Genomic DNA, 54920 nt, shown 5'->3' with positions numbered 1-54920 from the left:
GTATCACGTGGTCTTCATCCCGTCGGAGGAGGTCGACCGGCGCGGCGTGCACGTGGCCAACATCGAGGGCATGCGCCGCGCGGTGGCCGGCCTGCCGGTGCGCCCCGGCTACGTGCTGAGCGACGGATTTCGCGTGCCCGGCCTGCCAATGCCGTCGCTGCCGGTGGTCGGCGGGGACGCCGTGGCGGCGTGCATCGCCGCGGCCAGCGTGCTGGCCAAAGTCAGCCGCGACCGGCTGATGGTCGCGATGGACGCCGATCACCCCGGCTACGGCTTCGCCGACCACAAGGGCTACAGCACGCCGGCCCATTCGACGGCGCTCACCGAGCTCGGCCCCTGCGCCCAGCACCGCTATTCGTTCATCAACGTCCGCCGGGTGGCTTCAGGGCCTGGCGGATCCGGTGGGCGCGTGGTGGCGGAGTGCAAACCGGACCCTCCGGCCGAGCCTGGCGAATACCGGTGAGGAAAGATGGGACCAGGTTCCCACGTCATGCAGAAGGACGTTTGAGCAGATGAGTGCAGAAGATCTCGAAAAGTACGAAACCGAGATGGAGCTCTCGCTGTACCGCGAATACAAGGACATCGTCGGCCAGTTCAGCTACGTCGTGGAAACCGAGCGGCGTTTCTACCTGGCCAACAGCGTGGAGATGACGCCGCGCAACGCAGACGGCGAGGTGTACTTCGAGCTGCGATTGTCCGACGCGTGGGTGTGGGACATGTACCGACCGGCCCGCTTCGTCAAGCAGGTCCGCGTGGTCACCTTCAAGGACGTCAACATCGAAGAGGTCGAGAAGCCCGAGTTGCGGCTGCCGGAGTAGCCCCCGGCTAACTCGTTTCGCCGCTGACCGGCAATTGGCCGCGGTTTTCGATGACGGCGTGCGCCACCTCGGCCAGCTTGATGTTCAGCGCCTGAGAATGCCGGCGCAGCAGGTCGAACGCCTGGTCTTCGGTCATGTCGTGCAGCAGCATCAACATGCCGACCGCCTTGCCGGTCTCGCGATTGCTCATCAGCCCCCGGCGCAGGCTCGCGGCGTCTTCGCCCTTGGCGACGGCGTTGATGGCCACGCTGGCGAACGACGCCAGCACCGCCGCCCGGCCGGCGGATTCGGCGTCGAACACGTTGGGAGTGTCGCTGAACAGGTTGAGCGCGGCCCCCTTGCGCTTGTCGACCAGGAGCCGAAAGCCCATGGCCCCGCGCACCGGTGTCTCCTCGACGAGGACGGCGGCCAGCTTGGGCCATAGCGACGGCGTGGTCAGGTCGGGCTCGATCTGGGGGGTCTCCTCCTCGATCGCGTCGATGCACGGGCCGTCGCCGGAACGCCGTTCCATCTCGTCGATGTGCTGCGCGATCTGGTCGCTGGCGCCGACCGTGACGTAGCGGTCGCCGTCGCGTACCAGCAGGCTGGCGTGGTCACAGCCGCGCACGGTCAGCGTCGCGGCGATGCAGATGGCCGCGTACATCTGCTTGGCGTCCGAGCCTTGATAGATGATTTCGGCCAGGGCGGCGAAGACGGTCGCCGGGTCGGCCTTCTCCCCGCCCGGTGCCGAACTCATGTCGTCTGCCACGCTTTGCCCCGTTCCCGCTCGTGATTCTTCGTCGAGAGTATCGGCATGCGACTTTTGCGAGCGCGGTTTGGTCGACGGTTCCGAAGGGAAGCTCACCCGGGTGGGACTGACAGTGGCGGTGACCGGGCCAACCGGGGAGATCGGCGTGTCGGCGGTGACGGCGCTCGAGCGCGAGCCAGCGGTGGAGAAGATCATCGGGATGGCGCGCCGGCCGTTCGACCCAGTGTCGTGCGGCTGGCAGAAAACCACCTACCAGCAGGGCGACATCACCGACCGGGAGGCCGTCGATGCCCTGGTGGCCGAGGCGGACGTGGTGGTCCACCTGGCGTTCATCATCATGGGCTCGCGCGACGAGAGCCAACGCATCAACCTGGAAGGCACCCGCAACGTGTTCGAGGCAGCGGTTGCGGGGTCCGCCGCCCAGCGACCGCGGCGCCTGGTCTACACCTCGTCAGTGGCGGCCTACGGCTACCACTCGGACAACCCCGTCCCGCTGACCGAGGACGTCCCGACGCGCGGGACCGCCGAGCATTACTACTCGGCGCAGAAGGCCGAGTGCGAGGCGCTGCTCGCCGACATCACCAAGGGCTCGTCGCTGGAGGTGTTCGTGCTGCGCCCGTGCATCGTCGCGGGGCCCCGGGCGACGGCTTTGGCCGACGCGATGCCCTGGAACCAGCTGCCCGCGCCGGTGCGTGCCGTCAGCAAGGTGGCGCCGATCCTGAAGCCGGTCGTGCCGGATCCGGGGATTCCGCTGCAGCTGGTGCACCACGACGACGTCGCGGAGGCGATCGCGCTGGCCGCGACGGCCCCGGCGCCGCCGGGGGCGTACAACATCGCCGGCGACGGCGTGGTGACGGTGTCGGAGGTGGCCAAGGCGCTCGGTGGCCGGCCCGTGCGGGTTCCCGCGATTGCCGCCTCGGCGGCGTCGGCGGCGATTTCCAAGGTGCCGTTCGTCCCGTCGATGCTGGAATGGCTGCACTCCGCGCGGACGTCGGTGGTGATGGACACCGACAAGGCCCGGACCCTGCTCGGGTGGCGGCCGGTCCACTCGTCGGCGGAAACGCTGGCGGCGCTGGCCGAGGCGGTGTGAGGGGCGCCAGGGTAGTTTTGAGCGCGTGGGCCAGGTAACGGCGCGCCGCCGCGCGCGGCATCTCACCGCCGACCGCGCCGTCACCCGACCCGAGACCCTGGCCGTCGAGGAGCCGCTGGAGATTCGCGTCAACGGCGCGCCGGTCACGGTGACAATGCGCACGCCCGGCTCGGATTTCGAACTGGCGCAAGGCTTTCTGCTCACCGAAGGGGTCATCGGTGGCCGCGAGGACGTCCGGACCATCCGCTACTGCGACGGGCGCACCGAACCGAACACCTACAACGTCCTGGACGTGACGCTGGCTCCGGGGGTGGCGCCGCCGGACATCGACGTCACCCGCAACTTCTATACCACCTCGTCGTGCGGGGTCTGTGGCAAGGCGTCCCTGGACGCGGTGCGGTTGATCGGCCGGTTCTCGCCCGGCACGGATCCCGCGACTGTCACCGCGGCGACGCTCAAGGCGATGCCGAACCAATTGCGCTCCGCGCAAAAGGTTTTCGACAGCACCGGTGGGCTGCACGCGGCGGCGTTGTTCCGGTCCGACGGCACACCGCTGGTGGTGCGCGAGGACATCGGCCGGCACAACGCGGTCGACAAGGTCGTGGGCTGGGCGCTGGAACACGGGCGGGTTCCGCTGCAGGGCTGCGTGCTGCTGGTCAGCGGCCGGGCTTCGTTCGAGCTGACGCAAAAGGCCGTGCTGGCGGGCATTCCCGTGCTGGCCGCGGTGTCGGCGCCGTCGTCGCTGGCCGTGTCGCTGGCCGAGGAGTCCGGCATCACACTGGTGGCGTTCCTGCGGGAGGACTCGATGAACGTCTACACGCGGGCGGACCGGATCGGGTAGGGCCATGTCGCGGTTCAAGACGGAAATGGCGACCTGCCCCGCCTGTCGGCGCGAGGCCGAAGCCACGGTCGAGTACACCTACGACAGCGACGGCAACGTCACCGGCAGGCGGGTGCGCGAGGTGCACTGCCGGTCCGCCGACTGCCCGGGCAACGACGTGCCCCCGCACTGGGGCTAGCCGGCGGTACGCCGCTGTGGATGGACGCCTGACTGGGGATAGCCCGCGGCTGCACTGAGCTCCATGGCCGCCGCCGGGCCCGTGCGTGTCAGCGCCGCCGGGAACGGTGGCTCGCATGACGACCGAACAGACAATGACCCGGGTGCAGCTGGGCGCGATGGGCGAGGCGCTCGCCGTGGACTATCTGACCCGGATGGGCCTGCGGATCCTGGGCCGCAACTGGCGCTGCCGCTACGGCGAGCTGGACGTGATCGCCGCCGACGACGCCACCCGCACCGCGGTATTCGTCGAGGTGAAGACCCGCAGCGGGGACGGCTACGGCGGGCTCGCCTACGCGGTGACCCCGCGGAAGGTCTGGCGGCTGCGTCGGCTGGCCGGGCTCTGGCTGGCCGGCCAGGACGAGCGCTGGGCGGCGCTGCGCATCGACGTGATCGGCGTGCGGGTCGGGCGCAAGCGCACCCCGGAGATCACCCACCTGCAGGGAATCGGCTGATGGCGCTGGGACGGGCGTTCTCGGTCGCGGTGCGCGGATTGGACGGCGCCACAGTGGAAATCGAGGCCTTCATCACCTCCGGCCTGCCGGGCGTGTACCTGGTGGGCCTGCCCGACGCCGCCCTGCAGGAGTCGCGCGACCGGGTCCGCGCGGCGGTCACCAACTGCGGCGACGACTGGCCGCAGGCCCGGCTCACCCTCGCGCTGTCGCCGGCGACGCTGCCCAAGATGGGATCGGTCTACGACCTCGCGCTGGCGGCCGCGGTGCTTTCCGCGCAGCGTAAGCACCCGTGGGAGCGGCTGGAGAAGACGGCGCTGCTGGGTGAGCTGTCGCTGGACGGCCGGGTGCGGCCGGTGCGCGGGGTGCTGCCCGCCGTGCTGGCCGCCAAACGCGACGGCTGGCCGGGCGTCGTCGTCCCGGTGGACAATCTGGCCGAGGCAAGCCTGATCGACGGGATCGACGTCTGGGGCGTGCGCACGCTGCGGCAACTGAAAGGCTGGCTCGGCGGCTCCGGCGGCCTGGAACCGAGAATCAGCGCGGGGGCCACGGACCCGGAGCCGACGGCGGATCTGGCCGACGTCGTCGGACAGGCGCAGGCGCGGTTCGCGGTCGAAGTCGCGGCCGCGGGGGCGCACCACCTCATGTTGACCGGTCCGCCGGGAGTAGGCAAAACGATGCTGGCGCAACGCCTTCCGGGCCTGCTTCCGTCGCTTTCCGACGGCGAGGCGCTGGAGGTCACCGCGATTCACTCCGTGGCCGGGCTGCTGTCGACGGATACGCCGTTGATCACCCGGCCGCCATTCGTGGCGCCGCACCACAGCTCCAGCGTCGCGGCGCTCGTCGGCGGGGGATCGGGGATGGCCCGCCCCGGCGCCGTCAGCCGCGCGCATCGCGGCGTGCTGTTCCTCGACGAATGCGCCGAGATCAGCGTCAGCGCCCTCGAAGCGCTGCGAACGCCGTTGGAGGACGGCGAGATTCGCCTCGCCCGCCGCGACGGGGTGGCCTGCTACCCCGCCCGCTTCCAGCTGGTGCTGGCCGCCAACCCGTGTCCGTGCGCCCCGGCCGATCCGCAGGACTGCGTCTGCGCCGCCGCGGCCAAACGCCGCTACCTGGGCAAGCTGTCCGGGCCGCTCATGGACCGCGTCGACCTGCGGGTGCAGATGAATCCCGTGCGCGCCGGGGCGATCTCGGTCACCGATGGCGAATCGACCGCGCAGGTTCGCCGGCGCGTTGCGGCCGCGCGTGACGCGGCCGCCGAACGTTGGCGGCCACACGGATTCCGCACCAACGCCGAAGTCAGCGGGACCCTGTTGCGCCGAAAGTTCCGTCCCAGCAACGCCGCGATGGAACCGCTGCGCAAGGCGCTGGACCGTGGGCTGCTCAGCATCCGCGGCCTGGACCGCACACTGCGGGTCGCCTGGAGCCTGGCCGACCTGGCCGGCCGGCCCATGCCGGGCGTCGAGGAAGTCGCCACCGCACTCAGTTTCCGGCAACCGGGGGTGCGGCGATGACCGATCACGTGTCGCGGGCGTGGGCCTACCTGTCCCGGGTGGCCGAGCCACCCTGCGCGCCGCTCGCCGAGCTGGTGCGACGCGTGGGGCCGGTCGAGGCCGCGGACCGGGTCCGGCGCGGATCGGTCGACGCCGACCTGGCCCGCCACACCGAGGCCCGGCGCGAAATCGACCGAGCCGCAGCCGATCTCGAGCTGATCGCGGGGCGCGGCGGCCGGTTGATCACACCCGATTGCGACGAGTGGCCGCTGCTCGCGTTCGCCGCCTTCGGCAACGCCGAGGTCCGGGCCCGCGGCGGCCCGCCGATGGTGTTGTGGGCGACGGGCCCGGCCCGCCTCGACGAGGTGGCCCAGCGCGCGGCGGCCGTGGTCGGAACCCGCGCGTCGACGATGTACGGCGAGCAGGTGACCGCGGACCTGACCGCCGGGCTGGTCGAACGCGATGTCGCCGTGGTCTCCGGCGGCGCCTACGGCATCGACGGCGCGGCGCACCGCGCGGCGCTGAACTGCGAGGGGATCACCGTCGCCGCGCTTGCGGGCGGGCTCGACATCCCTTATCCGGCGGGCAATTCCGGGCTGCTGCGTCGCGTCGGTCAGCACGGGCTGTTGTTCAGCGAGTACCCGCCCGGTGTCCGCCCGGCCCGGCACCGGTTCCTCACCCGCAACCGCCTGGTCGCCGCGGTCGCGGGGGCGGCGGTGGTGGTGGAGGCCGGACTGCGCAGCGGCGCGGCCAACACCGCGGCCTGGGCGCGGGCGCTGGGCCGGGTGGTGGGCGCGGTGCCGGGGCCGGTGACCTCGTCGGCCTCGGCGGGATGTCATGCGCTGCTGCGCAACGGCGCGCAGCTCGTCACCCGCGCCGACGACGTGGTCGAGCTCGTCGGCCACATCGGTGAGCTCGCGCCCGAAGAGCAGCACCCCACCACGGCGCTCGACGGGCTGAGCGACGCCGAGCGGCAGGTGTACGAGGCGTTGCCCGGTCGCGGCGCCGCCACGGTCGACGAGATCGCCGTCGCGTCGGCGCTGGCGCCTGAGCAGGTGCTCGGGCCGCTGGCGATGCTCGAGATGGCCGGCTTAGTGCGCCGCGACGACGGGCGGTGGCGAATCGTCCGCGCCGGCGCGGCCCGGCGTTCGACGGCGCGGCTCGTATAGTCGACGGGGGGTCGGGTCCCGACAGGAGGATATGTGGCAGGTCGACCTCTACAAAGCTTCGAAGTAACCCGCACCGAGCAGCTCACCCGGCACATGGTCCGGGTCGTGCTGGGCAGCAGTCACTTCGACACCTTCGCGCCGAGCAAATTCACCGACTCGTACGTCAAGTTGGCCTTCATCCCCGAAGATGTCGACATGGCGGCGTTGCCGCGGCCGTTGACCCTGGACAGCTTCGCCGACCTGCCCCCGGAGAAGAAGCCGTCGGTGCGGACCATGACCGTGCGCGACGTCGACGTCGCCGCCGGCGAACTCACGATCGACGTCGTCGTGCACGGCGAACACGGCATCGCGGGCACCTGGGCGGCCTCGGCCCAACCCGGCCAGCCGGTCTATCTGATGGGCCCCGGCGGCGCCTACACCCCCGACCCCGCCGCCGATTGGCACCTGTTGGCCGGCGACGAGTCGGCGCTCCCGGCCATCGCCACGGCGCTGGAAGCCTTGCCCCCCAACGCCGTTGGCAAGGCGTTCATCGAGGTCGCCGGCCAGGAGGACGAGATCCCGCTGAGGGCACCGGAAAACGTCGAGGTGAGCTGGGTCTACCGCGGCGGGCGCGCCGACCTGGTGCCCGAGGATCGCGCCGGTGATTTCGCGCCGCTGATCGAGGCGGTCACCACCGCGCAGTGGCTGCCCGGGCAGGTGCACGTGTTCATCCACGGCGAGGCGCAGACCGTCATGCACAACCTGCGGCCCTACATCCGCAAGGAGCGCGGCGTGGACGCGAGATGGGCGTCGTCGATCTCGGGTTACTGGCGGCGCGGCCGCACCGAGGAGACGTTCCGGCAGTGGAAGAAGGAACTGGCCGAGGCCGAGGCCGGGGCCTAGCGCGATGGCTCACTTCGGGGACTACCAGAACGAGATCTACCTGCAGGGCCTGGCCGGGGTGGTGCCGCAGTTTCCGATCGTGTTCTCCGAGTTGGAGGCCAAGGCCGCCAGCGCGCTGCCACCGTCGGTCTGGTCCTACGTCGCGGGCGGGGCCGGCGACGAGCGCACGCAGCGGGCCAACTGCACGGCCTTCGAGGGCTGGGGCCTCATCCCGCGCATGTTCGTCGGCGCTGCCCAGCGCGACCTGTCCGTCGAGCTGTTCGGCATGACCCTGCCGTCGCCGGTCTTCATGGCGCCGATCGGCGTCATCGGCATCTGCGCCCAGGACGGCCACGGCGACCTGGCCACGGCCCGCGCGGCCGCGGCCACCGGCGTGCCGATGGTGGCCTCGACGCTGACGGTCGACCCGATGGAAGACGTCGCCGCCGCCCTCGGCGACACGCCCGGTTTCTTCCAGCTCTACACACCGACCGACCGGGAGGTGGCCGCCAGCCTGGTGCACCGCGCGGAGGCGGCCGGCTTCAAGGGCATCGTCGTCACCCTCGACACCTGGGTCACCGGGTGGCGCCCGCGCGACCTGAGCACGTCGAACTTTCCCCAACTGCGCGGGCACTGCCTGGCCAACTACACCAGCGACCCGGTGTTCCGCGCCAGCCTGGCGCGGCCGCCGGAGGAGGACCCGCAGGGTGCGGTGCTGCGCTGGATACAGCTGTTCGGAAACGCGCTGACGTGGGACGACCTGCCCTGGCTGCGCACGCTGACCGACCTGCCGCTGCTGGTCAAGGGGATCTGCCATCCCGACGACGCCCGGCGCGCCCGGGACGGCGGCGTCGACGGCATCTACTGCTCCAACCACGGCGGCCGGCAGGCCAACGGCGGCCTGCCCGCGATCGACTGCCTGCCCGGGGTGGTCGAGGCGGCCGGCGGGCTGCCCGTGCTGTTCGACTCGGGCATCCGCAGCGGCGCCGACATCATCAAGGCCCTCGCGCTGGGGGCCACCGCGGTCGGCATCGGCCGCCCGTACGCCTACGGCTTGGCTTTGGGCGGTGTCGACGGCATCGTGCACGTGCTGCGCACCATGCTCGCCGAGGCCGACCTGATCATGGCCGTCGACGGCTATCCCACGCTGAAAGATCTCACCCCGGAAACGCTCCGGCGCGTCACCTGAGCCCACCCCACGGCGCCTGCGACCGTAAGGGCGTGGAGGCGATCTTCGACGAGTTCGACGAGTACCTGAAGCTGCAATGCAACCGCTCGGTGCACACCCGACGGGCGTACCTGGGCGACCTGCGTTCGCTGTTCGCGTTCCTCGACGGGCGCGGCGTCGACAGCCTGAGCCTGCCTGTCCTGCGGGCCTGGCTGGCCTCGGCCGCCGGCGCCGGCGCGGCCCGCACCACGCTGGCCCGCCGCACCTCGGCGGTCAAGGCGTTCACCGCCTGGGCGGTGCGCCGCGGCCTGCTCACCGCGGACCCCGCGGCCCGGCTGCAGGTGCCCAAGGCGCACCGCACGCTGCCGTCGGTGCTGCGCCAGGACCAGGCCCTGCAGGCCATGGCGGCCGCGAAATCCGGCGCCCAGCAAGGGGATCCGCTGGCCCTGCGGGACCGGCTGATCGTCGAGTTGCTGTACGCGACCGGCATTCGGGTGAGCGAGCTGTGCGGCCTGGACGTCGACGACGTGGACACCCGGCATCGGCTGGTGCGGGTGCTCGGCAAGGGCAACAAGCAGCGCAGCGCGCCGTTCGGGGCGCCGGCCGCCGAGGCGCTGGACGCGTGGCTGGCCGACGGGCGACCCGCGCTGGTGACCGCCGAGTCCGGGCCGGCGCTGCTGCTGGGCGCGCGCGGCCGGCGGCTCGACGTACGGCAGGCGCGCTCCGTCGTGCACCAGACCGTCGCCGCGGTCGACGGCGCGCCCGACATGGGACCGCACGGCCTGCGCCACAGCGCGGCCACCCACCTGCTCGAGGGCGGGGCCGACCTGCGCGTCGTCCAGGAGTTGCTCGGCCATTCCAGCCTGGCGACCACCCAGCTCTACACCCATGTGGCGGTCTCGCGGCTGCGGGCGGTGCACGACCAGGCCCACCCACGCGCCTGAGGGCTCGCAGGTCACATGCGTCACAGAAGTCTCTAGAGCTGGCGGCACCCGACGTGCCCGCCTCATAGCGACAATTCCGCCTGCGCGCGCCGACGTTCCGGTTGTCGCTATGAGGCGGGCAGGAAGGGTGCCGCCTGCCGCGGAGGCTCCCGTGGCGCCTGTTACGGATGATGCGCCGCTGCCCCGTCGAGCGGCTTCAGCCGGATCGGTGTGGACTTCAGCAGCCCGAGCGGGTCGACATAGTCGGCGCGCGACGCCGGACCCCACATCGCGCCCCAGTGCAGGCACGCCGCGGCCGGGCAACCGGCGTGCCCGGCCACCAGCGAGCCGATCACGGTCTCGGCCGTCACCGCCTGGCCCACCCGCACGGCCGCCTTGACCGGCTCGTAGCTGGTGCGCAGGCCGCCGGGATGGGCCAGCGACACCACCGGCCGGCCGGCGAGTACGCCGGCGAACACCACGGTCGCCGCGCCGGCGGCGTACACCGGCTGGCCGGGCGAGCCGGGCAGGTCGACACCGCGGTGACCGGGATTCCAGTCGGGCGAGGGCGCGTCGAATCCGCGGGCCACCGCCGGGGGCGGCCGCAGCGGCCAATCCAGCCGCACGTCGTCGGCGACCGCGGGCACCGCGCTGACCAGCCCGAGCATCAGCACCAGCGCCACCCACCGCACCGCATCAGTTCAGCGCCGCGCCGCCGATCCGGCCAGCCAGCGCTGTGGACAAGCACCGACAAAAGCACCTGGCTGAACCGTGTAAACTCCTTTCCGCGGTCCGTGTAAACGGGCTGACTTCGCGTGTCTGCGCAACAACCGGATGTCGAGCGGTCCCGAGTAAGGGTTGGACATCTCAGCAGGCGCCAGGGCCCGGCCTCACCCGATGCCGGGCGACAACCGACAACAAAGGAATGGCGGCAATGGCTGTCGTAACAATGAAGCAGCTGCTTGACAGCGGCACCCACTTCGGGCATCAGACCCGTCGCTGGAATCCCAAGATGAAGCGGTTCATCTTCACCGACCGCAACGGCATCTACATCATCGACCTGCAGCAGACGCTGACCTTCATCGACAAGGCGTACGAGTTCGTCAAGGAGACTGTCGCCCACGGTGGGTCGGTGCTGTTCGTCGGCACCAAGAAGCAGGCGCAGGAATCGGTCGCGGCCGAGGCGACCCGCGTCGGCATGCCCTACGTCAACCAGCGCTGGCTGGGCGGCATGCTCACCAACTTCTCCACGGTGCACAAGCGGCTGCAGCGCCTCAAGGAGCTCGAGGCGATGGAGCAGACCGGCGGCTTCGAGGGCCGCACCAAGAAGGAGATCCTGGGCCTGACCCGGGAGAAGAACAAGCTGGAGCGCAGCCTCGGCGGCATCCGCGACATGAACAAGGTGCCGTCGGCGATCTGGGTCGTCGACACCAACAAGGAGCACATCGCTGTCGGCGAGGCCCGCAAGCTGGGCATCCCGGTCATCGCGATCCTGGACACCAACTGCGACCCGGACGAGGTCGACTACCCGATCCCGGGCAACGACGACGCGATCCGCTCGGCCGCGCTGCTGACCAAGGTGATCGCCTCTGCGGTCGCCGAGGGCCTGCAGGCCCGAGCCGGGCTGGGCCGCGGCGACGGCAAGCCCGAGGCGGAGTCGGCCGAGCCGCTGGCGGAATGGGAGCAGGAGCTGCTGGCCTCGGCGACCACGACGGCGACCACCACAGCCACCACCGACGCCGCTGGAGGCGCACCCGAAACAACCCCTGAAACCTCATAGGAAGGTTGATATGGCGAACTTCACCGCCGCCGACGTCAAGCGGCTTCGCGAGCTCACCGGCGCCGGCATGTTGGACTGCAAGAACGCGCTGGCCGAGACCGACGGCGACTTCGACAAGGCCGTCGAGGCGCTGCGGATCAAGGGCGCCAAGGACGTCGGCAAGCGTGCCGAGCGGGCCACGGCCGAAGGCCTGGTCGCGGCCAAGGGCGGGGCGCTCATCGAGCTCAACTCCGAGACCGACTTCGTCGCCAAGAACGCCGAGTTCCAGAAGCTCGCGGACGAGATCGTCGCTGCGGCGGCCGAGTCCAAGGCCACCGACGTCGACGCCCTGAAGGCAGCCAGCACCGGGGCCACGACGGTCGAGCAGGCCATCGCCGACCTGTCGGCCAAGATCGGCGAGAAGCTCGAGCTGCGGCGTGTGGCGTTCTTCGACGGCACCGTCGAGACCTACCTGCACAAGCGCGCGGCGGACCTGCCGCCCGCGGTCGGCGTGCTGGTCGAGTACAGCGGCGCCGACGGCCAGGAGGCCGCGCACGCCGTCGCGCTGCAGATCGCCGCGCTCAAGGCGCGCTACCTGTCCCGCGACGACGTGCCCGAGGACGTGGTGGCCAGCGAGCGCCGCATCGCCGAGGAAACCGCCAAGGCCGAGGGCAAGCCGGAGCAGGCGCTGCCCAAGATCGTCGAGGGCCGGCTCAACGGCTTCTTCAAGGACGCGGTGCTGCTCGAGCAGCCGTCGGTGTCCGACAACAAGAAGACCGTCAAGGCCCTGCTCGACGAGGCCGGCGTCACGGTGACGCGGTTCGTTCGCTTCGAGGTGGGCCAGGCTTAACCGCAAAGCTCGAGCGGCTAGCGTCGTGTCATGCGACGCGTGCACGCTTTCGGCGACGATGCCCTCGGTGATCTCGACGCGGTCGGCCTGGCCGACGCCCTAAGGGCCGGCTCGGTCGGCAGAGCCGAGGTCATCGAGGCCGCCATCGCCCGCACCGAGGCCGTCGACCCGGCGCTCAACGGCCTGGCGTACGCGGCGTTCGAGCAGGCGGGCGCCGCGGCGTCGGCCGACCCGCCGGACGGCTTCTTTAGTGGCGTCCCGACGTTCATCAAGGACAACATCGACATCGCGGGCCAGCCGACGATGCACGGCACCGACGCGTGGACGCCGTGGAATGCCACCTCCGACGGCGAGTTCACCAAGGTGTTCCTCGCCACCGGGGTGGCGCCCGTCGGCAAGACGCAGTTGTCGGAGTTCGGCTTCAGCGCGTCCGCCGAACATCCGCGGCTCGGCCCGGTCCGCAACCCGTGGGACACCGACTACAGTGCGGGCGCCTCGTCGTCGGGGTCCGGCGCGTTCGTCGCCGCGGGCGTGGTCCCGATCGCGCACGCCAACGACGGCGGCGGCTCGATCCGCATCCCGGCGGCCTGCAACGGGCTGGTCGGGCTGAAGCCGTCGCGCGGCCGGTTGCCGCTGGACCCGCACCTGCGCCGGATGCCCGTGGGCGTCGTCGCCAACGGCGTGGTGACGCGGTCGGTCCGCGACACGGCGGCGTTCTTCCGCGAGGCCGAGCGCGCCTGGCGCAACCACAAGCTGGCACCGGTCGGCGACGTGACCGGACCCGGCCGGCAGCGGCTGCGCATCGCGGTGCTGACCCGATCGGTGCAACGCGAGAGCAGCCCGCAGGTGCGGGAGCTGACGCTCAAGTCGGCCGCGCTCCTCGAGGAGCTGGGCCACCGCGTGGAACACATCGACGAGCCGCCGGTCGCGGCCAGCTTCGTCGACGATTTCGTGCTCTATTGGGGTTTCCTGGCGCTGGCCCAGGTGCGCGGCGGCCCACGGATGTTCGGCAAGACGTTCGACCGCACGCGGCTCGACAGCCTGACCCTGGGCCTGGAGCGGCACTGCACCCGCAACCTGCACCGGCTGCCGCTGGCGATCATGCGCCTGCGCCGGGCCCGGCGGCGTACCGCGCGGTTCTTCGGCACCCACGACGCGGTGCTCACGCCGACCCTCGCCGACGAGACGCCCCGCATCGGGCATCTGGCACCCACCGACTACCACCAGGTCATCGAGCGGCTGATCGACTGGGTCTCGTTCACCCCGCTGCAGAACGTCACCGGCGAGCCGGCGATCTCGCTGCCGCTGGCGCAATCCGCCGACGGCATGCCGGTGGGCATGATGCTCTCGGCCGACCTCGGGCAGGAATCGCTGCTGCTGGAGCTGGCCTACGAGCTCGAAGAAGCCCGGCCGTGGGCCCGCATCCAAGCTTGACGTAGCGCGTCAATCGGATCCGAGCTTTTCCAGCGTGCGCTTGAACTCGCGCCGCTGCGCCTCGGTCAGCTTGCTCAGCACCCGGGCGTCGGCGGTCCGGACCGCGGCTTCCGCGCGCTTCAGCAGCGCGCGGCCCTGAACCGTCAGGGTGGCCGGTAGCGCCCGCCCCGAGGAAACCGAAGCCGGCCGTTCCACCGCGCCAACGTCCTGTAGCCCGCGCAGCACGGTGTTCATCGCCTGGGGTGTGACGTTGGTGTGCCGGGACAATTCCGCGCTGGACATGCCCGGATTCATCGAAAGGATGCGCATGCAAACGAATTCGGGCAGCGTCAGGCCCAGCGGACCGAGCACCGCGGAAACCTCCGGCCGCAACACGGCTCCCACCCGGTAAAGCAGGTAACCGAGCGGAGCGTCTTCAACCTGACCACCCATGTCAGCGATCTTGACATATCCCGGGCACGCGGCCGCGCACGTCGGCCGGTGCGGCCCCGTCGTGATTTCCCCGGCCGCAAAGGGGTAACCCACGCCCATGGGTGAAGCAACCGAAGTTACCGAACGCATGGCCGAACGCGCGCGGCGCGAGGCCGACGCGTACCGCGGGGACAACCCCCGACCGCTCGAGGGCTACTCGGTGGTCCTGGGCATTTACGGCCTGCTGGTCGCGCTCACGGGCGTCTTGGCCGCGGCCACCGGACGCAGGCTGCCGCAGCGCTGGAGCCTGCAGGACCTCATCACCGTCACAATCGGCACCCACAAGTTGTCGCGCACGATCTCCAAGGACGCGGTGACCAGCCCGTTGCGGGCGCCGTTCGCTCACTACGCGGGTACGGGCGGCCCGGCCGAGGTGATGGAGGAAACCCGGCACGGCAGCGCGCTGCGCCACAGCCTCGGTGAGCTGTTGACCTGCCCCTTCTGCCTGGACATGTGGGTGGCCACCGCGTTCGTCATCGGGCTGATCTTCGCGCCCAGGCTGACCCGCCTGATCGCGGGAACCTTCACCGCCCTGGCGGGCGCGGACTTCCTGCAGCTGGCCTACGCCAAGGCACAGCAGATCACCGAGGGCTGACACGAGGAGGACCGATGCCCAAGACCACGAAGGGCGGCGCGCCGAAGAAGAGCGAATTGCCCAGTACCCTGCGCCGTTCCAACGCCAAAGCGCAACGCACGTTCGCGAAGACCCACGACTCGGCGGCCGACGAGTACGGCGACGAGGAGCGCGCCCACCGGGTGGCGTACTCGGCGCTCAAGCACAGCTTCGAAAAGGTCGGCGATCACTGGGAGCCCAAAGAGGAGAAGGGCCCGTCGGACGAGCTGGCCGAGGGCGGCGGCCCGCGTAACACCGGCCGCTCGGCCGAGGGCGTCGACGCCAACGCCAGCAAGAAGCACCTTCTCGACGTTGCGCGCCGGCTCGACGTGCGCGGCCGCTCGACGATGAGCAAGTCGGAGCTCGTCGACGCGATCAAGAAAGAGAACCGGCGGGTGCGCGGCCGCTGAATTCGGCGCGTTTAGGCCGACATTCGCTGGGCATCCCGAGACCCATGGTCGCGTCTACTACCCGCAGTCAACTCCGAAAGTGCCTCAACGACGTGGACTTTCCGGCCAACAAGCAAGACTTGCTCGACGCCGCAGACCGCAACGGCTGCGACGACGACACCGTCCGTGTCCTGCGCGGGATCCCGCCCGAGACCTACAACAACGTGGCCCAGGTCGCGTCTTCGGTGACCATCGCCGACGAAGGGGACAGCGATGGCGCCGGGAAGCCCGGCGCCGAAAGCCCGATCGTCGAGGAGTTGGGCGAAAACCGAGGCTCCTGAACGCCTTTGGCGCTACAGAATCGGCCGGCCGCCCGTCACCGCCACCCGTGCCCCGGAGATGTAACTCGCGTCGTCGGAGGCCAGCAGCACGTAGACGGGCGCCAGCTCGGCCGGCTGACCGGCGCGCCCCAACGGCACGTTCTCCCCGAAGGATTCTACGCTGTCCGGGGCATCGTCGACGGGATCAGCGGCGTCCAGATCGGGCCGGGCGCCACGCTGTTGACACGAATTCCCTTGTCGCCCAACAGCTGTGCCAGGCTGGCCGAAAAGTTGGCAATCGCCGCCTTGGTGGCCGCGTAGGGCGCCAGGGTGGGGTTGGGTGTATCTGAGTTGACCGAGGAACTCCCGATGACCGACGAGCCGGGGCGCATGTGCGGCAACGCCGCCTTGACGAGGTAGAAGTACGCGCCGACGTTGAGCCGGAAGGTGTAGTCCCACTCCTCATCGCTGATCTCTTCGAGGTCCTTGTGCATCATCTGGTATGCGGCGTTGTTGACGAGGATGTCGACGCCGCCGAATTCGTTCACCGCCCGGTCTACGACGGCGCGGCAGTGGGACGGGTCGGACAGGTCGCCGGGGACCAGCACGCACTTGCGGCCCGCGTCTTCGACGTAGCGGGCCACGTCGCGTGCGTCGTCGTCCTCGTTGAGGTAGGAGATCAGCACATCGGCGCCTTCGCGGGCAAATGCGATGGCGACCGCGCGGCCGATGCCGCTATCGCCGCCGGTGATGATCGCCTTTTTGCCGGTGAGCTTTCCCGACCCCCGGTAGCTGTTTTCGCCACAGTCCGGAATGGGCTTCATTTGTGCCTGAATGCCGGGAGCGGTTTGTTGCTGAGCCGGAAAGCCCATCGCCACTTCCCCTTTCGTGATTTGGGTGAGTTTTACGATTCGCGGGTTGTGGGCCCGGCCGCGGGAATGTCCGGATCGTCGTCGGCCGGCGGCTCGGGATCGCGCCATTCCTCCGCCCGGCTGGACCGATTGCCCTGCACCGTCCCGCTGAGCTCGTGCTTCAGTTCGTCGTCTTCGCGTGGACTGTGCTTGGCGTTCCCGCGTTCCATCGGCGGCCCCCTCGGGTAGGCAGGTGAGTTCTAGGCTGCGGCTACCCCCTGGCGGCGCAAATAATCACCGGCAATCGGCAACCAATGATGCCCCTGTGAATCTTGTGGCGCGAAAAGCGCTGCGGCGCGATTCATTTGTGTTTAGCGCCGGGAGCAAAGGGTTATGCGGAGCCCAGTGGGTATCGCCCTGCGTGGGTGTTCGACACGAAAGGAAAACCATGAAGGTCACCACAACGGCCCTAAAGAGTGGCATTGCTGCCGGCGGTATGGCGGCCGCAGCACTATTGGCGGCGGGAACCGCTTCCGCTGCGCCCAACATCCAGGGGTTCGGGACCAGCGAACAGCTCGTCGACGGCCCCATGATCACCAACTACACGGTGAGCAACCTGCAGCCGAGCAACGTTTCGATCCCCGGCTACACCCCCAAGGGAACGCTGTACCAGGCCGACATCACGGCCAGGTCGGACGCCGGGATCGTTACCCCGATGGTCAAGGACTTCAGCGCCCGCGGGCCCAACGGTCAGACCTACAAGCTGATCGACAAGCCTGGCGCCCCAGGCAGCCTGAACCCTGCGCCGATCCCGCAGGGCCAGGAGTCGACCGGCACGCTGTACTTCGACGTGACCGGCGCGCCTCCGAACGGGGTCGTCTATAACGACGGATTGCAGGACATCCTGATCTGGACGTCGAACGTGCCTGGCGGCGCGGCCCCCGGCGTCCCGCCGAACGCGACTCCGGCTCCGGGCCAACCGCCCGCCCCGGCGCCGCACACCTGATCCGGTTGCAAACATCTCCCCGCGCTACCCCGATAGCGCGGGGAGATTTGCGTAGACGGGAATCCCGCGCGCCGGAATCGGGTATGCGAAACCCATGAGTAACCCCGATCACAGACCAGCGGAAGTACGTGCGCAAGCGAAGCTCCACGCGAGGCGGGCGCGGGTAACCATGGACGAGCGGCGCAGCCGGCAGGACGGCGGTATCAGCGGCTGGCTGGCCAAGCGCGCCGGGCAATGGGACCTTAGCGGCCAGGACGAAGCCACGCTGCAGCGCCAGAAGTTTTTCTGGAATGTACTGGTGGACTACTGGTTCCGCATGGAGATCGACGGCTGGGAGAACATCCCCGAGCCGCCTGCCCTGTTGGTGGGCATCCACTCGGGTGCCCCGTTCGTCTGGGACGCCTGGACCGTCGGCCTGCAATGGTGGCGGCGCTTCGGCCAGGACCGCCCCCTGCACGGCACGGCGCACGACGCGTTGATGGCCATCCCGCTCTTCGGGCGGTACTTCCGGTGCATGGGCGTGCTGCCGGCCGCGCCGGATGCGATCGCCACGGCGTTGGCGGAGGGTCGCGACGTGGCGCTGTGGCCCGGCGGCGAAGTGGACTCGCTGCGCCCCTGGCGTGAACGAGATTGCGCCAACCTGGCGGGCCGAAAGGGCTTCGTGAAAATGGCGATTCGCGCCGGTGTGCCCATCGTGCCGATCGCGACCGTCGGCGGCGCCGACGCGATGCCGGTGCTGATCCGCGGCGACCGGCTGTCCAAGGCACTCAAACTCGACCGCGTGCTGCGGCTCAAGGTTTTCCCGCTGGCGGTCTCGCTGCCGTGGGGGATCGCCCCGGCGGCGCTGCCTCAGTTGCCGCTGCCGGCCAAGATCCGGACCCGCTTCATGCCTGCCGTCGAGCTCGACCACGATCCCGCGCGCGCCGACGACGACGAGTACGTCGACCGCAAGTACCACGAGGTCGAAGAAGCCATTCAGGACGGCATGGACGCGCTGGCACGTAAGCGGGCATTACCGCTGTTTGCATGATTGGTTAGAAGCGAAAGCCGCGGCGCGGTAAGGCTATTGAGTGACTGGATCCGTCGCGGGCCGCGCCGTCGACGTCCAGACCGGGGTCAGTGTCGAGCCGCTGAGAATCCATTGCGGTTGCGGCGGCGTGGGCGCCATGTAGCCGACGCCGCGGACGGTGTCGATCATCGATTCGTGTTCCGCACCGAGCTTGGCGCGCAGCCGCCGCACGTGAACATCGACCGTGCGGACGCGGCCGTTGCAATCGTAACCCCACACCTCGTGCATCAGCCGGGTGCGGGTGAACGCCCGGCCGGCATGCTGCACAAGGAAATTCAACAATTTGAACTCGGTGAGCGTCAGGGCCAGGTCCTGGCCATTCAGCGTGCCGGTGAAGCTAGCCGGGTGCAGCACCAGGTCGCCGAATTTCAGGCTGCCGTCCATCGCGCTGCGCCGCCGCGCAATTGCCAGCCGCAGCCGGGCCTGCAGTTCGTCGGCCCCGGCGGCGGGCAGCAGCACGTCGTCGAAATGCCAATCCACGTCCACCGCCACGAAGTCCGCCGATGTCACCACGGCCACCACCGCGATGGACGGTGCGTCGGCCGTCAGGCGCCGGCAGGCCGCCCTGGCCGCGTCGAGGTCGGTGCGCGCGTCGATGATCGCGACGTCAGCGTTGCCGTGGTGCCCGTCGATGTGGCCGGAAAGCGGGGCGCGCCGCACGGTTTGGGTGAACGACCTCAGCGTGGACAGGGCCGATTCGAAATCGTCTGCGTCGGTGAGCAGTAGAACTTCCAAAGACATCTCCAAACTCGCGAGTTTGTCATCGCCCCCCACCCGTAGGCACCTCACGGCGAGATGTCTGCCAGCGCAGCGCTGAGTACCCGATTCAGAGTCAACTATGCAGAAGTTTATTGCGCGTGTGCACAGGATCAACAATCTGCCCCGGGAAAGTCAATGGGTCCGGCCCGTTTTCACGGACCGGACCCATTGCAGCGACAAGCTACTGGTTGGCCTTCTGACGCTCTTCGGCCGCCTCGGCGCCGCCGCGAGCGGCCTCCGCTTGCGCTTCCTTCTTCGCCGCGTCGCGCTGGGCTTCCGCCTTGTCCTGCTGGGCCTCGCCCTCGCGCGTGAGGTCGTCCCGACCGGTCACCGCGCCGACTGCTTCCTTGGCCTTGCCTTTGACGTCCTCGACGACGCCCTTAACGGCTTCGGCAGGTCCCGATTTGTTGTCCGCCATGGATCTGTTCCTCCTCATTGGCGTGCGTGGTTGAGCGATTGCTCAACGCCGACCGCTCAAGCGATCGGCCCCGTCACACGGCGAGGCTTGGCCCTTATTCTCAAGGCCGTAGGTTCGCCCCCCGCGTTGGTGCGGATTCCCCGACGCGCCGCTCGCTCAAACATCCGACACCGGAAGGAAATCGCCAACTGCGCAGATAATGCACCCCGCCGGCGCAACATTGTGCTGCGATGAGGCAGGATGTGAAATGCCGTTCCGGATGAGTTCGCCCCGGGATGGCACTCTCATGCGAGGAGTCTGATGACGGAGCCGACGAACGGGGCTTCCGGCCAGCCGGAGAGCCGATCCAAGTATTCGAGAGTATTGCTCAAGCTCGGCGGTGAAATGTTCGGCGGCGGCCAGGTCGGGTTGGATCCCGACGTGGTGGCGCAGGTCGCCCGCCAGATCGCCGAGGTCGTCCGCGGCGGCGTCCAGGTCGCGGTGGTGATCGGCGGCGGGAACTTCTTCCGCGGCGCGCAGCTTCAGCAGCGGGGCATGGAGCGCACCCGGTCGGACTACATGGGCATGCTCGGCACCGTCATGAACAGCCTCGCCCTGCAGGACTTCCTGGAAAAGGAGGGCATCGTCACCCGCGTCCAGACGGCGATCACCATGGGCCAGGTCGCCGAGCCGTACCTGCCGCTGCGCGCCGTGCGCCACCTGGAGAAGGGCCGGGTGGTGATCTTCGGGGCCGGCATGGGCCTGCCGTACTTCTCCACGGACACCACGGCCGCGCAGCGTGCGCTGGAAATCGGCGCCGAGGTGGTCTTGATGGCCAAGGCGGTGGACGGCGTGTTCTCGGCCGATCCGCGGCATAACCCCGAGGCCGAGCTGATCACCGCGATCAGCCATCGCGAGGTCATCGACCGCGGCCTGCGCGTGGCCGATGCCACGGCGTTCAGCCTGTGCATGGACAATGGCATGCCGATCCTGGTGTTCAACCTGCTGACCAATGGGAATATCGCTCGTGCGGTCGCTGGTGAGAAGATCGGAACGCTGGTTACGACCTGAGGGGAAGACGCGGAAAATGATCGACGAAGCTCTCTTCGACGCGGAAGAGAAGATGGAGAAGGCCGTATCCGTAGCCCGCGACGACCTGTCCACCATCCGAACCGGCCGCGCCAACCCGGGCATGTTCAACCGGATCGTCATCGACTACTACGGCACCAACACGCCGATCACGCAGCTGGCCAGCATCAACGTCCCCGAGGCGCGGCTCGTCGTCATCAAGCCCTACGAGACCAGCCAGCTGCACGCCATCGAGACGGCAATCCGCAACTCCGATCTGGGAGTCAATCCCACCAACGACGGCACCTTGATCCGGGTGGCGGTGCCGCAACTCACCGAGGAGCGCCGCCGGGAGCTGGTCAAGCAGGCGAAGCACAAGGGGGAAGAGGCCCGCGTGTCGGTGCGCAACATCCGTCGCAAGGCGATGGAGGAGCTGCACCGGATCCGCAAGGACGGCGAGGCCGGTGAGGACGAGGTCAGCCGGGCCGAGAAGGATTTGGACAAGACCACCCATCAGTACGTCACCCAGATCGATGAGTTGGTCAAGCACAAAGAAGGCGAGCTGCTGGAGGTCTAGCGGCCGCTCAGCAATCATGTCCGTGGCAACCACCGGCGCAGGCACTCCGCCCGACGAGCCCCCGCGTCCGCCGAAAAACCCCACGCAGCATCCGGCCACGAAGACGTCGCGGGCGGGTCGCGACCTGCGCGCCGCGATCGCGGTGGGCGTCAGCATCGGCGCCGTTCTCGTCGTGACGCTGATCTTCGCCCCCCACGTCTGGGTGCTCTACTGCGCCGGGGCCGTTCTGGTGGCCAGCCACGAGGTGGTGCGGCGGCTGCGCGAAGCCGGGTACGTCATCCCGCTGATCCCGCTGCTGATCGGTGGGCAGGTCACGGTGTGGCTGACGTGGCCATACCACGCCGCCGGCGCGCTGGCCGGCTTCGCGTCGACCGTGGTGGCGTGCAACGTCTGGCGGCTGTTCATGCAGGACAACAGCCACCGGCCCGAGCCGTTCGCCGGATCGCCGTCGGCGAACTACCTGCGCGACGCGTCCGCCACCGTCTTCCTGGCCGCCTGGGTCCCGCTGTTCGCCTCCTTCGCCGCGCTGCTGGTCTATCCGAAGGACGGCGCCGGACGGGTGTTCTGCCTGATGATCACCGTCGTCGCGTCCGACGTGGGCGGCTACGCCGTGGGCGTGCTGCTGGGTAAGCATCCGATGGTCCCGGCGATCAGCCCGAAGAAGTCCTGGGAGGGGTTGGTCGGATCGCTGGTGTTTGGCATCACCGCCGCCATCCTGACCGCGACCTTCCTGGCCGAGAAGCCGGTGTGGATCGGGGCGCTGCTGGGCGTCGTCCTCGTGATGACCTGCACGCTGGGCGACCTGGTCGAGTCACAGGTCAAGCGCGACCTCGGCATCAAAGACATGGGCCGGCTGCTGCCCGGCCACGGCGGTCTGATGGATCGCCTCGACGGGGTCCTCCCGTCGGCCGTCGCGGCGTGGATCGTGCTGACCCTGGTTCCCTAAGCGTGGCGATCGCAAGCGCGGCGTAGCCGGCGCAGCGGGTCGTCACCATGGGACTAGTCACGCGATACTAAACACGTCATGGTCCAACAATTGGTGTTCACCGAGCCGCGCCCGAGCAAGCCGCCGCGGCACCTGGCCGACCTCGACGCCGCCGGTCGCGCGTCGGCCGTCGCGGAGCTGGGCCTGCCGCCCTTTCGCGCCAAGCAGCTCGCGCATCAGTACTACGGCCGGCTGATCGCCGATCCCCGGGAGATGACCGACCTCCCGGCGGCCGTGCGCGACACGATCGCCGAGGCGATGTTCCCCACCCTGCTCGCCGCGGCCAAGGAAGTCACCTGCGATGCCGGGCAGACGCGAAAGACGTTGTGGCGGGCCCTCGATGGCGCCACCGTCGAGTCGGTGCTGATGCGCTACCCCGACCGCAACACCGTGTGCATCTCGTCGCAGGCCGGCTGCGGGATGGCGTGCCCGTTCTGCGCCACCGGCCAGGGCGGCCTGACCAGGAACCTGTCCACGGCCGAGATCCTCGAGCAGGTGCGCGCCGGCGCGGCGGCGCTGCGCGACGAGTTCGGCGACCGGCTGTCCAACGTGGTCTTCATGGGCATGGGGGAGCCGCTGGCGAACTACAACCGGGTGCTGGCCGCCGTGCGGCGCATCACCGAGGCGCCGCCGCAGGGCTTCGGGATTTCGGCGCGCTCGGTGACGGTATCCACCGTCGGCCTGGTTCCGGCTATCCGCAAACTCGCCGACGAACGCCTCGGGGTCACCCTGGCGCTGTCGTTGCACGCGCCCGACGACGAGCTGCGCGACACGCTCGTCCCGGTCAACAACCGGTGGAAGATCGCCGAGGCCCTCGACGCGGCCCGCTATTACGCTGACGTGACCGGCCGGCGGGTGTCGGTGGAGTACGCGCTGATCCGCGACGTCAACGACCAGCCCTGGCGGGCCGACCTGCTGGGTAAGCGGCTGCACGGCGCGCTCGGCCCGCTGGTGCACGTGAACCTGATCCCACTCAACCCCACCCCGGGCAGTGACTGGGACGCCAGCCCGAAGGCGGTCGAGCGCGAGTTCGTTCGGCGGGTGCGAGGGAAGGGCGTGTCCTGCACGGTGCGCGACACGCGGGGACGGGAGATCAGCGCCGCCTGCGGACAGCTGGCCGCCGAAGGCGGGTAGCTGGAGCGCAGGCGATCAGACCCAGCCTGCGGCCAGCCCTCGGCGATCCGGCCGCGGCCCGCCGAGGGCTGGCCGCCGAAGGGTGAACCGAGAGGGCCCGCGCCGCGTCTTTTAGGCATAACCAGCAAACGAGGTGATGCCAAAATGTTTCGGCTCTTGACTCCGCTCAAGCTCCTTGCTGCGGCGCTTTTCGCCGCCGCCCTGATATTCGGGCTCGCCGACGCGCCGCGCTCGGCTGCCGCCGACGACCGGCTGCAATTCAGCGCCACCACGCTCAGCGGTGCGCCGTTCAACGGCGCCAGCCTGCAGGGCAAACCGGCGGTGCTGTGGTTCTGGACACCGTGGTGCCCGTTCTGCAACGCCGAGGCCCCCGGCCTCAGCCAGGTGGTCGCCGCCAATCCTGGCGTCACGTTCGTCGGCGTCGCGGCGCATTCGGACGTGGGGGCGATGCAGAACTTCGTCTCCAAGTACAACCTGAATTTCACCAACCTCAACGACGCCAACGGCTCGATCTGGGCCCGCTACAACGTCCCCTGGCAGCCGGCCTGGGTGTTCTACCGGGCCGACGGCAGCTCGACGTTCGTCAACAACCCCACCGCGGCCATGCCCCAGGACGAGCTGGCCGGGCGGGTCGCCGCGCTGCGCTAGACCGGTGGACCGAGGTCTGGTCGGTCTGGCGTTCGCCGCCGGATTGGTCGCGGCGCTGAACCCGTGCGGGTTCGCGATGCTGCCCGCGTACCTGCTCCTCGTGGTGCGCGGGCAGGACGCCGAACGGCGCGGCCTGGCGCCGGTCGGCCGCGCGATCGCGGCGACGGTCGGGATGGCGCTCGGCTTCCTGACGGTGTTCGGGTTGTTCGGCGCGCTGACCATCTCGGCGGCCTCGACCGTGCAGCGATACCTGCCCTACGCGACGGTGGTCATCGGGATTGTGCTTGTCGCGCTTGGGGTTTGGCTCCTGTCGGGCCGCGAGTTGACGGCGCTGACACCACGCCGGCTGGGTCCGCGCTGGGCGCCGACGGTGCGGCTGGGCTCGATGTACTCCTATGGCGTCAGCTATGCGATCGCATCGCTGTCGTGCACCGTCGGGCCCTTCTTGGCCGTCACCGCCGCCGGCCTGCGGGGCGGGTCGGTCGCCACGGGGGCCTCGGTCTACCTCGCTTATGTGGCGGGCCTGACGTTGGTGGTGGGCGTCCTGGCCGTCGCGGCGACCGGTCTGGCCAGGGCGGGCTCCCGCATGGCCGACCGGCTGCGGCGCGTCCTGCCGCTGGTCAACCGGATCGGTGGGGCGCTGCTGGTGCTGGTCGGGCTGTATGTCGGCTATTACGGCGTCTACGAGCTGCGCCTGTTCAACACGAACGCCGGTCCCGACGACGCTGTGATCATGTTCGCCGGCCGCCTGCAGGGCGCGCTGGCCGGCTGGGTGCACCAACACGGCGTGCTGCCGTGGGCGGTGGCGCTGTTCGTGTTGCTGGTCGGCGCCGCCTGGCGACGACGGGCGCAGCGGCTCCGCCGAGCGCTACCGGATCCAGCCGCGGCGGCGGCCCCACAGGTCGCGCACCAGTACGACGAGCGTCAGGATGGCGAACCCGACCAGGAACCAGTTCTCGACGTGGCCGACGTGGTTGCCCCACATCATGGCCAGCAGGAATATGACGATGAACAGCCCGATCGCGTGCCAGGTGCGGACGTTGATCTTGCTCCACCCCCAGGCTGCCGACGGCACCTCGGCGACGTCGACGCCGTTGTAGTGCTCCACCTCGGTACTGGCCACGGCGAATCCCCTTCGTGATCGGCTGGTAGGAGAGATTCTGGCACACCCGCCCGCGCGACCGAGCGGGCACAATGAGTGAGTGACTAACGCGACTGCCGGCGGCCGCCTGCGCGTGCTGGTGCTGGGCAGCACCGGCTCGATCGGCACCCAGGCGCTCGAGGTCATCGCGGCCAACCCCGACCGTTTCGAGGTGGTCGGGCTGGCGGCGGGTGGGGCCAACCCCGACGCGGTGGCGCGCCAGCGCGCCGAGACCGGCGTCACCAACATCGCCGTCGCCGACGAGCGCGCGGCGCAGCAGGTCGGGGACGTCCCCTACAGCGGGCCGGAAGCGGTGACCCGGCTGGTCCAGGAGACCGATGCCGACGTCGTCCTCAACGCGCTGGTCGGGGCGCTGGGCCTGCGCCCGACCCTGGCCGCACTGGACTCCGGGGCCCGGCTCGCGCTGGCCAACAAGGAATCGCTGATCGCCGGGGGGCCGCTGGTGCTGCGGGCGGCGCGGCCCGGCCAGATCGTGCCCGTCGACTCCGAGCACTCCGCGCTGGCCCAGTGCCTGCGCTGTGGGAATCCCGACCCCGAAAAAAACGAGGTCGCCAAGTTGGTGCTGACCGCCTCGGGCGGGCCGTTCCGCGGTTGGTCCGCCGCCGACCTCGAGGCCGTCACGCCCGAGCAGGCGGGCGCCCACCCCACCTGGTCGATGGGCCCGATGAACACGCTGAACTCGGCGTCGCTGGTCAACAAGGGGCTCGAGCTCATCGAGACCCACCTGCTCTTCGGCATTCCCTACGACCGCATCGACGTCGTCGTGCACCCCCAGTCGATTGTTCATTCGATGGTCACCTTCGTGGACGGCTCGACGATCGCCCAGGCCAGCCCGCCGGACATGAAGCTGCCCATTTCGCTGGCGCTCGGCTGGCCCGACCGGGTGCCCGGCGCCGCCCCGGCCTGCGACTTCACCACCGCCTCTAGCTGGGAATTCGAGCCGCTGGACAACGACGTTTTCCCCGCCGTCGAGCTGGCCCGGCACGCCGGTCAGACCGGTGGCTGCATGACCGCCGTGTACAACGCGGCCAACGAGGAGGCGGCCGACGCCTTCCTGAACGGCAGGATCGGATTCCCCGCGATCGTCAAAACCGTCGCCGACGTGCTGCACGCCGCCGACCAATGGTCCGTTTCACCCGCTACCGTGGATGAGGTACTGGACGCGCAGCGCTGGGCACGTGAGCGAGCGCAGCGCGCTGTCAGAAAGGTCCTAGCAACCCGATGATGTTCGCAATCGGCATCGTGCTGTTCGCGCTCGCCATCCTGATCTCGGTGGCCCTGCACGAGTGCGGCCACATGTGGGTCGCGCGCGGCACCGGCATGAAGGTGCGGCGCTATTTCGTCGGCTTCGGGCCGACGCTGTGGTCGACCCGGCGCGGCGAGATCGAGTACGGCATCAAGGCCGTCCCGCTGGGCGGCTTCTGCGATATCGCCGGGATGACCCCGGTCGAGGATCTCGAGCCCGACGAGGCCGACCGCGCCATGTACAAGCAGGCGACCTGGAAGCGGGTCGCGACGCTCTTCGCCGGCCCGGGCATGAACTTCGTCATCTGCCTGGTCCTGATCTACGGCATCGCCCTGGTCTGGGGGCTGCCCAACCTGCACCCGCCCACCAAGGCCGTCGTCGGCGAAACCGCTTGCGTCGCACCGGAAACCGCCCCGGGCAAGCTCGGCAACTGCACCGGGCCCGGCCCGGCGGCGGCCGCCGGGATCCGCCCCGGCGACGTCGTCGTCAAGGTCGGCGACACCCCGGTGTCCACGTTCGAGGACATGGCGGCCGCGGTGCGCAAGCTGCACGGCACCGTCCCCGTCGTCGTCGAGCGCGACGGCAGCACTATCACCACGTACGTCGACGTGACGCCGACCCAGCGCTACCTGACCAATCCGGCCAAGGGGCGGGACGCCAAGCCGGAGGCCGCCACGGTCGGCGCCATCGGCGTCGGCACCGTCAAAACCCCGCCGACGCACTACAACGTCCTGTCGGCGATACCGGCCACCTTCGCCTTCGCCGGCGACCTGACCGTCGAGGTGGGCAAGGCGCTGGTGACGATCCCGACGAAGGTCGGGGCGCTGGTGCACGCCATCGGCGGCGGGCAGCGCGACCCGGGTACGCCGATGAGCGTCGTCGGGGCCAGCATCATCGGCGGCGACACCGTCGACCACGGGCTGTGGGTGGCGTTCTGGTTCTTCCTGGCGCAGCTGAACCTCATCCTGGGCGCCATCAACCTGGTGCCGCTGCTGCCGTTCGACGGCGGCCACATCGCCATCGCGGTGTTCGAGAAGATCCGCAACCTGATCCGCTCGGCGCGCGGCATGGTCGCGGCGGCGCCGGTGAACTACCTCAAGCTGATGCCCGCCACGTACGTGGTGCTGGTGTTCGTGGTCGGCTACATGCTGCTGACCGTGACCGCCGACCTCGTCAACCCGATCAGGCTGTTCCAGTGACCAGCCTGGGAATGCCGGACGCCCCGCCGCCCACGCTGGCGCCGCGGCGCAAGACGCGCCAACTGATGGTCCGCGACGTCGGGGTCGGCAGCGACTACCCGATCTCGGTGCAGTCGATGTGCACCACCAAGACGCACGACGTCAACACGACGCTGCAGCAGATCGCCGAGCTGACCGCCGCCGGCTGCGACATCGTGCGCGTCGCCTGCCCGCGCCAGGAGGACGCCGACGCGCTGGCCGAGATCGCGCGGCACAGCCAGATCCCGGTGATCGCCGACATCCACTTCCAGCCGAAGTACATCTTCGCCGCCATCGACGCCGGGTGCGCCGCGGTGCGGGTGAACCCCGGCAACATCAAGGAGTTCGACGGCCGGGTCGGCGAGGTCGCCAAGGCCGCGGCGGCGGCCGGCATCCCGATCCGCATCGGCGTCAACGCCGGCTCGCTGGACAAGCGGTTCATGGAGAAGTACGGCAAGGCCACCCCCGAGGCGCTGGTCGAGTCCGCGCTGTGGGAAGCGTCGCTGTTCGAGGAGCACGGCTTCGGCGACATCAAGATCAGCGTCAAGCACAACGACCCCGTCGTGATGGTCGCCGCCTACGAGCAGCTGGCCGCCCAATGCGACTACCCGCTGCACCTCGGCGTCACCGAGGCCGGTCCCGCGTTCCAGGGCACCATCAAGTCGGCGGTCGCGTTCGGCGCGCTGCTGTCGCGGGGGATCGGCGACACCATCCGGGTGTCGCTGTCGGCGCCGCCGGTCGAGGAGGTCAAGGTCGGCATCCAGATCCTCGAGTCGCTGAACCTGCGGCCCCGCGGCCTCGAGATCGTGTCGTGCCCGTCGTGTGGTCGCGCCCAGGTCGACGTCTACACGCTGGCCAACGCGGTCACCGCCGGCCTGGACGGGCTCGACGTCCCGCTGCGGGTGGCCGTGATGGGCTGCGTCGTCAACGGTCCGGGCGAGGCCCGCGAGGCCGACCTGGGCGTCGCGTCGGGAAATGGCAAGGGGCAGATCTTCGTTCGCGGCGAGGTGATCAAGACCGTGCCCGAGGCCCAGATCGTCGAGACGCTGATCGAGGAGGCCATGCGACTCGCATCAGAAATGGGTACCGATCCGGGAACAGAACCGAGCGGTTCGCCGATTGTGACCGTAAGCTGATAGGGGCCCGCGCCCCGCTCTGTTTTTAAGATCGTCAGTTCGCACCACAGAGAGTTCCCCCGATGTCGGCTCCGCCCATCTTTCGCCTTGTCGGCGAGCGGCGGGTTTCCGTGGTGCGCGACGCCGCCGCGGTGTGGCGGGTGCTCAACGACGACCCGGTCGGCTCGTGCATGGTCGCGGCCCGGGTGGCCGACCACGGCATCGAACCCAATTCGATCGGCGGGGAGCTGTGGACACGGCGCGGCCCCGACGAGTCGCTGTGCTTCGCCGGCGCCAACCTCATCCCGCTGCGCGGCGGACCGGCCGACCTGAACGCCTTCGCCGACGAGGCGATGAGCGCGACGCGGCGCTGTTCCTCGCTGGTCGGCCGGGCCAACCTGGTGATGCCCATGTGGGAGCGCCTCGAGCCGGCCTGGGGTCCGGCGCGCGACGTGCGCGACCACCAGCCGTTGATGGCCCTGACCAGCCACCCGAACTGTGACATCGACCCCGGCGTGCGGCAGGTGCGGCCCGACGAGCTGGACGCCTACCTGGTGGCCGCCGTCGACATGTTCATCGGCGAGGTCGGTGTCGACCCGCGGCTCGGCGACGGCGGTCGCGGCTACCGCCGGCGGGTGGCCAGCCTGATCGCGGCGGGCCGGGCCTGGGCCCGCTTCGAGCACGGCCAGGTGATCTTCAAGGCCGAGGTCGGGTCGCAGTCGCCGGGCGTCGGTCAGATCCAAGGGGTTTGGGTGCACCCTGAGTGGCGCGGCCTCGGCCTCGGCACCGCGGGCACCGCGACCGTGGCCGCCGTGATCGTCGCCACCGGCCGGGTCGCCAGCCTGTACGTGAACAGCTTCAACACCGTCGCCCGCGCCGCGTACGCCCGGGTCGGCTTCGCCGAGGTGGGCACCTTCGCGACGGTCCTGCTGGACTAGCCCGTCGCGACCGCCCGCGGTCGGCCGCCCGGCTAAGCGGGCGCTGGCGGGCCGATGCCCGGCTGGCCGGGCGCTGGGCGCCGAAATACCTAACGAGGGCGTGCATAACGGTCGGGTCTCGGTGTGTCGAGGCAGGTGTGGGCGCCGCAGTTCATAACATTTGCACCGATGGTCACAAAAGCAACAGCAGCCTCAGCCAGCGCGAGCGTGCTGCTCGTCGCGGCGATAAGCCTGTCCGGCTGCACGCCGCGGCCCGACGGCCCCGCGCCGGCCGCCGAGAAGTTCTTCGGCGCCTTGGCAATCGGGGACACCGCGACGGCCGCGCAGCTCAGCGACAACCCCAACGAGGCCCGTGAAGCGCTCAATGCCGCCTGGGCCGGGCTGCAGGCCACCCACCTGGATGCGCAGGTTCTCAGCTCGAAGTACGCCGAGGACACCGGCACCGTCGACTACCGCTTCACCTGGCACCTGCCGAAGAACCGGACCTGGAGCTATGACGGCCAGCTGAAGATGGCCCGCGACGAGGGGCGCTGGGAGGTTCGGTGGGTCACCACCGACCTGCATCCCAAGCTTGGCGAGCACCAGACGTTCGCGCTGCGGGCCGATCAGCCGCGGCGCGCCTCGGTGAACGAACTCGGCGGCAGCGACGTGCTGGCGCCGGGCTACCTGTACCACTACACGCTGGACGCCACCCAGGCCGGCCCGTCGGAGTCGCTGAGCTTCACCACCCACTCGATCGTCGACGTGCTGCGGCCGTTCAACAACACGCTCACCGACCCGCAGGTGCTCGCTGAGCAGGCCAGCGCGGCGCCCCACCCGCTGGACCTGGGCGTCACGCTGCATCCCGACGACAACGACAAGGTCTTCCCGGCGATCGGCCGGCTGCCCGGCATCGTGGTCACGCCGCAGGCCGAAATGCTGCCCACCGACCCGCATTTCGCGCCGGCCGTCATCGCCGAGGTGAAGAAAGCCGTGATGGATCAGCTCGACGGCCAGGCGGGCTGGCGGGTGGTCAGCGTCAACCAGAACAACGTCGACGTCGCCGTGCTGCACGAGGTCGAGGGGTCGCCGGCGCCGTCGGTGTCGATCACGCTGGACCGGGTCGTGCAGAACGCCGCCCAACGCGCCGTGGACAACAAGGGCGGCAAGGCGATGATCGTCGTGATCAAGCCGTCGACGGGGGAGATCCTCGCGATCGCGCAGAACAAGGGCGCCGACGCCGACGGCCTGCCGGCCACCAACGGCCTGTTCCCACCCGGGTCGACCTTCAAGATGATCACGGCGGGCGCCGCCATCGACCGCGACATGGCCACCCCCAACTCAATGCTGGGGTGCCCCGGCCACATCGACATCGGGCATCGCACCATCCCGAACTACGGCGGCTTCGACCTGGGCGTGGTGCCCATGTCGCGCGCGTTCGCCAGTTCGTGCAACACCACGTTCGCCGAGCTGAGCAGCAGGATGCCGCCCCGCGGCCTGACCCAAACGGCCACCCGCTACGGCATCGGGCTCGACTACACCGTTGACGGCCTCACCACCGTGACCGGGTCGGTGCCCCCGACGGTGGACCTCGCCGAGCGCACCGAGGACGGCTTCGGCCAGGGCAAGGTGCTGGCGAGCCCGTTCGGCATGGCCCTGGTGGCGGCGACGGTCGCGGCCGGCAAGACCCCGGTGCCGCAGCTCATCGCCGGTCGGCCGACGACGGTCGAGGGTGACGACACCCCGATCAGCCCGAAGATGGTCGAGGCGCTGCGGCCGATGATGCGGCTGGTGGTGACCAATGGGACCGCCAAGGAGATCGCCGGCTGCGGCGAGATCTACGGGAAGACCGGTGAGGCCGAGTTCCCGGGCGGGTCGCACTCCTGGTTCGCCGGGTACCGCGGCGACCTGGCGTTCGCCGCGCTGATCGTCGGGGGTGGCAGCTCGGAGTGGGCGGTGCGGATGACGAAATTCATGTTCGAGGCGATGCCGCCGGGCTACCTGGCCTGAACTGCCCCGGTCCCGGGGGCTCCAACAGCGGTAAATTTGCGATCATGACCGATACCGGCGGGGACATGCTGGCGTTACGGGTCTCCGACGCCGACCGGAACGGCACGATGCGGCGGCTGCACAATGCCGTCGCGCTCGGCCTGATCGACATCGACGAGTTCGAGCAGCGCTCGACCCAGGTGTCCTACGCGCGCACCCGAAGCGAGCTGGACGGGCTGGTCGGTGACCTGCCCGGGCCCGGCGCGTTCGTCTCGTCCGCGGCCGACCGGGTGGAGCTGCGCGGCTGGGCCGGGTCGCTGAAGCGCCACGGCGAGTGGACCGTGCCGACCAGGCTGGCGCTGGTGCGCCGACTCGGCTCGGTGCACCTCGACCTCACCCGGGCCCGGTTCGCGGGGCCGGTGGTGATCATCGAGCTCGACATGCGGTTCGGCTCGGTGGAGGTCCGGTTGCCCGACGGCGCCAGCGCCTCGATCGACGACGTCGAGGTCTACGTCGGCAGCGCCAGCGACCGTCGCAAGGGCGCGCCCGGCGAGGGGACGCCGCATGTCGTGTTGACGGGCCGGGTGGTGTGCGGGTCGCTGATCATCCGCGGGCCGCGGCGCTCGCTGTTGCGCCGCCGCTCTGGTTGATCGGGCTTCGCGGGTGAACCTGTGGCGCCCCACGCTCACACTCGAAGCCGCTGACGCACACGCGCCGCGCCGGGCGAGCGCCTATTAAGCTGGCCTGCATGCCAGCTCGCACCGCGCTTTCTCCCGGGGTGATATCGCCGACTCTGCCGGTGCCCGGGCGCATCCCCCGCCCCGAGTACGTCGGCAAGCCGACCGCGCAGGAGGGCAGCGAGCCGTGGGTGCAGACGCCCGAGGTGATCGAGAAGATGCGCGTCGCCGGCCGGATCGCGGCCGGCGCCCTGGCCGAGGCCGGCAAGGCGGTCGCGCCCGGGGTGACGACCGACGAACTCGACCGGATCGCCCACGAGTACATGATCGACAACGGCGCCTACCCGTCGACGCTGGGCTACAAGGGCTTCCCCAAGTCGTGCTGCACGTCGCTCAACGAGGTCATCTGCCACGGAATCCCCGACTCGACGGTGATCGAGGACGGCGACATCGTCAACATCGACGTCACCGCCTACATCGACGGGGTGCACGGCGACACCAACGCGACGTTCCTGGCCGGCGACGTCGCCGAGGAGCACCGGCTGCTCGTTGAGCGCACGCACGAGGCCACGATGCGCGCGATCAACGCCGTCAAGCCGGGCCGCGCGCTCTCGGTGGTCGGCCGCGTCATCGAGTCGTACGCAAACCGGTTCGGCTACAACGTCGTTCGTGATTTCACCGGTCACGGCATCGGCACCACCTTTCACAACGGGCTGGTGGTCCTGCACTACGACCAGCCCTCGGTGGCGACGGTCATCCAGCCGGGAATGACGTTCACCATCGAACCGATGATCAACCTCGGCGCGCTGGACTACGAGATCTGGGACGACGGCTGGACGGTGGTCACCAAGGACCGCAAGTGGACCGCCCAGTTCGAGCACACCCTGCTGGTCACCGACACCGGCGCCGAGATCCTCACTTGTCTCTGACGCGAGCAGACACAGCAAGGTGAGCGGGGCTCTGCTGGTCGCGGGCACCAGCTCCGACGCCGGTAAATCGGTGGTGGTGGCGGGCCTGTGCCGGTTGTTGGCGCGCAAGGGGATTCGGGTGGCGCCGTTCAAGGCGCAGAACATGTCCAACAACTCGGTGGTCACGGTCGAAGGCGGCGAGATCGGCCGCGCCCAGGCGATCCAGGCGCGCGCGGCGGGGCTGGAGCCCAGCGTGCGGTTCAACCCGATCCTGCTCAAACCGGGCGGCGACCGCACCTCGCAGCTGGTGATCCGCGGCCAGGTCGCCGAGTCGGTCACTGCGGCCGGCTATTTCGCGCACCGCGACCGCCTGGCCGGCATCGTCGCCGACGAATTGTCCAGCCTGCGAGCCGAATTCGACGCGGTGATCTGCGAGGGCGCCGGCTCGCCGGCCGAGATCAACCTGCGGGCAACGGATTTGGCCAACATGGGGCTGGCCCGGGCCGCGAACCTGCCGGTGCTTCTGGTCGGTGACATCGATCGCGGCGGGCTGTTGGCGCACCTGTTCGGGACGGTCGCGGTGCTCGAGCCCGAGGACCAGGCGCTGATCGCCGGCTTCGTCGTCAACAAGTTTCGCGGCGACCCCGCGCTGCTGGAACCCGGTCTGCGCCAGCTGCACACCCTGACCGGCCGCCCGACCTACGGGGTACTGCCCTACGCCGAGGAGCTCTGGCTGGACGCCGAGGACTCGCTGTCGGTGGTCGCGAGCCGCGTCCTCGGCTGGCCCGCGCCGCCCCGCGGCGATCAGTGGCTGCGGGTCGCCGCGATCCGGCTGCCCCGCATCTCCAACTCCACCGACGTCGAGGCGCTGGCCTGCGAGCCCGGCGTGCTGGTGCGCTGGATCACCGATCCCGCCGACCTGGCCGACACCGACCTGATCGTGATCCCCGGCAGCAAGGCGACCGTCGCCGACCTGTCGTGGCTGCGCGAACGCGGCCTGGCCGGCGCGCTCGTCGACCACGCCCGGGCCGGCAAGCCGGTGCTGGGCATCTGCGGCGGCTTCCAGATGCTGTGCCGGCGCATCGAGGACACGGTCGAATCCGGTGCGGGGGAGGTCGCCGGGCTGGGCCTGCTCGACGCCGACATCGCCTTCGGCAAGGCCAAGGTCCTGCGGCGCTGGCAGCGGCCGCTCTCCGGATACGAAATCCACCACGGGCGGCTCTCCCGCTGCGCCGAGGACACCTGGTTCGAACAGGAATCCGAACCCCAGGGCGTCGTGCGCGGCGCCATCTTCGGCACCCACTGGCACGGCCTGCTCGACAACGACGACTTCCGCCGGGGCTGGCTCACCCGGGTCGCCGACGCGGCCGGCCGCGGCGGTTTCGTCGTCGCCGGCACCGACGTCGCCGCGCGCCGCGACGCCCAACTCGACGCGATCGCCGACCTGCTGGCCGCCCATCTCGACGTCGACGCGGTCCTCGGGCTGCTCGACGGGCCGCCGCCGCGACCGTTCATTGCCAGTGCGTTACGGCAGTAGGAGAGGAGGAAACCTCGCGCACGCTGGCCTTTGACAGGTAACGTGCGTGAGTGCACTCGATGATGACCACGCTCGACGGATTTCCCGTTCCGGTGTCCGTAGCCGGGCCGGAGAAGGGTGTCGTCGTCGTCATCCTCGGAGACCAGCAGCGTTCGCCGGTCGCCTACGACGCGGTGTGCGAACGCCTGCATACCGCCTCGCTTCGCACGGTCGTCGTCGGCCTCGACCCGCGCCTGACCGCGAAATCGGTGGTCGGCATCCTCGACTCGCTGGGCATCCGCTGGGCCGTGGTCTTCGGCGACCGGGCCGGCGGTGAGCTCGCCTGGGAACTGGCGGCCACCCGGTTGGGCCGGTTCGTCGGCCTGGTCGTGATCGACCGCGGGCATCCGCGGGTGGCCGACCCCAACGGCGTGGTGCTCGACGAGCACTGCCCGCCGGTCGAAATCGGCACCACCGTGCTGGTCAGCTCGCCGGCCGCCAAGGCCGTGGCGGACGCGAGCCAGCGGTACGTCTATGCCGAATACCGCGTGGTCGACCTCGGCCGGCGCACCGTGCAGGAGTCGACGGCACAGCTGGCCGCCGAGATCGTCCTGCGCACCAGCACGTGGTAGCGCCTTCCACCATGCTCACGTTGGCCGCGCTGGACGAGCTGGTGGGCGGCGGCGCGGTGGACACCGTCATCGTGGCGTTCGCCGACATGCAGGGCCGGCTGGTCGGCAAGCGCATGTCGGCACGGCTCTTCGTCGACGAGGTCGCCGCGCACGGCGCCGAGTGCTGCAGCTATCTGCTCGCCGTCGACGTCGACATGAACACGGTGTCCGGCTACGCGATGTCGAGCTGGGAAACCGGCTACGGCGACATGGTGATGACACCGGACCTGGCAACCCTGCGCCTGGTCCCGTGGCTGCCAAGCACCGCCCTGGTGATCGCCGACCTCGGCTGGGCCGACGGCGGTGAGGTCGCCGTCGCGCCCCGGGCGATCCTGCGCCGCCAGCTCGCCCGGCTGGGCGAGCGCGGCCTGGCCGCCGACATCGCAACCGAGCTGGAGTTCATCGTGTTCGACGAGCCGTACCGCCAGGCGTGGGCGAGCGGCTACCGCGGGCTGACGCCGGCCAGCGACTACAACATCGACTACGCGATGCTGGCGTCGTCGCGGATGGAGCCGCTGCTGCGCGACATTCGGCTGGGGATGGAGGGCGCGGGCCTGCGGTTCGAGGCCGTCAAGGGCGAATGCAACCGGGGCCAGCAGGAAATCGGGTTCCGCTACGACGAGGCGCTGGTCACTTGCGACAACCACACCATCTACAAGAACGGCGCCAAGGAGATCGCCGACCAGCACGGCAAGAGCCTGACGTTCATGGCGAAATACGATGAGCGGGAGGGCAATAGCTGCCACATCCACCTGTCGCTGCGAGGGCCGGACGATACGGCCGTGTTCGACGACGGCGCCCGCCCGCACGGCATGTCGGCGACGTTTTGCGGTTTCCTCGCGGGCCTGCTGGCCACGCTGCGGGAACTGACCCTGTTCTACGCGCCAAACATCAACTCGTACAAGCGATTCGCCGACGGCAGCTTCGCGCCGACCGCGATCGCGTGGGGCCTGGACAACCGCACCTGCGCGCTGCGGGTGGTCGGCCACGGGCGCAACCTGCGGGTCGAATGCCGGGTGCCCGGCGGCGACGTCAACCCGTACCTCGCTGCGGCGGCGCTGATCGCCGGGGGGTTGTACGGTATCGAACGGGGCATCGAGCCGCCCGCGCCCTACACCGGGAATGCCTACGAGGCAACCGACGTCGACCGGCTGCCCGGCACGCTCGCCGAGGCGGCGGCGCTGTTCGAAGGCTCGGCGCTCGCGCGGGAGGCCTTCGGCGACGACGTCGTCGCGCACTACCTGAACAATGCCCGCGTGGAGTTGGCGGCGTTCAACGCGGCGGTCACCGACTGGGAGAGGATGCGAGGGTTTGAACGGCTATAGGCGCCCCGTCGTCGGCCTGACCAGTTATCTCGAGCAGGTGCGGACCGGGATCTGGGATATCCCCGCCGGTTACCTGCCCGCCGACTACTTCGAGGGCGTCGTCATGGCCGGCGGCATCGCGGTGCTGCTGCCGCCGCAGCCCGCGGACTCCGAGGTCGTCGATCGCCTGCTGGACAGCCTGGACGCGCTGGTGATCACCGGCGGCTACGACGTCGACCCGGCGGGCTACGGCCAGGACCCGCATCCGGCCACCGACTCGCCGCGCACGGACCGCGACGCCTGGGAGTTGGCGCTGTTGCGCGGCGCACTGGACCGCGGGCTGCCGGTGCTGGGCATCTGCCGCGGCGCGCAACTGCTCAACGTCGCGTTCGGCGGGACCCTGCACCAGCACCTGCCCGACGTCCTCGGCCACAACGGCCACCGCGCCGGCAACGGGGTGTTCAACCGGTTGCCGGTGCGTACCGTGGCGGGCACGCGCCTGGCCGCGTTGATCGGGGAGTGCGTCGACGCGCCCTGCTATCACCACCAGGCCATCGACAAGGTCGGTGACGGCCTGGTGGTCAGCGCGATGGACCCCGACGGCGTGGTGGAGGCCGTCGAGGTGCCCGGCGAGTCGTTCGCGCTTGCGGTGCAATGGCATCCGGAGAAATCGCTCGACGACCTGCGGCTGTTCAAGGCGGTGGTGGAAGCCGCGCGGGTCACCCGATGACGGCAACGCAACTGGTCAACCCCGCGACCGAGGAAGTGCTGCGTTCCGTCGAGCTCTTCGACGCCGCCGCCGTCGATGACGCCGTGGCGCGCGCCCGCGTGGCCCAGCGACGCTGGTCGCGGTTGGCGCCGGCCGGGCGAGCGGCGGCCCTGCGGGCGTTCGCCGCCGTCGTCGACGCCCACGTCGACGAGCTGGCCGCGCTCGAGGTGGCCAACTCGGGGCACCCGATCGCGTCGGCGGAATGGGAGGCCGGCCACGTCCGCGACGTGCTGATGTTCTACTCGGGCAGCCCGGAGCGCTTGTCCGGCAAGCAGATTCCCGTCGCCGACGGCATCGACGTCACCTTCAACGAACCGCTGGGCGTCATCGGCGTGATCACGCCCTGGAACTTCCCGATGCCGATCGCGTCGTGGAGCATCGCCCCCGCGCTGGCCGCCGGCAACGCCGTGCTGGTCAAGCCCGCCGAACCGACGCCGCTGACCACGATGCGGCTGGGCGAGCTGGCGGTCGAGGCGGGGCTCGATGCGGACCTGCTCCAGGTGCTGCCCGGTAAGGGCGCAGTGGCGGGGGAACGGCTCGTCACCCACCCGGACGTGCGCAAGGTGGTGTTCACCGGCTCCACCGAGGTGGGCAAGAGCGTGATGGCGGGCGCGGCGGCGCAGGTCAAGCGGGTGACGCTGGAACTCGGCGGCAAGAGCGCCAACATCGTCTTCGCCGACTGCGACCTGGAGCGCGCGGCGGCGACCGCGCCCGCCGGAGTGTTCGACAACGCCGGGCAGGACTGCTGTGCGCGCAGCCGGATCCTGGTGCAGCGCAGTGTGTATGACCGGTTCATGGAGTTGCTCGAGCCGGCGGTCAAGGCCGTCGTCGTCGGCGACCCCGCCTCCCGCGACACCGAGATGGGGCCCCTGGTGTCGGGCGCGCACCGCGACAAGGTCGCCTCCTACGTGCCGGACGACGCACCGGTCGCCTTTCGGGGCACCGCGCCGTCCGGTCGCGGATTCTGGTTTCCACCAACGGTTCTCACCCCGCAGCGCGACGACCGCGCCGTCACCGAGGAGATCTTCGGTCCCGTCGTCACCGTGTTGGCGTTCGACGACGAGGACGACGCCGTCGCGCTCGCCAACGACACCGCCTACGGGCTGTCGGGATCCATCTGGACCGACGACCTGTCCCGGGCCCTGCGGGTGTCGCGGGCGGTCGAGTCCGGCAACCTGTCCGTGAATTCGCACTCGTCGGTCCGCTACAACACGCCGTTCGGCGGGTTCAAGCAGTCCGGGCTGGGCCGCGAGCTGGGCCCCGACGCGCCATTGCATTTCACCGAGACCAAGAACGTGTTCATCGCCGTCAAGGAGGGCTCGTAATGGACCTGTCGCAGCGGCTGGCGGGCCGGGTCGCGGTGATCACCGGCGGTGCCGGCGGCATCGGGTTGGCCGCGGCACGGCGGATGCGCGCCGAAGGCGCGAGCATCGTCGTGGGCGACGTCGACCGCGACGCCGGCGCGGCCGCCGCCGAGGAACTCTCGGGTTTGTTCGTGCCGACGGATGTTTCGGACGAGGACGCGGTCAACGCGCTGTTCGACGCCGCCGCCGAGGTCTACGGCTGGGTCGACATCGCATTCAACAACGCCGGCATCTCACCGCCCGAGGACGACCTGATCGAGAACACCGAACTTCCGGCGTGGCAGCGGGTGCAGGACGTCAACCTCAAATCGGTCTACCTGTGTTGCCGGGCCGCGCTGCGGCACATGGTGCCCGCGCAGAAGGGGTCGATCATCAACACGGCGTCGTTCGTCGCGGTGCTGGGGTCGGCCACGTCGCAGATCTCCTACACCGCGTCCAAGGGCGGGGTGCTGGCGATGTCGCGGGAGCTGGGCGTGCAGTTCGCCCGGCAGGGCATCCGCGTCAACGCGCTGTGCCCCGGACCGGTCAACACCCCACTCCTGCAAGAGCTTTTCGCCAAGGACCCAGAACGCGCGGCGCGCCGGCTGGTGCACGTGCCGGTGGGCCGATTCGCCGAGCCCGACGAAATCGCCGCCGCGGTGGCGTTTTTGGCCAGCGACGACGCGTCGTTCATCACCGCATCGACGTTCCTGGTCGACGGCGGCATCAGCTCCGCCTACGTCACCCCGCTCTGACGGCCGGGTGGCGCAGCCGCGCCATCGCCATTGCCCACGCCCGTGGCACCGAGAGCCCCCCGATCGACGCCCCGCGTCCGAAACTGGCCAACGGTCCGACGCGGGCCGGCTTCCGGACGAGCGAGCACAGAGCCGCCCTTTTGTTGAGGGCGCTGAGGTATCCGATCGCGGGGCCCGACGGTGCGCACAGGGAACTCAGCCTGGACAGCGCCGAGGTCACCGGCGACAGCGACGCCTCCAGGGGCGTCAGCGGCGACGCCGAAAATGCCTGCAGCGCTCCGGGAATGGCCGATATCACTCGACCGCCGGCAGACACGACGTCCGGCGCCGAGCGCAGCGCCCAGGGACCGGCCGTCGCGCCCCGATATCCCGGCGGCGAGCTGAACGGGACCAGCGTCGCCGCGTCGGCCGCGGCGCGGGCGTAGGCGTACATGGCGTCGGCGTCGCGGGCCCACATCTGCTCGTACTCGGCGTCGACTGCCGCGATGGCCGGGCCGCTTTGCGCAAGGCAGTTCCGGCGGCCCAGCGACCTTTGCTGCGCGCGGTTGGCGGTGATCGCCGGTGGGGGAACGGTCGCCGCCACCGCCGAATCGTGGGCTCTCGCCGCCGCCGCGGCCTGGGCGCCCGCCTGCTCGGCGCGCGCCGCGGCAGCGTTCAGCCAATTCACGTAAGGCGCCGCGCCCTCCAGCATCGGCGTCTGCGCCGCCGCCGCATAAAGCCCCGCGGCAAGCCGGTCCCAGGCCGTGGCGGCCTCCGCCATCGATCCCGCGCCGGGGCCCGAACGAATCAGCCCGGAGTTGATCTCCGGCGGAAGCGTCGCGAAATCCATTACCACCTCTCCGCCCGAATGCACCCGAATGCCCGAACCCACGGAATCTTCCCTGATATACGTGCCAGGGTTACAGCCAGTTCGCTCCCATAACGGCGAGTGAGCTGTGAAAACGCTCTGCGCCGACTTTGAAAACAGGTGCTTTCATTTTTGGGTGACTGCGAAGTAAGGTTGACATAACCAGCGGTGCAGTCGGGGGCGGCGCTAACCTGCAAGCGAATATCACGGGGGACGAAAGTTGTATGCGGCCACCTGCCGCCACTGCGGCAGGGAAATTCTCCAGCACCCTTCGGGCGTGTGGATCCCTCGGGATGGCTCCATGAAAAGCGACCCCAATGGCATCTATTGCCCGGTCTCAGCCGGCTTGCGCCGCCCCCGGATGCTGCATGAACCCATGCCTTCCGACTTGGCGGGGGCGCCCCGGTGGCTGTCGCCGGATACTTCCCGCGTTCGGGCCAGCGCGGGTGTGGGCAGCGACTCCAAGCGCCGACGCATCCGGCGGCCGCGTGTCCCTGAGGCCGTCCGGATGCGCCTCGGGCGTGCGTTCGTTCGGCTGAAGGACCTGGCGCGGTTGCGCATGGCCTGGTGGTGACTCGGTTTCGCCCGCCACGCCGCGACGAATCGGCTATACAGTTCTTCCGGAGATGGACGCAGCAGTTCGACGGGTGAGGGCACCTGACGCTCCGAGGAGATTCACATGTTCACCTGCGAACCGGTCGACCTTGATTTCCTGACCACAGCGCCTATCCGCTTAACCGCCTCCGTCCATGTGGCTCGGCCACCAAGCGAGGTCTTCGCGGCGTTTGCACACGACCCGGCGAACTGGGGTGAGTTTTTCCCCGGTTTCGATAAGACGGGCCGCTATCACACGCCGAGGCCACACGGTGCCGGCTCGCGATGTACCAAACGGGTGATCGGGATCAAGGTAGAAGAGACGGTGCTCGCTTGGGATGGAGGTGCCCGCTTTGCGTTCCGTGTCGACGGCACCAGCGCGCCGGCGTTCTATGCCTGGGCCGAGGAGTACCGCTTTGAGCCGTCTGCCAAAAACGGCACGCTGTTGCACTTTGCAATCGGCTGTAAACCTCGGCTGGCTTTCAAACTCGCCAAGCCTGTACTACCGCGCGCCATGACGTTCGTTCTTAATCGTGCGGGCCGCAACATTGAACTCGGTCGGCGGTTCTCGACGAACAACCCGTGATGCAAGGCGTTGAGCTTTTGTCGACAGTCAGCGGCGAAAAACGATTAATGGAATCGCCATCTCGACCGGGGTCGCCCCGCCGTGAAAGCCGATGAGGCGGGCGGATTCCGGGGGCTCGTGGGCGGTCGCCAGCACGGCGGTGTCGCCGGTGCAGACGACGACGACGTCGCCGATCCGCGCCAGGTGCGCCGGGTCAACGGGCCCGAACATGCCGGTGGCCACCGCGTGCTCGCGGTCGTAGACGTCCGCCCGGCCGTCGAGCGTCTCGGCCCACGCGGTCCGCACGTCGGCGGCGGCGCCCGGGTCGGTGTGTAGGTAGCGCACGCGCGGCTCGCCGGCGACCACGCGCACCCCGGTGCCAAGCCGTGGGTCGGTGTCGAGGTCGACGCGGGACTCCGGGGGGACGTTGAGGCCGCCGTGGTCGGCGGTCACCAGCAGCGCCGCGTTCGGCGGCAGGGTGTCGACGAGCCGGGTCAGCAGGGCGTCGACGCGCACCGCTGCCTCGTGCCAGTGCTGAGATCCGATGCCGAACAAGTGGGCGGCGGTGTCCAGGTCGGCGATGTAGCCGAAGACCAGGCCCGGACCCGCCTGCACCTCGTCGGCCACCAGCTGGGCGTAGTCGTCGGTCGGTTGTGTCGGGCGGAAGCGCGCGCCGCGGTACGCCGCATCGGTCAGCCCGCTGCCGATGAACGGCGCGGGCAGCACCGCCCGCGCGGCGATGCCGGCCCGCTCGAGCCGGCCGAACCAACTCGGCAGCGGCTGCCATTCGGTATGGGGCGGGTCGTCGCGCCACACGATGTGCGTGAGCACCCGGTCCGTGCCGGGCACATTGAGCGTGAACCCGAGGATGCCGTGCTCACCGGGCCGCGCGCCGGTGCCGAGCGACACCAGGCTGCTCGGCGTCGTCGAGGGAAACGTGCAGGTGAGTTCGGTCAGGTTTCCGGTCTCACCCGCCAGCACCGAGGCCAGCAGCGGCGCGTCACCGGTCAGCTTCGGTAGCAGGTGCCAGCCCATCCCGTCGACCAGCACGACCGCGACGCGGTCGACGGCGCCGACGGATTCCGCGAGGCCCAAGCGGTCGGCCCCGTCGGGGGCGCCGAGCAGGGCGGCGGCGGCCGGCAGCACGTCGCAGATCGAGCCGGGCACGACGCCCAGTCTGGCACGAGCCAGACGGTCTCAGTTGATTCGGCGCACGTTCTGGGCAACCACGGTGGAACCGTCCCAACGGAGGTCGGCCTTCATCTCCACGGTCCCGCAACACATTGCCTCATTCGGACCGGTGGTCATCCACGTCACATGCACGACATGGTCCGAGATGGACAGATCGGTCACGACTTCCCTGCCGCCGTGGGTGAGGTCGTCGAGGTCGATTCCACCCAGCCGCGTGGGCCCGGTTTTTGAGAGCTGCGGGCCCGCGGTGTAGAGCTGCACGATCTCCGGCCACCCGACTCCACCGGCATTGCAGTAGATGACCATGGCGGCGTCGCCTCCGCGCCCGGTCAGGTCGCCAAACGCGACCTTGTAGGCGCCGGTGTTGTAGTTCAACGCGATGCCGACGTGTCCGGGATGCCCCTCTTGTGGCGGCAATTCACCGCCTCTCAGTTGGCCCGGATCGTGCTCGCACAGCCCCGGGACGGGCGCGCGCTGCAAGTATTCGAAGGTGACCGCGCCCTTGCCGGGCACGCGCGACGTGGTCGTCGGACTGGTCTTGGGCATCACCGTTGCGGGCGCTGTCGTGTGCGCGCACGCTGCCACAGCGGTCGCCGCGGCGATCAGCGCGAGCATGGTGATGGCCCGCTGACGGTACGAAGTTGTGCTCATGTGCACAGCGTCCGGCGGGCGGCTTGCCTAATCCTTGCGCGATTCTTGCCTAAACATGCGCCAGCCGTTGGCTGGTCAACCGCAGCTGACGGTCGGTGCTGTCGGCGAGCGCGTGAACCTGCTCGGGTGTCAGCCGGCCGCACAGCCGGCCCCAGTGCACCGCGACCTCGTCGCCGACGGCGACGTCGGGCACGGCGCTGTACCCGTCGGCCCAGACGTCGAGCGGTCGCACGGCGGGCTCGGACAGGGTCAGGGCCAGGCCGTCCCAGAGCAGCTTCCGGCACGACACCTCGACGTCGTCGTTGTGGCGGGAAACGACTGTGCCCCAGGTGATCCGGCAGTTGTCCAGCACGCTCAGCGGGTGCTCATCCATGCCACGCCCCAAAAACCGGGTCCACGGATACACGCCGAACACGTGGAAGCAGTGGTTGGCGGCGGCCTCGTGGCCCAGGTCGGGGGTGAGGTGCGACCAGTACCTGCCGGCCTGCGGGCCGATGATGTCCAGCAGCGCGTCGAAGAACGCGCCCGGATCCAGGCCGGCGCCGAGACCGCCGCCGAGCCAATAGGATTCGACGAGCCGGTAATCCAGCGGGTCGGCGATGCCGGTCAGCCGGGATAGGACCCGTAGATAGGGCCAGGCCCCGGAAAATCCCGTCGCCGCGCGGCGCACCTCGTCGACGGATCCGTCGCGCAGGGTGGCCCCGAGCGGGGGCCCGCAGTAGCCGAGGGCGTTGGGGGCGTACGCGTAGCGGGCGAACATCTCGGCACCGCGGATGTCGGTCAAGTGCGCCCCACCAGCTTGACCGCGTCGCGGTGCATGCGGCCGAAGTTGTAGTAGGCCGCGCACGCTCCCTCGGGCGACACCATGCACGTGCCGATCGGCGTCTCGGGGGTGCACGCGGTGCCGAAAACCTTGCACTCCCAAGGCTTCAGCACGCCCTTGAGCACCTCGCCGCACTGACAGGCCTTGGGGTCGGCGACGCGCACGCCGGGCATCGCGAAGCGCAGCTCGGCGTCGAACTCTGCGAAGTCGTCATGCAGCCGCAGCGCGCTCTGCGAGATGAAGCCCAGCCCGCGCCATTCGAAGTGCGGGCGCAGCGCGAACACCTTGCCCATCAGCGCCAGCGCCGCGGGGTTGCCGCGCTCGGGCACCACACGCTTGTATTGGTTCTCCACCTCGCAGCGGCCGTCGCGGATCTGGGTCAGCAGCATCGCGACCGCCGCGAGGATGTCCAGCGGCTCGAAACCCGCCACTACCAACGGCTTTCGGTACACCGCGGGCACGAACCGGTAGGGGCGGTTGCCCACCACCGTCGACACGTGCCCGGGTCCGATGAACCCGGACAGCCGCAAGTCGGGGGATTCCAGAATGGCCTTGATCGGCGGGACGATGGTGACGTGGTTGCAGAAGACGCTGAAATTGGGCAGACCCAGGTCGCGGGCGCGCACCAGTGTCACCGCGGTCGACGGCGCGGTGGTCTCGAAGCCGATGGCGAAGAACACGACTTGCTTGTCGGGGTTGTCGACGGCGATCTTCAGCGCATCGAGCGGCGAGTAGACGAACCGCACGTCGGCGCCGCGCGCCTTGGCGTCCAGCAGGCTGCCGTTGGACCCGGGCACCCGCATCATGTCGCCGAAGCAGGTGAAGATGACGTCGGGCTGGCCGGCCAGCCACATCGCGTCGTCGATGCGGCCCATCGGGATCACGCAGACCGGGCAGCCCGGGCCGTGCACCAGCTCCACGTTGTCGGGCAGCAGGTGTTCGATGCCGTGCCGGTAGATGGTGTGCGTGTGCCCGCCACACACCTCCATGAACTTGAACTGTTCGCCACCGTCGCCAGCCAAGCGCGCCAGGCTGTTTATGGCGCCCAGCAGCTTGCGCGCCGCGGCCGGATCACGAAACTCGTCAACGAATTTCATAGCAGTTCCCCTTAGATGATGGCCGACGAGTCGAAGGCTTCCATCTCGGTTTGATAGGCCTCACCGAGTTTCTGGATCGCGGCCAGCGTGAGCAGCGCCTCGCTCTCGTCGATCTTGGCCATGGCGAAGCCGACGTGCACCAGCACCCAGTCGTCGGGCTCGGGCATGTCGTCCTCCAGCAGGCGCACGCTGATGGTGCGCTGCACGCCGCTGACGTCCACCTTGGCCAGATAGTTGGCGGGATCGGTGATTTCGACGATCCGGCCCGGGATCCCAAGACACATCCGCCCTTACCTCCCTTCTAACAAATCCTCGGCAGCGGGTCCCCGACGAGCATGTCGACGATCCGCGTTCCGCCGAACCCGGTGCGCAGCACCACGGTTTCGGCGGGTTCGGTGACGATCTCCCCGACCTCGGCCGCGTCGGCGCCGAGGGGGTGGGACCGCAACGCGGCCAGCCCCGCGTCGGCCTCCTCTGGGGCGACGACGGCGACGAACTTGCCCTCGTTGGCGACGTACAACGGATCGATGCCGAGCAACTCGCAGGCGCCATTGACCATGGGCCGCACGGGAAGTCGCTCCTCCTCGAGCAGTACCCCGAGGCCGCAGGCCTGGGCGAGCTCGTTGCACACGGTGCCGACCCCGCCGCGGGTCGCGTCGCGCATCCACCGGGTGGACGGGGCGGCCGCCAAGAGCAGCTCCACCAGTGGGCTGACCGATGCGGTGTCGGAGGCGATGTCGGCCTCGATGGCCAGGTCGCCGCGGGCGAGCATGACGGCCATGCCGTGATCGCCCATCGGCCCCGACAGCAGCACCTTGTCGCCGGTGCGCACCGACCGCGCCGACAGCGTCCGCCCGTCGGGAATGACGCCCGCGCCGGTGGTGGTGACGAACAGCCCGTCGGCCGCGCCCTTGGGTACCACCTTGGTGTCTCCGGTGACGATCTGCACACCCGCGACCGCGGCGGCGGCCGCCATGTCGGCAACGATCTCCTTCAACTCCGCGATCGGGAAACCCTCTTCAATCACGAACGCCGCGGAGATCCAGGACGGCACGGCCCCGGCCATCGCGAGGTCGTTGCAGGTGCCGTGGACGGCGAGCTCACCGATCGACCCGCCGGGAAAACGCCTGGGCTGCACCACGAACGAGTCCGTCGACATCGCCAGGCGCTCGCCGCCCGGCAGCGCCAGGACCGCACCGTCGCCGAGGGACTCCAGCAGCGGGTTGCGGAAGGCCTCCAGAAACACCGCGTCCACCAGTGCGGCCGATGCCTTGCCGCCCGCCCCGTGGGCCAGCGTCACGTGGTCGTCGAGCAACCGGGGACGACGCCTGCGGAACGACTCGATCCGCTCGATCACCTCGCCCTCGCCGAACCTTGGGCCCGACGAAAGGTACTCGCCCGCAGGCTTGTTCATGCCGCCCCCAGACCCTTATCGCCCAGCTGGTGATGCACGCTCAGCCACAGCTGGTAGCCCAGCAGCGCCTGCGACTCCTGAATCCGGTGCACGCTTTGCGACCGAACGACGAAGCAGGCGTCCACGTTGGGGTTGTCGGCGAACGCGCCGCCGTCGTAGCCGGCGAAACCGATTGTGTACAGGCCGCGCCGGTGCGCTTCGGCCAGCGCGGCGAGCAGGTTGGGCGACCCGCCGCTCGTCGACATGGCGATCGCGATGTCGCCGGCTTTCGCCCGCGCGATCAACTGGCGGGCGAACACCAACTCGAATCCGACGTCGTTGCCCAGCGCGGTCATGACCGCCTGGTCGGCCGTCAGTGACCACGCGGGCAGCGGCCTGCCGATGGGCGGCCGGGCGAACAGCCTCGCCAGCGTCGTGGAATCGGTGCAGCTGCCGCCGTTTCCGAAGGTGAACAGCCGCCCGCCCGCCGCGAAACGGCGCGCCAGCTCGGCGGCGGCCGCCTCCACCAGGTCGGCGTTGGCCTTGCACGTGGAGCGCCGCAGCGCCAGGCTCTCGGCCGCCTTCGCCTGCGCGGACGCGGCCAGGTCGGCCAGCAGCGACTTCGCGTCATCCTCCTGCGCGTCGATGAACGGGTACAGGAAGTTGGTGGGCTCGTCTTGACTCATCAGCAGTCCTCCAGCCGGCCGATCGCCGCGCCGGCATGCACCAGCACCAGGTCGCCGGCGTCGACCGGGTCGACGAGCGTGGTGATCACGTCCTCGACGCCGCGCGCGGTGCGCACCGACGCTTGGCCGCCGGCCGACGGGCCGACGACTTCGCCCAGGCGCCCCTCGTCGCTGCACGTCACGCAAACCCCTTCCGAGCAGTCGTCTTTCAGCAACCCGGGGTGCTCGAAACACACGTGGGTCAGCTCCCACAGCAGGTGATAGAAGAGCACGAAGCCGCCCGTCGCGGGCACCCGCGGATCCGGGTCGTCGAGCCACAGCACGTGATCGGCCATCCCGGCCGAGGGCCGCTCGCCGCTGCCGATCCAGATCGTGGTCGCCCCCCACGCCGGGGCGCGCCGCATCACCGAGCGCACCTGCGGGTCGTCGGCCCCGGAGACCGCGACCACGATGTCACCGGGCCGCACCGACACCCGCACCAGGTCCACCAGCTCCGGTCCGGTCAGCGCGACCGCGGGCAGCGCCCGCTTGCCCACGATCACCGGGTGCACGAACTCGACCGCGATGTGCAGCGCGTGTGGTTCCCACGACGGCGCGATGGACCACATGGTGGCCCCCGCGGCGAAACGCTTGGCCAGCGTGAACGCGGCGGCCGCCAGGTCCTCCGCCAACTCGGCGCCCAGCCCGCGATCAATGGCAGTAGTAGTCACCTCAGTCATCCTCTTCCAAACCCGTCAGCATCGAGATCGCGGCCTGACCCAGCGCCAGCCCGCCGTCATTGGGCGGGACGATGTGATGGGTCAGCACCTCGAATCCGTTGCGCCGCAATCGCTTACGGCAAGCGCGCAGCAGCAGCACATTCTGGAAAACGCCGCCGGTGAGCCCCACCAGGCGGATATCGCCCGCCACGCGACGGACCACCTTGGCGACGGCGTCCGCGAGCGCCTCGTGGAAGGCAGCGGCCAGCAGCGCGGGCGCGGTGCCGGCGTAGCGGGCCGCCACCATCGTTTGCACCATGGTCGTCGGATCGATCACCCCGTCGACCCGCACCGTCAGCGGCAGCGACGGCCCCTGCTCGTCCGAGGCCGTCTCCGCGAGCGCCTCGAGCTCGATGGCGGCCTGGCCCTCGTAGTCGATCCGGTGCCGTACCCCGAGCAGCGAGGCGACCGCGTCGAACAGCCGGCCGACGCTGGAACACGGCACGCACCCGGCTCCGCTCTCCAATTGCGAACGGGTGAGCCGCAATTCGTCCTCGGTCGCGGCGGCGACCGGCGGGAGATCGGGCGTCCAGTCGACGCCGGCCATCCACAATTGGGACAGCGCCATCCGCCACGGGTTGCGCACCGCGGCGTCGCCGCCCGGCAGCGGCGCCGGCAGCAGATGGCCGGCCCGAACGAACCGGTGGCTGTCGGTCCCGAGGGCGAGAACCTCGCCGCCCCAGATGGTTTGGTCGCAGCCATAGCCGGTCCCGTCGAACGACACCCCGATGACGGGCTCCCCAAGCCGGCCGTGCTCGGCCAGCAGCGAGACGACGTGCGCGTGGTGGTGCTGGACGAGATCCAGCGGCCGCTCGCCGGCGTGGCGCTCCGCCCAACCCCGGGTGTGATACCCCGGGTGCAGGTCCGCGGCCATTCGTGCCGGCTCGCCGCGCATCCCGGAGAGCTGACCGACCGCGCGCTCGAACGCCCGCAGCGTCTCCCAGGTGGCCATGTCGCCGATGTGGCCGGACAGGTACGCCCGCGAGCCGTCGGTGAGGCAGAAGGTGTTCTTCAGCTCCCCGCCCACCGCGAGCACCGCCGGGCCCGTCCGTCCGAGATCGACGGGCAGCGGCGCATAGCCCCGGGACCGGCGGATCGGCAGCTCGCGACCGTCAATCACGCGCACCACGGAGTCGTCGCACGGGACGTGGATCGGTCGGTTGTGGTCGAGGACCGCGTCGCACAGCGTCGGAAGCCGTTCGGCGGCATCGCCATCGGTGAAGCAGATGGGCTCGTCGGAGCGGTTGGCACTCGTCATCACCAGCGCGTCGGGGACCCGCTCGGCGGCGCCGGGCACGGGCGCCAGCAGCAGGTGATGGATGGGGGAGTACGGCAGCATCAGCCCGAGCAGCGGGCTGCCCGGCGCGACGGCGTCGGCGACGGGCGCTGCGGTGTTTGGGGGGCGGCGGCGCAGCAGCACGATCGGGCGGGCGGGGCTCGACAGCACCGCGGCCTCGTCGGCGTCGACGTGCGCGTAGCGCCGCGCGACCTCGAGGTCGCGGACGAGCATGGCGAACGGCTTGGCGCCCCGCGCCTTTCGGGCCCGAAGGGCGCCGACCGCCGCGTCGTCGTCGACCGCGCAGGCCAGGTGGTAGCCGCCGATCCCCTTGACGGCAACGACGGCACCGTCCGCCAGCGCGCGCTGGGCGGCCGTCAGCGCGGCATCCGACCCGGTGACCTCGCCGGCGTCCGATGAAAACCGCAGCGACGGGCCGCAATCCGGGCACGCGATCGGCTGCGCGTGGAAGCGGCGGTCCGCCGGGTCGTGGTATTCGGCCGCGCACCGGTCGCACATGGCGAATCCCGACATGGTGGTCGCCGGGCGGTCGTAGGGCAACTCGCCGATGATGGTGAACCGCGGCCCGCAGTTGGTACAGGTCACGAAGGGGTGCCGGTAACGGCGGTCGCGCGGGTCGAACAATTCCCGGACGCAGTCGTCGCACACCGCGATGTCGGGCGGGATCGGCGTCTTGAAAATGTGCTCACCGGCGATCGTCCGGCTCTCCACGATCCGGAACTCGCGGTCGCCGACGACCTCGACAGCCAGGTCGGTGACGGTCACGTTGCCGATACGCGCCAGCGGCGGCGCCTCGGCGCGCAGCCGGCGACCGAATTCCTCGACGCGTCCGCGGTCGCCCTGCACCTCGAGGAACACCGCCCCGGAATCGTTGCCGACGAATCCGGCCAGGCCGAGCTCGCTGGCGATGCGGTGGACGAACGGACGGAAGCCAACCCCCTGGACGACACCGGTCACGGTGAAGCGCTGCCGGACGTCTTCTTCGGGATCCGAAGACAAGGCGAGCATCAGGGGGGACTGGGTCATCTCAACCGCCCCCCGGGCTGACCGTCGGGTCGGGGCGGCCCCTGCCCATCAGCTCGAGGCCGGCCATCGCTTCCTCCGCGCCGGCGCGGTCCGTCTTCTCCACGGCGAAGCCCATGTGGATGATTATCCAGTCGCCGGGCGCGAACGTCTCCTCCGGCAGCATGCCGACGTTGACCCGGCGTTCCTCGCCGGTGACGTCGACCAGCGCGAGCTGTCCCTCGTATCCGTCCAACATCCGGATCACTTGACCGGGGATCCCCAGACACATGGCTCAGCGGTCCTCTCGTACGGTGGACGTCTGCAGCGCCGCGACGATTTCCTCGACGGCCCGCGCGGCGCGGGGGACGGCCTTGGCCACCGGTTCGCTCAGACCGATGCCTTCCTCGACGCTGCCCGCCTCGCAGCCCACGACCACGGTGTACGGCGGGCTGCCGCCCAGGGCCCGCAGGCTGGCGAACACGGCGGCCGGGTCCATGCTGTGGGCGTCCAAACCCGTTGCGCCCGAGTCTTGCTCGCAGTCGGCCTGGAACACGTGCAACGTGCCGGGGCTGCCGCGGCTGGGCACGGCGTCGACGAGGACCAACGAGTCCCACTCTTCGAGCAGGTCGTAGGCCAGGTGCATGCCGCGGATGCCGTAGTCGATGACCCGGACGCACGCGTCATCCAGTGGGATTTCGGCGTTGCGGACGACTTCCGAGCCGAATCCGTCATCCCCCAGGAAGATATTGCCGATCCCGGCTACCAGGATGCGCGCTGTCATCGATTCCCCCGGTCGGCTACATACGCCTCAACTTCAGGTAGCGGCGGGCGTCGGGCAGCGATATCAGTCCGAGCATGACTGCGATCGCCGCCACCAACGCGATGATGGCGACGAATATCCAGCCTAAGACTTCCATTTGGAACTCCTTTCAGGGTTTTGCGGGTTGTCCGGTTTCGAGTGGCTCGACCTCGTCGGGGGAGAAGTAGAGGTAGCGGCCATACCAGTCGTGCAGCTCGGCGGCGGGGTCGTCGTCGACGACGACCGCGACATGCTTGTTGCCCTCCACGTCCTCGTGCACCGACGTCACGCGGGCGGTCTTGCCCGCGACGAAGATGTCCTGCGCGTCGGCGTTGCGCATCGGGTGCAACCGCACCCGGCTGCCGCGCGCGACCCGCACGCCGTTCACCAGCACCGCGTCGAGCTCGGGACGAACGGCGTTGTCGGCCAGCGGATCCCACCAGTCGACCCCCTCCGGGATCTCCGGGACCAGCCCGGCCGGAACGTCGAGGGTGTGCGGGTCGCGCAGCACCCCGTGCAGGCGCGCCATCGCATCAGGCGACATGGCGTCACACTGGTCGATGATTTGCGCGGCCCGCGGGTCGGTGGCCCGGGCCTGGGCCTTCTCTTCGTCCGTCATCGTCATCACGCGCAGAGTGAGGATCTCGTCGATCTCCGTGCAGTCATACAGCGCCGTGTTGCTCTGTTCGGCGACCTCGGGGTGGTCGTAGAGGATGATCGGCGAGATCAGCAGGATGTCGCAGGTGCCGGCGGGGGCCGCCAGCACGGGGAAACACCGGTGCTGACGACACCGCGACGCCGCCTCGACGGCGCTCGGCGGCGGGTCGAGCAGCGAAACGAACTCCCCGCCAACGACTTCGGCGATGAGGTGCGTCCCGATCATGGACCGCGCGATCGAATCGGTTTTGCTTTCCGCGGCCGCGCCGACATTGGCGACCCGCACCGACACCCGGCGCAGGTCGCCGTCCGGCTCGCTGGTGACCGTCAGCTCGCCGCGCACCTCACGCCGCTCGCGGACCAGCCGACCACCGGCGAGCAGCTCGATGTCCGTGGCGGCATTCGCCACCACCGGCAGCGTGCGCGGCCGACCGTCCAACGCCAGAGGGCCGAAGGACAGCTCGCACTCGACCGCCTCGTCCCAGGTCAGCCACGACCCGGCCGCGGTCCTCAGCTCGTCGACCGGTTCGAATGCGCCGTGGGCGAATTCGCGCTCCGCGCCGCGGTGCTGCAGCTGCAGGAACCGGACCACCAGGGTCAGCGCCGCCGACCCGTCGACCAGGAACTCGGCCGCCAGGGTGTCGTCCTCGCCCAGGCCCGCTTCCGCGGCGCCGGGCGGGCCCAAAACGCCGAACTGCCAGCGTGATTGGTTCTTGCTCGACGTGCCGCGATACGGGTAGAGCAGGTAGCCCTCGTACAACACCGCGTCGGCGACGGCGCGGGCCCGGTCCCAGGCGGAGGTCATGTGGCCGCCTCCCGTTCGGTGTCCAGCAGCGAGGTGACCGCGTGGTCGAGGTCGAGCAGCCCCTGCGCCGACTTGTAGGCCGCCAGTGCCGCGATGGTTTCGTGGCTCAGCCGCACCCACCCGGTGTTCGGATAGTGCTGCGCGATCAGGTCCCGCCAGGCCGAGACCGGCATGTCGTAGCGGTACTCGCAGTCCCACGACACCTGCTGGACCGAGAACCCGCGTTCGGACTTGACGAAAATGGTTCCGCTGAACAGGAACTGGAGCGGCAGTGCGCCGTCGCGCAGCGCGTGCAGATACTTGGCGGCGGCAACCTCGAAGTCGTAGGTGCAGTCCAGCGGCAGCGCGACCGTCGTGTTGCCGGCGAACCCCGGCACCATCGCGGTGGCGTGCTGCCAGAGGAAGGTGCGCTGGGTGGCGGCCCAGCGTTCGCGGGGACCGAACAAGTCGAGCAGCCCGGCCGCCTCCGCCTCCGAGTAGGACCGGCGCAGCGGTTCGATCCGGACCTGGCAGCGCAGGGCGATCGCGTGCACGGGGTCGTCCCCGTTGGCGGCGACGCTGACCCGCGCGGTAAGCACCGGGGTCACCGCATACGGCTCGGGTGCCACGTCGAGGACGGCGAAGTTCACGTCCAGGTGCTCTGTCGTCATGGCCGCGTCTCCACCGCCCGGGCGGCGACCCGGGCAAAGAAGTCGTCGATGAACGCGCGGGCCTCCTGGCCGCCGTCGAACCCCCGCCACAGCATGCGCAACCGCCCGACGAACTCGTAGCAGGCGTCGATGGGCACGAGATAGCTTTGCGGGTCGGCACTTTCGGATTCGTCGTCAACCCGGACCAGCAGCGCCTCGACGTCGTCGGTCAGCAGGGCCACCCGCGGGTCGGCGCCGCCGATCGCGTTCCAGGCCTCCAGGTCGAGTTCGGACTCGGTCGCCCCGGCCGGGCCGGGATAGAAGGCGACGGTGCGCCCGAGCGCAGAGTTGGTGAAGAAGAAGGCGACGCCGACCGGGATCTGCAGCGCCTCCCACGCGCGGCGGTCCAGCGCGAAGTCGGAAAACGCCAGGTAGCGGTCCGGCACCGACCGGTAGCGCAGTTCGGCACCGGTGTCGGTGAACAGCAGATAGCAGGCACGGCAGACGCACATCAGTTGCCGGGCGCCGACGTTCACCACGTGCTGATGCTCGTCGGGAATGATTTCCGAGCACATTTCGCACCGCTCGGCGGCCGGCTCGGGGGCCGTCCGTTCGCTTCGGATGCGGGCGAGAACGTCATACGGGGTCGTCACGTCCCGGCTCCCATCGGTTCGGGGAGCGCCACCGAGGGCACCCCGTCGCGAGGCAGCAGGGGAAGCGGCTCGAGGTGAGTTCCGTCGGGGCCGGCGCCCGCATGCACGACATCGAACTGCGTGCCGCAGCGCGGGCAGCCCAGCAGCGTCTCGTCCAGTCGTGCGCCCGCCAACGAGTCGTCACACACCGGGCAGTGGTCGCGGTAGGCCAGCGGCAGGTCGCCGACCCGGCACACCAGCAGAGCGGTGCCGGCAACCCGGAATCCTGCGACGTCGCCCGGCTCCAACTCCGCCAATTCGGGCAGCGGGCGCCAGGTGCCGGTTCCGTTCGGGCTGTGGCCGTTCGAACGCACGTGTGCCATCAGCGATTCCGTCGGGATCACGGCCGCGTTGGCCGCCGGCTCCGCCGTCACCACCTCGATCGAGGTGACCTCCGGCGCGGCGGCCCGGACCGCGTCCTCGACGGCCAGCTCCAGCGTCACGGCCGACGACGGGCAGCTCTTGCAGCTGCCCTTGAATGCCAGCCGGACCGTGCCATCGTCGAGCACCTCCAGCAGGTCGACGTCGCCGCCGTGCGAGCCGAGGTAGGGCCGCACCCGGTCCAGGGCGTCGGACACCCGCCGGCGCAGGCCGTGCGGGTGCAGCCCGTGGACCAGCAGCAGGCTGGCCACCAGGTCGTCGGTGGCCAGCCGCTCGGCGAAACCGGCGTCGCCGGCCCGCACGATCCGTTCGAGGGCGGCCCCGTAGAGGCCGACCACCTCGCGGACCAACT

The 54920-nt window shown here is 69.9% G+C and carries 59 protein-coding genes and 4 pseudogenes (2 of these 63 only partly in view); 39 read left to right on the top strand and 24 right to left on the bottom strand.

Annotated features, from left to right (window positions below; all coding sequences use genetic code 11):
* A pseudogene (locus AWB92_RS11695) lies at window positions 1-479 on the top strand (ribonuclease HII); its annotated part reaches 266 nt to the left of the window's first position; the annotation flags it as partial.
* Between the two features lie 33 nt (window positions 480-512).
* The gene (locus AWB92_RS11690; RefSeq protein ID WP_003875077.1) at window positions 513-818 is read left to right on the top strand and encodes a DUF2469 domain-containing protein; all 306 of its coding nucleotides are present in this window, start codon (window positions 513-515) and stop codon (window positions 816-818) included.
* Between the two features lie 7 nt (window positions 819-825).
* On the opposite strand, the gene AWB92_RS11685 is transcribed toward AWB92_RS11690, so the two are convergent.
* The gene (locus AWB92_RS11685; protein ID WP_173817401.1) at window positions 826-1554 is read right to left on the bottom strand and encodes a GAF and ANTAR domain-containing protein; all 729 of its coding nucleotides are present in this window, start codon (window positions 1552-1554) and stop codon (window positions 826-828) included.
* A 112-nt stretch (window positions 1555-1666) separates the two neighbouring features.
* Between AWB92_RS11685 and AWB92_RS11680 the strand changes: the two genes are divergently transcribed.
* The 9 genes from AWB92_RS11680 to AWB92_RS11640 all read left to right on the top strand — a co-directional run bounded on the left by AWB92_RS11680 (window position 1667) and on the right by AWB92_RS11640 (window position 9800).
* The gene (locus tag AWB92_RS11680) at window positions 1667-2656 is read left to right on the top strand and encodes an NAD-dependent epimerase/dehydratase family protein (RefSeq protein WP_085185729.1); all 990 of its coding nucleotides are present in this window, start codon (window positions 1667-1669) and stop codon (window positions 2654-2656) included.
* 25 nt (window positions 2657-2681) lie between these two features.
* On the top strand, window positions 2682-3497 hold the full coding sequence (gene fdhD / locus AWB92_RS11675) for a formate dehydrogenase accessory sulfurtransferase FdhD (RefSeq protein ID WP_085185674.1): 816 nt from the start codon (window positions 2682-2684) through the stop codon (window positions 3495-3497).
* A gap of 4 nt (window positions 3498-3501) precedes the next feature.
* Window positions 3502-3675, top strand: coding sequence for a 5'-phosphate oxidase (locus tag AWB92_RS11670; protein ID WP_068128199.1), 174 nt, complete (start codon window positions 3502-3504; stop codon window positions 3673-3675).
* Between the two features lie 115 nt (window positions 3676-3790).
* Window positions 3791-4168, top strand: coding sequence for a YraN family protein (locus tag AWB92_RS11665; RefSeq protein ID WP_085185672.1), 378 nt, complete (start codon window positions 3791-3793; stop codon window positions 4166-4168).
* Window positions 4168-5679 (top strand): YifB family Mg chelatase-like AAA ATPase, encoded by a 1512-nt coding sequence (locus AWB92_RS11660; RefSeq protein WP_085185670.1) that lies wholly within the window; start codon window positions 4168-4170, stop codon window positions 5677-5679. Before AWB92_RS11665 ends, AWB92_RS11660 begins: the two co-directional genes overlap by 1 nt.
* Window positions 5676-6827: a DNA-processing protein DprA gene (dprA, locus tag AWB92_RS11655; RefSeq protein WP_085185668.1), complete on the top strand. Its 1152-nt coding sequence runs from the start codon at window positions 5676-5678 to the stop codon at window positions 6825-6827. Before AWB92_RS11660 ends, dprA begins: the two co-directional genes overlap by 4 nt.
* Window positions 6828-6860: 33 nt before the next feature.
* Window positions 6861-7709 (top strand): siderophore-interacting protein, encoded by an 849-nt coding sequence (locus AWB92_RS11650; protein ID WP_085185666.1) that lies wholly within the window; start codon window positions 6861-6863, stop codon window positions 7707-7709.
* Between the two features lie 4 nt (window positions 7710-7713).
* Window positions 7714-8877, top strand: coding sequence for a lactate 2-monooxygenase (locus AWB92_RS11645; RefSeq protein ID WP_085185664.1), 1164 nt, complete (start codon window positions 7714-7716; stop codon window positions 8875-8877).
* A gap of 32 nt (window positions 8878-8909) precedes the next feature.
* Window positions 8910-9800, top strand: a complete 891-nt coding sequence (locus AWB92_RS11640; RefSeq protein WP_085185663.1) for a tyrosine recombinase XerC — start codon at window positions 8910-8912, stop codon at window positions 9798-9800.
* Window positions 9801-9988: 188 nt separating this feature from the next.
* Here AWB92_RS11640 and AWB92_RS11635 read toward each other — a convergent pair.
* A pseudogene (locus AWB92_RS11635) lies at window positions 9989-10447 on the bottom strand (M23 family metallopeptidase); the annotation flags it as partial.
* Between the two features lie 266 nt (window positions 10448-10713).
* Here AWB92_RS11635 and rpsB point away from each other — a divergent pair.
* The 3 genes from rpsB to AWB92_RS11620 are packed head-to-tail and all read left to right on the top strand — an operon-like array spanning window position 10714 to window position 13822.
* Window positions 10714-11559 (top strand): 30S ribosomal protein S2, encoded by an 846-nt coding sequence (gene rpsB / locus AWB92_RS11630; protein ID WP_068103464.1) that lies wholly within the window; start codon window positions 10714-10716, stop codon window positions 11557-11559.
* A 10-nt stretch (window positions 11560-11569) separates the two neighbouring features.
* Window positions 11570-12388 (top strand): translation elongation factor Ts, encoded by an 819-nt coding sequence (gene tsf, locus AWB92_RS11625; RefSeq protein ID WP_068186602.1) that lies wholly within the window; start codon window positions 11570-11572, stop codon window positions 12386-12388.
* Window positions 12389-12418: 30 nt separating this feature from the next.
* Window positions 12419-13822: an amidase gene (locus AWB92_RS11620; protein ID WP_085185659.1), complete on the top strand. Its 1404-nt coding sequence runs from the start codon at window positions 12419-12421 to the stop codon at window positions 13820-13822.
* A gap of 9 nt (window positions 13823-13831) precedes the next feature.
* On the opposite strand, the gene AWB92_RS11615 is transcribed toward AWB92_RS11620, so the two are convergent.
* Entirely contained in the window at window positions 13832-14254 is a 423-nt protein-coding gene (locus AWB92_RS11615; RefSeq protein WP_068186655.1) for a MarR family transcriptional regulator, read from the bottom strand.
* 97 nt (window positions 14255-14351) lie between these two features.
* On the opposite strand from AWB92_RS11615, the gene AWB92_RS11610 reads away from it, so the two are divergent.
* The 3 genes from AWB92_RS11610 (at window position 14352) to AWB92_RS11600 (ending at window position 15636) form a co-directional block, all read left to right on the top strand.
* Entirely contained in the window at window positions 14352-14888 is a 537-nt protein-coding gene (locus AWB92_RS11610) for a DUF1360 domain-containing protein (protein WP_085185657.1), read from the top strand.
* A gap of 14 nt (window positions 14889-14902) precedes the next feature.
* Window positions 14903-15316, top strand: a complete 414-nt coding sequence (locus tag AWB92_RS11605) for a ChaB family protein (RefSeq protein WP_085185655.1) — start codon at window positions 14903-14905, stop codon at window positions 15314-15316.
* Window positions 15317-15408: 92 nt separating this feature from the next.
* Entirely contained in the window at window positions 15409-15636 is a 228-nt protein-coding gene (locus AWB92_RS11600) for a DUF2795 domain-containing protein (RefSeq protein ID WP_142282050.1), read from the top strand.
* Window positions 15637-15648: 12 nt separating this feature from the next.
* On the opposite strand, the pseudogene AWB92_RS11595 reads toward AWB92_RS11600, so the two are convergent.
* A pseudogene (locus AWB92_RS11595) lies at window positions 15649-16439 on the bottom strand (SDR family oxidoreductase).
* A gap of 80 nt (window positions 16440-16519) precedes the next feature.
* Window positions 16520-16696, bottom strand: coding sequence for a hypothetical protein (locus AWB92_RS30040; protein ID WP_173817400.1), 177 nt, complete (start codon window positions 16694-16696; stop codon window positions 16520-16522).
* A gap of 218 nt (window positions 16697-16914) precedes the next feature.
* Here AWB92_RS30040 and AWB92_RS11590 point away from each other — a divergent pair, with 218 nt between their 5' ends.
* Window positions 16915-17472 carry an MPT63 family protein gene (locus AWB92_RS11590; protein WP_085185650.1) on the top strand — a complete coding sequence of 186 codons (558 nt, stop codon included), beginning with the start codon at window positions 16915-16917 and terminating at the stop codon, window positions 17470-17472.
* 94 nt (window positions 17473-17566) lie between these two features.
* On the top strand, window positions 17567-18502 hold the full coding sequence (locus AWB92_RS11585) for a lysophospholipid acyltransferase family protein (protein ID WP_085185648.1): 936 nt from the start codon (window positions 17567-17569) through the stop codon (window positions 18500-18502).
* Window positions 18503-18535: 33 nt separating this feature from the next.
* Here the strand turns inward: AWB92_RS11585 and AWB92_RS11580 are convergent, their stop codons facing one another.
* Both AWB92_RS11580 and AWB92_RS11575 read right to left on the bottom strand, forming a co-directional pair.
* Window positions 18536-19282 carry a response regulator transcription factor gene (locus AWB92_RS11580; RefSeq protein WP_085185646.1) on the bottom strand — a complete coding sequence of 249 codons (747 nt, stop codon included), beginning with the start codon at window positions 19280-19282 and terminating at the stop codon, window positions 18536-18538.
* A 199-nt stretch (window positions 19283-19481) separates the two neighbouring features.
* Window positions 19482-19718: a CsbD family protein gene (locus tag AWB92_RS11575; RefSeq protein ID WP_066930240.1), complete on the bottom strand. Its 237-nt coding sequence runs from the start codon at window positions 19716-19718 to the stop codon at window positions 19482-19484.
* A gap of 300 nt (window positions 19719-20018) precedes the next feature.
* On the opposite strand from AWB92_RS11575, the gene pyrH reads away from it, so the two are divergent.
* The 6 genes and pseudogenes from pyrH to AWB92_RS11545 form a co-directional block, all read left to right on the top strand.
* On the top strand, window positions 20019-20768 hold the full coding sequence (gene pyrH / locus AWB92_RS11570) for a UMP kinase (protein ID WP_085185644.1): 750 nt from the start codon (window positions 20019-20021) through the stop codon (window positions 20766-20768).
* Window positions 20769-20784: 16 nt separating this feature from the next.
* Complete coding sequence (frr, locus tag AWB92_RS11565) at window positions 20785-21342, top strand: ribosome recycling factor (RefSeq protein ID WP_068103487.1); 558 nt, start codon at window positions 20785-20787, stop codon at window positions 21340-21342.
* A 16-nt stretch (window positions 21343-21358) separates the two neighbouring features.
* Window positions 21359-22288 (top strand): phosphatidate cytidylyltransferase, encoded by a 930-nt coding sequence (locus tag AWB92_RS11560; RefSeq protein WP_085185642.1) that lies wholly within the window; start codon window positions 21359-21361, stop codon window positions 22286-22288.
* 78 nt (window positions 22289-22366) lie between these two features.
* Window positions 22367-23461 (top strand): 23S rRNA (adenine(2503)-C(2))-methyltransferase RlmN, encoded by a 1095-nt coding sequence (gene rlmN / locus AWB92_RS11555; RefSeq protein WP_085185640.1) that lies wholly within the window; start codon window positions 22367-22369, stop codon window positions 23459-23461.
* A gap of 144 nt (window positions 23462-23605) precedes the next feature.
* The gene (locus tag AWB92_RS11550) at window positions 23606-24109 is read left to right on the top strand and encodes a protein disulfide oxidoreductase (protein WP_085185638.1); all 504 of its coding nucleotides are present in this window, start codon (window positions 23606-23608) and stop codon (window positions 24107-24109) included.
* A 4-nt stretch (window positions 24110-24113) separates the two neighbouring features.
* Window positions 24114-24941, top strand: a pseudogene (locus AWB92_RS11545) (cytochrome c biogenesis CcdA family protein); the annotation flags it as partial.
* A gap of 36 nt (window positions 24942-24977) precedes the next feature.
* Here the strand turns inward: AWB92_RS11545 and AWB92_RS30475 are convergent.
* Window positions 24978-25232, bottom strand: coding sequence for a DUF2631 domain-containing protein (locus tag AWB92_RS30475; protein ID WP_085185727.1), 255 nt, complete (start codon window positions 25230-25232; stop codon window positions 24978-24980).
* A gap of 79 nt (window positions 25233-25311) precedes the next feature.
* Here AWB92_RS30475 and dxr point away from each other — a divergent pair, with 79 nt between their 5' ends.
* The 13 genes from dxr (at window position 25312) to AWB92_RS11475 (ending at window position 39698) form a co-directional block, all read left to right on the top strand.
* Window positions 25312-26496, top strand: coding sequence for a 1-deoxy-D-xylulose-5-phosphate reductoisomerase (dxr, locus tag AWB92_RS11535; RefSeq protein WP_085185636.1), 1185 nt, complete (start codon window positions 25312-25314; stop codon window positions 26494-26496).
* Window positions 26493-27716 (top strand): M50 family metallopeptidase, encoded by a 1224-nt coding sequence (locus tag AWB92_RS11530; protein WP_085185634.1) that lies wholly within the window; start codon window positions 26493-26495, stop codon window positions 27714-27716. The genes dxr and AWB92_RS11530 overlap by 4 nt, the downstream gene beginning before the upstream one ends.
* An 11-nt stretch (window positions 27717-27727) precedes the next feature.
* A complete protein-coding gene (gene ispG / locus AWB92_RS11525; RefSeq protein WP_068103500.1) occupies window positions 27728-28870 on the top strand; it encodes a flavodoxin-dependent (E)-4-hydroxy-3-methylbut-2-enyl-diphosphate synthase in 1143 nt (380 codons plus the stop codon).
* Between the two features lie 62 nt (window positions 28871-28932).
* Entirely contained in the window at window positions 28933-29787 is an 855-nt protein-coding gene (locus AWB92_RS11520) for a GNAT family N-acetyltransferase (RefSeq protein WP_068127719.1), read from the top strand.
* A 168-nt stretch (window positions 29788-29955) separates the two neighbouring features.
* On the top strand, window positions 29956-31776 hold the full coding sequence (locus tag AWB92_RS11515) for a penicillin-binding transpeptidase domain-containing protein (protein WP_085185632.1): 1821 nt from the start codon (window positions 29956-29958) through the stop codon (window positions 31774-31776).
* Window positions 31777-31820: 44 nt separating this feature from the next.
* A complete protein-coding gene (locus AWB92_RS11510; protein ID WP_085185630.1) occupies window positions 31821-32405 on the top strand; it encodes a DUF1707 domain-containing protein in 585 nt (194 codons plus the stop codon).
* 98 nt (window positions 32406-32503) lie between these two features.
* The gene (gene map, locus AWB92_RS11505) at window positions 32504-33361 is read left to right on the top strand and encodes a type I methionyl aminopeptidase (RefSeq protein WP_085185628.1); all 858 of its coding nucleotides are present in this window, start codon (window positions 32504-32506) and stop codon (window positions 33359-33361) included.
* Window positions 33362-33380: 19 nt separating this feature from the next.
* Window positions 33381-34877, top strand: a complete 1497-nt coding sequence (locus AWB92_RS11500; protein ID WP_085185626.1) for a cobyric acid synthase — start codon at window positions 33381-33383, stop codon at window positions 34875-34877.
* Window positions 34878-34936: 59 nt separating this feature from the next.
* On the top strand, window positions 34937-35488 hold the full coding sequence (locus tag AWB92_RS11495; RefSeq protein ID WP_068186558.1) for an alpha/beta hydrolase: 552 nt from the start codon (window positions 34937-34939) through the stop codon (window positions 35486-35488).
* An 11-nt stretch (window positions 35489-35499) separates the two neighbouring features.
* Window positions 35500-36852: a glutamine synthetase family protein gene (locus AWB92_RS11490; protein WP_085185624.1), complete on the top strand. Its 1353-nt coding sequence runs from the start codon at window positions 35500-35502 to the stop codon at window positions 36850-36852.
* Window positions 36776-37561 (top strand): gamma-glutamyl-gamma-aminobutyrate hydrolase family protein, encoded by a 786-nt coding sequence (locus tag AWB92_RS11485; protein ID WP_085185622.1) that lies wholly within the window; start codon window positions 36776-36778, stop codon window positions 37559-37561. The genes AWB92_RS11490 and AWB92_RS11485 overlap by 77 nt, the downstream gene beginning before the upstream one ends.
* Window positions 37558-38925 carry an aldehyde dehydrogenase family protein gene (locus tag AWB92_RS11480; RefSeq protein WP_085185620.1) on the top strand — a complete coding sequence of 456 codons (1368 nt, stop codon included), beginning with the start codon at window positions 37558-37560 and terminating at the stop codon, window positions 38923-38925. The genes AWB92_RS11485 and AWB92_RS11480 overlap by 4 nt, the downstream gene beginning before the upstream one ends.
* A complete protein-coding gene (locus AWB92_RS11475; RefSeq protein ID WP_085185618.1) occupies window positions 38925-39698 on the top strand; it encodes a 3-oxoacyl-ACP reductase in 774 nt (257 codons plus the stop codon). Before AWB92_RS11480 ends, AWB92_RS11475 begins: the two co-directional genes overlap by 1 nt.
* Here AWB92_RS11475 and AWB92_RS11470 read toward each other — a convergent pair.
* Window positions 39685-40527, bottom strand: a complete 843-nt coding sequence (locus tag AWB92_RS11470) for a PPE family protein (RefSeq protein WP_085185616.1) — start codon at window positions 40525-40527, stop codon at window positions 39685-39687. The genes AWB92_RS11475 and AWB92_RS11470 overlap by 14 nt on opposite strands.
* 697 nt (window positions 40528-41224) lie before the next feature.
* Here AWB92_RS11470 and AWB92_RS11460 point away from each other — a divergent pair.
* Window positions 41225-41725 carry an SRPBCC family protein gene (locus AWB92_RS11460; protein ID WP_085185614.1) on the top strand — a complete coding sequence of 167 codons (501 nt, stop codon included), beginning with the start codon at window positions 41225-41227 and terminating at the stop codon, window positions 41723-41725.
* Between the two features lie 27 nt (window positions 41726-41752).
* On the opposite strand, the gene AWB92_RS11455 is transcribed toward AWB92_RS11460, so the two are convergent.
* The 15 genes from AWB92_RS11455 to AWB92_RS11385 form a co-directional block, all read right to left on the bottom strand.
* Window positions 41753-42871 (bottom strand): nucleotide pyrophosphatase/phosphodiesterase family protein, encoded by a 1119-nt coding sequence (locus tag AWB92_RS11455; protein WP_085185612.1) that lies wholly within the window; start codon window positions 42869-42871, stop codon window positions 41753-41755.
* Window positions 42872-42901: 30 nt separating this feature from the next.
* Window positions 42902-43546: a hypothetical protein gene (locus AWB92_RS11450; RefSeq protein WP_193791398.1), complete on the bottom strand. Its 645-nt coding sequence runs from the start codon at window positions 43544-43546 to the stop codon at window positions 42902-42904.
* Window positions 43547-43595: 49 nt separating this feature from the next.
* Window positions 43596-44330, bottom strand: a complete 735-nt coding sequence (locus tag AWB92_RS11445) for a DUF6390 family protein (RefSeq protein ID WP_277622288.1) — start codon at window positions 44328-44330, stop codon at window positions 43596-43598.
* Complete coding sequence (hypD, locus tag AWB92_RS11440; protein WP_085185610.1) at window positions 44327-45466, bottom strand: hydrogenase formation protein HypD; 1140 nt, start codon at window positions 45464-45466, stop codon at window positions 44327-44329. The genes AWB92_RS11445 and hypD overlap by 4 nt, the downstream gene beginning before the upstream one ends.
* An 11-nt stretch (window positions 45467-45477) precedes the next feature.
* A complete protein-coding gene (locus AWB92_RS11435; protein ID WP_068126330.1) occupies window positions 45478-45750 on the bottom strand; it encodes a HypC/HybG/HupF family hydrogenase formation chaperone in 273 nt (90 codons plus the stop codon).
* Between the two features lie 17 nt (window positions 45751-45767).
* Window positions 45768-46880 carry a hydrogenase expression/formation protein HypE gene (hypE, locus tag AWB92_RS11430; RefSeq protein WP_085185608.1) on the bottom strand — a complete coding sequence of 371 codons (1113 nt, stop codon included), beginning with the start codon at window positions 46878-46880 and terminating at the stop codon, window positions 45768-45770.
* Complete coding sequence (locus AWB92_RS11425) at window positions 46877-47545, bottom strand: SIS domain-containing protein (protein WP_085185606.1); 669 nt, start codon at window positions 47543-47545, stop codon at window positions 46877-46879. Before AWB92_RS11425 ends, hypE begins: the two co-directional genes overlap by 4 nt.
* Window positions 47545-48255 (bottom strand): hydrogenase assembly protein HupF, encoded by a 711-nt coding sequence (locus tag AWB92_RS11420; RefSeq protein WP_085185604.1) that lies wholly within the window; start codon window positions 48253-48255, stop codon window positions 47545-47547. The genes AWB92_RS11425 and AWB92_RS11420 overlap by 1 nt, the downstream gene beginning before the upstream one ends.
* A gap of 1 nt (window position 48256) precedes the next feature.
* Entirely contained in the window at window positions 48257-50626 is a 2370-nt protein-coding gene (gene hypF / locus AWB92_RS11415) for a carbamoyltransferase HypF (protein ID WP_085185602.1), read from the bottom strand.
* A gap of 1 nt (window position 50627) precedes the next feature.
* A complete protein-coding gene (locus AWB92_RS11410) occupies window positions 50628-50894 on the bottom strand; it encodes a HypC/HybG/HupF family hydrogenase formation chaperone (RefSeq protein ID WP_068126337.1) in 267 nt (88 codons plus the stop codon).
* Window positions 50895-50897: 3 nt separating this feature from the next.
* A complete protein-coding gene (locus tag AWB92_RS11405; RefSeq protein WP_085185600.1) occupies window positions 50898-51386 on the bottom strand; it encodes a hydrogenase maturation protease in 489 nt (162 codons plus the stop codon).
* 148 nt (window positions 51387-51534) lie between these two features.
* Window positions 51535-52866: a hypothetical protein gene (locus AWB92_RS11400; protein WP_085185598.1), complete on the bottom strand. Its 1332-nt coding sequence runs from the start codon at window positions 52864-52866 to the stop codon at window positions 51535-51537.
* Window positions 52863-53516: a DUF6084 family protein gene (locus tag AWB92_RS11395; RefSeq protein ID WP_085185596.1), complete on the bottom strand. Its 654-nt coding sequence runs from the start codon at window positions 53514-53516 to the stop codon at window positions 52863-52865. Before AWB92_RS11395 ends, AWB92_RS11400 begins: the two co-directional genes overlap by 4 nt.
* Window positions 53513-54148: a DUF5947 family protein gene (locus AWB92_RS11390; protein WP_085185594.1), complete on the bottom strand. Its 636-nt coding sequence runs from the start codon at window positions 54146-54148 to the stop codon at window positions 53513-53515. Before AWB92_RS11390 ends, AWB92_RS11395 begins: the two co-directional genes overlap by 4 nt.
* On the bottom strand, window positions 54145-54920 hold the 3' portion of the coding sequence (locus tag AWB92_RS11385) for a NifU family protein (RefSeq protein ID WP_085185592.1). It continues 121 nt past the right edge of the window; only the last 776 of its 897 coding nucleotides appear in the window; the start codon falls outside the window, past its right edge; the stop codon is at window positions 54145-54147. Before AWB92_RS11385 ends, AWB92_RS11390 begins: the two co-directional genes overlap by 4 nt.

The organism is Mycobacterium sp. IEC1808 (genome assembly GCF_002101935.1).
Lineage (GTDB): Bacteria > Actinomycetota > Actinomycetes > Mycobacteriales > Mycobacteriaceae > Mycobacterium.
The sequence above is the reverse complement of the archived record's forward strand: the minus strand, read 5'-3'. Positions and strand labels throughout refer to the sequence as shown.

Excerpts from the sequence above, each read along its gene's own strand:
- AWB92_RS11690 (WP_003875077.1), top strand. The coding sequence starts at position 513 with ATGAGTGCAGAAGATCTCGAAAAGTACGAAACCGAGATGGAGCTCTCG.
- AWB92_RS11685 (WP_173817401.1), bottom strand. The coding sequence starts at position 1,554 with ATGAGTTCGGCACCGGGCGGGGAGAAGGCCGACCCGGCGACCGTCTTC.
- AWB92_RS11670 (WP_068128199.1), top strand. The coding sequence starts at position 3,502 with ATGTCGCGGTTCAAGACGGAAATGGCGACCTGCCCCGCCTGTCGGCGC.
- AWB92_RS11665 (WP_085185672.1), top strand. The coding sequence starts at position 3,791 with ATGACGACCGAACAGACAATGACCCGGGTGCAGCTGGGCGCGATGGGC.
- AWB92_RS11660 (WP_085185670.1), top strand. The coding sequence starts at position 4,168 with ATGGCGCTGGGACGGGCGTTCTCGGTCGCGGTGCGCGGATTGGACGGC.
- dprA (WP_085185668.1), top strand. The coding sequence starts at position 5,676 with ATGACCGATCACGTGTCGCGGGCGTGGGCCTACCTGTCCCGGGTGGCC.
- AWB92_RS11645 (WP_085185664.1), top strand. The coding sequence starts at position 7,714 with ATGGCTCACTTCGGGGACTACCAGAACGAGATCTACCTGCAGGGCCTG.
- rpsB (WP_068103464.1), top strand. The coding sequence starts at position 10,714 with ATGGCTGTCGTAACAATGAAGCAGCTGCTTGACAGCGGCACCCACTTC.
- tsf (WP_068186602.1), top strand. The coding sequence starts at position 11,570 with ATGGCGAACTTCACCGCCGCCGACGTCAAGCGGCTTCGCGAGCTCACC.
- AWB92_RS11620 (WP_085185659.1), top strand. The coding sequence starts at position 12,419 with ATGCGACGCGTGCACGCTTTCGGCGACGATGCCCTCGGTGATCTCGAC.
- AWB92_RS11615 (WP_068186655.1), bottom strand. The coding sequence starts at position 14,254 with ATGGGTGGTCAGGTTGAAGACGCTCCGCTCGGTTACCTGCTTTACCGG.
- AWB92_RS11610 (WP_085185657.1), top strand. The coding sequence starts at position 14,352 with ATGGGTGAAGCAACCGAAGTTACCGAACGCATGGCCGAACGCGCGCGG.
- AWB92_RS11605 (WP_085185655.1), top strand. The coding sequence starts at position 14,903 with ATGCCCAAGACCACGAAGGGCGGCGCGCCGAAGAAGAGCGAATTGCCC.
- AWB92_RS30040 (WP_173817400.1), bottom strand. The coding sequence starts at position 16,696 with ATGGAACGCGGGAACGCCAAGCACAGTCCACGCGAAGACGACGAACTG.
- AWB92_RS11590 (WP_085185650.1), top strand. The coding sequence starts at position 16,915 with ATGAAGGTCACCACAACGGCCCTAAAGAGTGGCATTGCTGCCGGCGGT.
- AWB92_RS11585 (WP_085185648.1), top strand. The coding sequence starts at position 17,567 with ATGAGTAACCCCGATCACAGACCAGCGGAAGTACGTGCGCAAGCGAAG.
- AWB92_RS11580 (WP_085185646.1), bottom strand. The coding sequence starts at position 19,282 with ATGTCTTTGGAAGTTCTACTGCTCACCGACGCAGACGATTTCGAATCG.
- AWB92_RS11575 (WP_066930240.1), bottom strand. The coding sequence starts at position 19,718 with ATGGCGGACAACAAATCGGGACCTGCCGAAGCCGTTAAGGGCGTCGTC.
- pyrH (WP_085185644.1), top strand. The coding sequence starts at position 20,019 with ATGACGGAGCCGACGAACGGGGCTTCCGGCCAGCCGGAGAGCCGATCC.
- frr (WP_068103487.1), top strand. The coding sequence starts at position 20,785 with ATGATCGACGAAGCTCTCTTCGACGCGGAAGAGAAGATGGAGAAGGCC.
- AWB92_RS11560 (WP_085185642.1), top strand. The coding sequence starts at position 21,359 with ATGTCCGTGGCAACCACCGGCGCAGGCACTCCGCCCGACGAGCCCCCG.
- rlmN (WP_085185640.1), top strand. The coding sequence starts at position 22,367 with ATGGTCCAACAATTGGTGTTCACCGAGCCGCGCCCGAGCAAGCCGCCG.
- AWB92_RS11550 (WP_085185638.1), top strand. The coding sequence starts at position 23,606 with ATGTTTCGGCTCTTGACTCCGCTCAAGCTCCTTGCTGCGGCGCTTTTC.
- AWB92_RS11530 (WP_085185634.1), top strand. The coding sequence starts at position 26,493 with ATGATGTTCGCAATCGGCATCGTGCTGTTCGCGCTCGCCATCCTGATC.
- ispG (WP_068103500.1), top strand. The coding sequence starts at position 27,728 with ATGCCGGACGCCCCGCCGCCCACGCTGGCGCCGCGGCGCAAGACGCGC.
- AWB92_RS11520 (WP_068127719.1), top strand. The coding sequence starts at position 28,933 with ATGTCGGCTCCGCCCATCTTTCGCCTTGTCGGCGAGCGGCGGGTTTCC.
- AWB92_RS11515 (WP_085185632.1), top strand. The coding sequence starts at position 29,956 with ATGGTCACAAAAGCAACAGCAGCCTCAGCCAGCGCGAGCGTGCTGCTC.
- AWB92_RS11510 (WP_085185630.1), top strand. The coding sequence starts at position 31,821 with ATGACCGATACCGGCGGGGACATGCTGGCGTTACGGGTCTCCGACGCC.
- map (WP_085185628.1), top strand. The coding sequence starts at position 32,504 with ATGCCAGCTCGCACCGCGCTTTCTCCCGGGGTGATATCGCCGACTCTG.
- AWB92_RS11495 (WP_068186558.1), top strand. The coding sequence starts at position 34,937 with ATGATGACCACGCTCGACGGATTTCCCGTTCCGGTGTCCGTAGCCGGG.
- AWB92_RS11490 (WP_085185624.1), top strand. The coding sequence starts at position 35,500 with ATGCTCACGTTGGCCGCGCTGGACGAGCTGGTGGGCGGCGGCGCGGTG.
- AWB92_RS11485 (WP_085185622.1), top strand. The coding sequence starts at position 36,776 with ATGCCCGCGTGGAGTTGGCGGCGTTCAACGCGGCGGTCACCGACTGGG.
- AWB92_RS11480 (WP_085185620.1), top strand. The coding sequence starts at position 37,558 with ATGACGGCAACGCAACTGGTCAACCCCGCGACCGAGGAAGTGCTGCGT.
- AWB92_RS11475 (WP_085185618.1), top strand. The coding sequence starts at position 38,925 with ATGGACCTGTCGCAGCGGCTGGCGGGCCGGGTCGCGGTGATCACCGGC.
- AWB92_RS11470 (WP_085185616.1), bottom strand. The coding sequence starts at position 40,527 with ATGGATTTCGCGACGCTTCCGCCGGAGATCAACTCCGGGCTGATTCGT.
- AWB92_RS11460 (WP_085185614.1), top strand. The coding sequence starts at position 41,225 with ATGTTCACCTGCGAACCGGTCGACCTTGATTTCCTGACCACAGCGCCT.
- AWB92_RS11450 (WP_193791398.1), bottom strand. The coding sequence starts at position 43,546 with ATGAGCACAACTTCGTACCGTCAGCGGGCCATCACCATGCTCGCGCTG.
- hypD (WP_085185610.1), bottom strand. The coding sequence starts at position 45,466 with ATGAAATTCGTTGACGAGTTTCGTGATCCGGCCGCGGCGCGCAAGCTG.
- AWB92_RS11435 (WP_068126330.1), bottom strand. The coding sequence starts at position 45,750 with ATGTGTCTTGGGATCCCGGGCCGGATCGTCGAAATCACCGATCCCGCC.
- hypE (WP_085185608.1), bottom strand. The coding sequence starts at position 46,880 with ATGAACAAGCCTGCGGGCGAGTACCTTTCGTCGGGCCCAAGGTTCGGC.
- AWB92_RS11425 (WP_085185606.1), bottom strand. The coding sequence starts at position 47,545 with ATGAGTCAAGACGAGCCCACCAACTTCCTGTACCCGTTCATCGACGCG.
- hypF (WP_085185602.1), bottom strand. The coding sequence starts at position 50,626 with ATGACCCAGTCCCCCCTGATGCTCGCCTTGTCTTCGGATCCCGAAGAA.
- AWB92_RS11410 (WP_068126337.1), bottom strand. The coding sequence starts at position 50,894 with ATGTGTCTGGGGATCCCCGGTCAAGTGATCCGGATGTTGGACGGATAC.
- AWB92_RS11405 (WP_085185600.1), bottom strand. The coding sequence starts at position 51,386 with ATGACAGCGCGCATCCTGGTAGCCGGGATCGGCAATATCTTCCTGGGG.
- AWB92_RS11400 (WP_085185598.1), bottom strand. The coding sequence starts at position 52,866 with ATGACCTCCGCCTGGGACCGGGCCCGCGCCGTCGCCGACGCGGTGTTG.
- AWB92_RS11395 (WP_085185596.1), bottom strand. The coding sequence starts at position 53,516 with ATGACGACAGAGCACCTGGACGTGAACTTCGCCGTCCTCGACGTGGCA.